The sequence below is a fragment of the Nocardiopsis sp. NPDC055824 genome (genome assembly GCF_053616335.1).
The window spans coordinates 1-41,733 of sequence record NZ_JBSHDN010000036.1 but is presented as its reverse complement, the minus strand read 5'-3'; the positions used below and the strand labels follow the sequence as shown (position 1 = coordinate 41,733).

Below are 41,733 nucleotides of genomic sequence, written 5' to 3'. Positions count from 1 at the left end.
ATCTTCATCGTCGACCCGGGCGCGAGCTGGCCGAGGAAGGACGCCTCGAAGCCGTCCGCGCGGTGGTCGGCCACGGCCAGGATCCCCCCGGTACTGGGCCGCAGCGCCACCACGGAGGCCTCCGCCCGCCCGGCCACCGCCTGTTCGGCTGCGCGCTGGGCGGCGGCGGAGAGCGTGGTGCGCACGGTGCCGCTTCCCGAGGGCGTCGCGCACCCGCCCCTTCGACGAGCCCAGGGCCCGCGCGGCACCGGCCGCGTCCACGTCGGCCAGGAGCGACACGAGCGCCACCCGGGTGTCGCCGCCGGCGGCGTTGAGGGCCTCCGCGCACGCCTTCTCGCCCAGGCCGGTGGCCTGCGTCAGGATGGTCACCACCCGGCCCCGCAGCTTGCCGTTGGTGGCGTCCACGCCCACCATCAGGTTCGAGAACGTCCGGCCCATGCGCACCATCACCGCGGTGGAGAACGCGTTCAGGGCGAGCTTCTGCGCCGTGCCGGCCTTCATGCGCGTGGACCCGGCGATCACCTCCGCGCCCGTGGAGACGCCCACGTGCACGTCCGCGGCCGAGGCGAGCGACGCCCCGGGGTTCGCGCTGATCAGCACCGTCGACGCCCCGCGCTCCCTGGCCGCCTCCAGGGCTCCCCCCACGTACGGGGTGCGGCCGCTCGCGGCCAGCCCCACCACGAGGGAGCCTTCGGACACGCCCGCGGCGTCGATCCGGCCGGACTCCCAGTCGTCCTCGATCCCCTCCACGGCCCGTGCCAGCGCCTCGCCGCCGCCCGCGTGGTGCGCCACCACCCACTCGGCGGGCACGCCGTACGTCGGCGGCAGCTCGGCGGCGTCCTGCGCGGCGATCCGCCCCGAGGTGCCCGCGCCGAAGTAGTGGATGGCCGCCCCGCCCTCCAGGGCGGCCACCCCCAGCTCCACGGCCCGCGCCAGCTCGGGCAGGACCGCGCCCACGGCCGCGGGGACCGTGGTGTCCTCGGCGTTGATCTGCCGCAGGATGTCGAGCGCCGGGAGCAGGTCGATGTCGTACGTGCCGGAGTTGCGCTCTTCTGTGGGGGCGCGCACGATCACGGCCCCACCGCCCTCCGGGTCGCCGGGGGGCCGGGGGACGTCTTCCCCGCCGCCGTGTACCGCGCTCTCCTGTTCGGTCCGCACCCGTGCCGTTCCTTTCCGTAGGGCCGAGCCCGGCCCACCGCCGGGAAACCGGGCGACGGGGCCGGACGCGCGCCGGTCAGTCGTCGTTTCCGTCGGTGCTCCTGCTGCCGGGGGAGTCCCCCCGGCGGCGTCTGCGGTCGTCGTTGATCCGCAGGCCCCGCACAGCCTCGAAGGTGGTCTCCAACGCGGTGCGGCTGTCGGTGTAGCGGCTCTGGGCCAGGCCCACGAACAGGCAGTCCACGACGGTCAGCTGGGCGAGCCTGCTCGCGGTCGCCCCGGACCGGAACGTGGTCTCCCGCGCCGCCGTGGTCAGCACGTGGTCGGCGAACCCGATCGCGGACCGGGGGAAGTTGGTGATGGCGACGGTCCGCGCCCCTCGCCTGCCCGCCTCGGTCAGCGCCTGGACCGTGTCGATGGTCGAGCCGGAGTGGGAGATGCCGATGGCGACGTCCCGCTCGTCGAGGAGGGCGGCGCTGGTGAGCATGACGTGCGCGTCGGACCACGCGAACGAGGTCATCCCGATCCGGTGCAGCTTCTGCTGGAGGTCGGCGCCGACGAACGCGCTCGCCCCCACCCCGTACACGTCGATGCGCCGCGCGCCCGCCATCGTGTCGATGACCGTGCGCAGGACGTCCACGTCCAGGGCCGCCCCGGTCTCCTCGACGGCGCGCGCGTCGGTGTAGGCGATCTTCTGGACCACCGTGACGAGCGTGTCGTCGGGGTTGATGTCGCTGGACAGCTCGGGGGAGCCGGAGCGGGCGCCGCGGGCCTGCCCGGCCTCCGTGGCCAGCGCCAGGCGCAGCTCCCGGTACCCGCTGAAGTCGATGGTGCGGCAGAACCGGATCACCGTCGCCTCGGAGGTGGCGCAGTCCTTGGCGAGCTGGGTGATGGAGGAGGCCGCGGCCCTCTCGGGGTCGTCGATGACGCGCTGGGCGACCCGCCGCTCGGCGGGCGCGAGGGAGGGCAGGAGCGACCGTATGCGGAGCACCGTCGTGGGGACGGGCGAGACGGAGAGCGCCCCGGTCTCCGGTAGGTCGCCCGAAGGCTTCGGAATTTGCGCCATGGAGGAAAGTTTCTTTCGGTCGTGGTGCAGAGTCAACGCAGTGGAGGGAAAAAGCGGGAGAATCAAGGATTTCAAGGGACGGTCGCGGCAGCAAGTATCCACCCTCCGATTGCGGGATCCCAGCTCAGGCGGCACCCTGGGGGCGGGGGCGTCGCGGTTCATCCGTCACGCGCGCAACCCGCCAGGGGGGATGGTGCCGTGTCGCCGAGCGACTCGGAAGGACGGCGGTCCGGATCGGCCGCCGGGACCGGCGCGACGGCCGGCACGCGGCCGGTCGACCGCGGGGCCGGGGGGCTCCACGTCGGGCTGCTGGGGCAGTTCGGCGTCGAGGTCGCAGGGGTGCCGCTGAACCTGCGCGGGGACAAGCGCCGCGCCCTGCTCGCCTCGCTCCTCCTCAACGCGGGGAGCACCGTCCCCACCGCCCACCTCGTCGAGCGGATCTGGGACGCCCCGCCCACCCAGGCCAACCGCAGCGCCCTCCAGGTCCACGTCGCCCGTGCCCGCGCGCTGTTCGAGCACCACTGCGGCACGCCGCTCATCCGCGGCGGGAACGGCGGCTACCGCATCGACCTCGCCGAGGAGCAGTCCGACCTCCTGCGCTTTCGGGCACTGGTCGGGAGCGCGGCCGACGCCGCGGCGCGGGGCGACCGCGGGGCCCGCACCGAACTCCTCATCCGGGCCCTGGGCCTGTGGCGCGGCCCGGTCCTGGCCGACGTGGCCAGCCCCGTCCTGCACTCCCGCGACGTGCCTCCCCTCACCGAGGAGCTGCTGCGCGCCGCGGAGGAGGGCTTCGGCGGGGCCCTGGCGCGCGGCGACCACGAGCGGGTGGCCGACCAGATCCGGCCGATCGCCACCGACCACCCCGAGCGCGAGCCCCTCATCCGCGTCCAGATGATCGCCCTCTACCGCAGCGGCCGTCCCAGCGAGGCCCTGCGTGTGTACGCGCGCACCCGCGACGCCCTGGTCGAGCGCCTCGGCGCCGACCCGGGACGCGAACTCCAGGAGACCTTCCACGGCATCCTGCGCGGGGACCTGGACCCCCCGTCGGAGCACGGGCCCGCGCGGCCCCCGGGGCACGACGCGCACCGCGACCCGCTCGCGCGCATCCCGCGCCAGAGGGCCCTGGTCCGCGGCGCGGGGACGCCCGCGGAGGACACCGGCGCCTGCGCCGGCGCGGACGCGGCCCCGGGGGGACCCGCGGGCCGGTGCGTCCGGGCGGAGGAGCCGGCGCCCGATCCGGTCCGGCCCCCCGCCAGGGTGCCCGGCTCCGTCACGCCCTCCGAGCTGCCCTCCGCCCCCGCCGTCCTGGTGGGGCGCGACGGGGCCCTGGCCGAACTCGACCGGCTCGTCGACCCGCGCGGGGGCACCCCCGGCAGCGTGCTCGTGCGCGGCCCGGCCGGGGCGGGGAGCAGCGCCCTGGCGCTGCGCTGGGCGCACGCGGTGGCGCCGCACTTCCCGGACGGCCAGCTGTACGTCAACCTGCGCGACGGCGACGGCTCCCCGCGCGACACGGCCGAGGTCCTGCGCCGGCTGGTGCGCTCCCTGTCCTCGGGGTGGCACGGCACGGGCATCCTGGACGCCGAGGACGCCGCGGCCCGCGTCCGCACGCTCCTGGCGCGCAGACGCGTCCTGCTGATCCTGGACAACGCGGCCACCAGCCGCCAGGTGCGGCCCCTGCTGCCCGGCGGCGCCGGTTGCGCCGCGGTGGTCACCAGCCGGAACTGGCTGACCGACCTGCTGGTGCGCGACGGGCTCCGCGCGCTCCCGGTGGGGGCGCTGCCGCCGGGGGCCGCCGTCGAACTGCTCCGCTCACAGATCGGTGCGGACCGGTGCCGGGAGACGGTGCTGCGGCGCCTCGCCCACCTGGCGGGATACCTGCCGCTGCCGCTGCGGATGGCCGTGGCCTGGTTCGACACCAACCCGCACGCGTCCGGCTCGGAGCTGGTGCGGAGCCTTGAGGAGGCGGGCCCGGCACGCGGCGTCACTCCCACGGCCCGGATGGCCGCCGTGCTGCGTACCGGGCCCGGGACGGGCCGCCACGGCCGCGGGGAAGTACCGGTCGGAGCGGACCCGCCCGGCACAAGTGTGGGACAGGCGTCTTACGTTCGGCTTTCACCCGGATGAGGACTGCCCGCCCTGCGGTTGGCCGGGAGGTGGGCGGAGCGTGGCGGCCCGTGGACGCGGCGCGAACGGAAAACCAAGCACCGGTGGTGAAATCGGTCGGATTTGTCTACGGGGGTCCGCTGGGGTCGCACGAGTCGCTAGTGTCAACCCCATGACACAGAACAATGATCCCAACCTGGACCCGGCGGGCAACACCCAGCACTTCCGCCGCTTCGTCGACGAGAACCCGGAGCCCGAGGAGCCCGCGCGCCGCCCGATCCTGCCGCTGGTGCTGGCGGGCGTCGGCGTGGTCCTGGCGATCGCGGTGGTCGTCGCGCTGGTCCTGGCCTTCTCCTAGGACCCCTGTCGGGCTCTGGCGGCACGGGGCGGACCCGCCGGTCGGTCCGGAACCGGTTCGCGACCGCCCCGCGGTCCTGCTAGAGTTAACGACGTCGCCAGGGGGTACGGGCCACGGTCCGGCACCCGGGAGCGGCGGGCGTCATTAGCTCAATTGGCAGAGCAGCTGACTCTTAATCAGCGGGTTCGGGGTTCAAGTCCCTGATGACGCACACGATCCGAGACCCCGATCGATTCCGATCGGGGTCTCGTGCTTTCCCGGGACCGAATTCGCCGATCGCCCTTTCCCTGTTTTTCGCGTCCTCCTTTCCCTACTCCCCGAATTCGCGCTGACGCATTCTGTGCCCTTGGCGTCCCGTGCGGAACGGCGTCCCTTTCGGGGGGTCGTTCGCCGCTTCCGGCAGCGGTCGGTGGTGATGTGCGGCACGTCGAACTGTCGTAGCCGGATGGTCTCCTGCGTTCGGTGCCCGAGATCCCCTTGGGTCCACGGCATCGCAGCTCAGTCAATGCGCATCGTGACCGTTCGGTCTCATGAGGTGACCTCCCTAATGAGATTGACATAAATCCCCTGGTGGGGAAATGTTGCGTTTCTGCCGCCTCTCTCGGAGAGGCAAGAACCCCTTGTACCAACCCCGGAGAATCCCCATGTCTGTTTCCCCCGTCCTGCGCGCCACCGGTCTGTCCGCGCTCGCCCTCGGCTCCGTCCTCGCCCTCAGCGGCTGCGGCGCCATCACCTCCCTCATCGGCGGCGGCAACGTCTTCGACATCAGCGTCGGCGACTGCTTCGTCGAGTCCGAGATGGACGCGGCCTTCGCCACGGGCGAGGTCAGCGACGTCCCCCTGGTCGAGTGCACCGAGGAGCACGACGCCGAGGTCTACTACACCGAGGACCTGCCCGAGGGCGACTTCCCGGGCACGGAGTCGGTCAACGCCTCCACGGAGGAGATCTGCTACGGGGACAACTTCACCGACTTCGTCGGCGTCTCCTACGAAGAGTCCGAGATCTACGCCGGCGCGCTCTTCCCGACCGAGGAGAGCTGGAACCAGATGGACGACCGCGAGGTCGCCTGCTACCTGACCACCAGCGGTGAGATGGTCACCGGCACCCTCTCCGGCGCCAACCGCTAGACCTGCTGAACCCGCTGGACCCGCGAGTACCGCGCACCTCCGGTGACGGGCCCTGCTCCAGCCCGCGCCGCCCCGCGCCGCTGTTCACCTGCGGCGATGGAGAGCACGTCGCGACCGGAGAATTCAAAAATTCTGATTCGCCCCGTCTTGGGCTGAAACCTTCTCCGTGTCACGTGCATCTTGATACATGTCGCCGACCCTCCCCCGAGTCGGTAGCAAGCAACCCTCGAACTGGTGGAGTACTACTCATGTCCGCAACGCGCCGCCCGCTGCTCGGCCGCATCACTATCGGGATCCTGGCCGTCGGCGCCTCGCTGTCCCTCTCCGCATGTGGCCAGCTTCCCCTGCTGCCCCCCGCCCTCACCGGCGGGGCCGAGGTCTCCCCCGAACCGGTCGAGACCAGCGAGACCCCCGAGACCCCCGCCCCGGAGCCCGTGGAGTCCGAGGAGCCCGCCGGCGCCTCCGACACGGACGTCTTCAACGTCGGTCTGGGCGACTGCCTGAACGAGATGACGCAGAACACGGACGACCAGATCTCCGAGGTTCCCATCATCGACTGCGCAGAGCCCCACGACTACGAGGTCTACCACGTGGAGGACATCGCGGAGTCGGGCGACTACCCGGGCGACACCGCCGTCCAGGAGGCCGCCAACACCATCTGCCTCGACGCCTTCGACGCCTGGGTGGGCATGGCCTACGCCGAGTCCGGCATCGACTACACGCCGCTGTACCCCGTCGAGGAGGGCTGGAACCTGGGCGACCGCGAGGTCCTCTGCCTGGCCTACGACATGGCCGGCCAGGTCGAGGGCACCCTCGCGGGCGCCGCGTACTAGCGCCGGGACCGGACAGCGCTCCGGTCCTGCGGCACGACCCGGCTCCTGTCCTTGTCGCGGGCAACTGCGACGAACCCCGCGACAAGCACAGGATCCTTCCCGGCGGACCTCGTCCGCGGCCCCGGACATGCCTCCGGCAGGCGCACGACGAGCACGGGACCCGGCCCTTACCGGTCCCGGTCCGCACCGCATGACGAACGGCCCGCACCGCACGGTGCGGGCCGTTCGCGTTCTCCGGGGGAGGGGCTCAGGTCGTCCCCTCCCCCGGACCGGTTCCCGGTCAGACCCCGGAGCCGCCCGTGGCGGGCAGGAGCAGCGGGGCGACGGGCTCGGCCGGTTCCTGCGCGAACGCCTCGGCGGTCTCGGCCGCCGGGGCCGGTTCCGCGGGCGGAAGGCCCTGGCAGGTGACGTCGGCCGGGGCCTCGCCGTCCACCAGGTAGGCGTCCACGGCGTCCCTCACGCACGGCAGGCCGAAGGAGTGGTAGAAGCCGTGCCCGCCGTCCCCGGCCACCGTGACCAGCGGGTTGTCCAGGCGTTCGGCCATGGCCACGCCGTCCTCGTAGGGGGTGTTGGCGTCCAGCTCACCGGCGATGACCAGGCCCCGCGGGTAGCCGTCGCGCTCGGCGTCGACCGCGGGTTCGGGCCGGTCGACGGTGCTGAAGGCGCACGGGTGGGGGGAGGCCCACCCCGCGCCGCTCCCGTAGGGGTGCTCCTCCCGGTACACGCGGCTGTCCTCCCGGTACACGCTGAGCCGGCCGGGCCACTCCGTCTCGCACAGGACCGCGGTCTGGAGGTCCGGCGTGAAGGTGTCGCCCACCACAGGGCTGTAGGCGATGCTCAGGGTTTCGTACCCCTCGGGCAGCGGCTCGTCGTTGACGAGGAACCACTGGAACGAGGCGAACGCGTCCCACGAGGCCTGGAACCGCGCGTGGAAGCCGATGTCCATGTCGAAGAAGTTGTTCTCGTACCCCGGCATGGGGGAGTCCTCGCCGAGCGGCTCCTCCCGGAGCCGCGCGGAGGTGGCGTCGAGCGTCTCCCGCACGTCGTCCGCGGTGGTACCGAAGCCGTACAGGTCGTCGTGCTCGGCGAGCCAGGCCGCGTACCGGTCCATGTTGGCGCTGAAGGCCGGGGCCTGGCCCATGAGAGCGTCGCGCGACACGCCCTCGGGGCGGGTGGCGGAGTCCAGGACGCTGCGGTCCATCCGCTCGGGGAAGAGGGTGCCGTACACCGCGCCCAGGTACGTGCCGTAGGAGCCGCCGAGGTAGTTGAGCTTCTCCTCGCCCAGCGCGGCGCGGATGACGTCCATGTCCCGGGCGGTGTTCGCGGTGCTCATGTGCGGGAGCAGGTCGCCCTGGGTGCGCTCGCAGGTGCGCTGGTAGTCGACCGCGGCCCTGGTCATGGCGGAGAACTCGGCGTCGGTCGGGCGCGTGAAGAAGGGCAGGGGGCCGGCACCGCAGTCCACGCGGGGTGAGGACGCGCCGGTGCCGCGGGGGTCCATGCCGATGATGTCGTACACCTCGGCCGCACGCGTGTCCCCGAGGGCCCAGCCGGCTGCGGGGTTGTCCGCGAGGGAGAGGGGGACGGCGCGCCCGTGGCCTCCGGGGCCACCGGGGTTGGTGAGGAGGATACCGCGCCGCCGTTCGGCGTCGTCGGCGGTCCCGCGGCTGACGGCCACGGTGATGCGCGTGCCGCCGGGATCCGCGTAGTCGAGGGGGACCTCGATGTCGGCGCACTCCAGGCCGGGGAGTTCGGCCTCGGCGCAGGGGGCCCACGCGACGTCCTGGTCGTAGAACTGCGCGAGGGCGGTGTCTGCGGGGGCGGGGTCGGCGGGGTCGGCCGCGGCGGGTGACGCCGCCGCGAGGGAGGTGGTGAGGGCGGCCGTCAGGACGCTCGCGGCCAAGGGGATCGTGCGTGCTCGGCGCACAGGGGTGGCCTCCGCTTTCGGTCTCGTTCCGGGGGGAACGGGGTCGTGTGCTTCGGAGGCACCACGGTACGAACCGGACGTACGTGTGCAACATTGACGAATGTCATGGATCCGGCCCATGGCCGGATGCGGACAGTGACGTCCCGCGCCGACGGTGTCGGCTCGCCGGAGGCTCCGGGGCCGGCGGGCCGGGGTCGGTGGCCCGGGCGGCCCGTACGTGTGGGCCCCCGCCCCGCACCCCGCCCCCGCCCCCGCCCCCGATGATCTTGTACCTATAGACGTTCTCGACGCCCAACTGCGCTATAAGTACAAGATCATCGGGGGTGGAGACCGGGGTGGAGACCGGGGGTGGAGAGGGTCAGGGCCGTGGACCTTTCCGGTCAGCGCGCCCAGATCCGGACGGTCCTGTTGAGGAAGGCGCTCCACTCCCGGCCGGGGAAGGCGAGGGTGGCCAGGTCGCGGTGGCGGGTGTCGCGCAGGAACACCGCACCGGCGACGGCCGTCTCGTTGACCTCGACGCAGTCACCTTGGGCGCCGCTGTAGGGGGACGTGTGCCAACCGACCAAGGTCCCGTTGACCTCGACGCAGTCTCCGCGAGCACCGCTGTAGCTGCTCTTGCGCCAACCGCCGTCGGGGATCACCGCCATGTCAGCCTCCCCAGGCTTCTGACAGCACATGGGGCGAGGCTACCGGCACGTGATGCGTCGTAGACAGGCCGTCGTGCGGTGACGGCCGGACGGGAAGCGGTTGGAAGCGTTGGCCGTGGCGGCGGAGGCGTGGGCGGAGCACCTGGGCGGCAGGTAGGAGGGTGGGGCCTTCGGTCCTAGTGGTGTGTCCTGGCCCGGGGTAGCCTGAACCGGCTGAACACGAGAACCGCACCCCGTCACCAACACTGACGGGGTGCGGTTTTTCGCGTTCGTGGGGGCTACCAGCCGCGCACCGCCGCCAGCAGGGCGGTCCACTCGGGGGCCGGGGCCTCCAGGTGGCCGAGCGGCCGGTTCTGGGTGTCGCGCACCAGGACCGCGGCCTGATCGCGGCGGGCTTCCAGGCAGTTGCCGCCGTTCGCGTTGCTGTAGGTGGACTTGTTCCAGTCCTCGGTCATCATGTGATGCTGCCTCGAATCTCTTCCATGCGGGACCGTGACGCGGGTACCGGCAGAGCGGAGCTTCCCAGGTCCGCGAATATCCGCTCGTAGCTTGCCACAACCTCTTGCTGCTTGAGTGACACCCCGGTCTCCTGGCTTTCGACGTAGACGAACGGGTGGCTGTCCGGTACCTCAATCAGCGTAAAGGACCCGCCCAGGCCCGCATGTCCTTCGGTCGCGATCGGCACCACCTGGATCTTGACCCGAGGAAGGCGGGACATGTCGATAAGGCGGCTGATTTGGTCCTTCATCACCTGGGGGTCACGGAAGCGGCGCAGAAGCACCACTTCGTCCAGGAGCAACATCAACGCAGGTGGGTGGGCCTGTTCCAGAACTTGTTGACGATGCTGCCTGGCCTTGACGATGTGATCGAAGCTGCTCTGAGGGGCTTCCGGCTTCGCGATCTCGTTGATGGCCCTGACATAGCCCTCGGTTTGGAACAGTCCAGGAACCAGGCCGTGGGAGTACTCACGGATCTTGACAGCCGTCTGCTCCGCTTCTGCCACTTCGCGGAAGTACGCGGTCATGCCGAAGCCGGAGAACACCGCATCCCACGCGTCCATGAGAACACCCCGCGCGGTAAGAGCGTGATCCAGGCGAACCACTGGTTCCCGACGCGTCCCCTTTTTCCCGAGTTCCAAATCGCTGACCGTGCTCTGGGAAACGGTGGCGAGAGCGGCAAGTTCCTGCTGAGAGAGCCCTGCCTGACCTCGGAGTTTCCTGAGCATCCTTCCAAAGCGAAGCCGTGCAGCTTCTTCGCTCTCCTCCGTTTTCCTCAAAGCATCACTCGCTTACCCAACGGAACCGCTGGTCATGGAACTTTTACCGTCTTGGGCGGTAATCATAGACCGAGAGGCGGTTCAGTTGGCAAGGTTCATGATGAAGGGCCTTCCCGGCTGAGGTGGACGGTAGACGGGCGATGTTTTATCCGCTGCTGCCTGTAGGGAAATAGGCCCACAAGGACACAAAAGAGCCCCGGAAGCCGATTCGAGGCGGCCTCCGAGGCAAAAGCCCCACCTGTCACGCAATGACACGAGGTGAGACGATTGAAGCCTATCGCCGCTTCGGCACCGCAGCCAGATCCCGGGTCCGAGCCCAAAGTGCCGTACCCGCATCGGATCGGGTTCTCCGAGCCCCACCGGCACGGCATCCTCCTGGGACACGAGCGGGGCTGTACCGCCCTGGCCGCGTGGGTGCCCACGGTGGTTTCCCGCCGGGCGAGGAAACCGGTCTTCCTGGTGGCCGAGGCGCTGGTGTCGAACGCCCGCAAGCACTCCCGTTCGGGGGTCCCCGGCGGGACCGTGCGGGTGGTCATCGACGTCAACCCGTTCCTGGTCGGCGTCGCCGTGACCGACAACGGCCCCCGGGGCGACACCGTCATCCCCTACCCGCGTCTGGGCGATGTCCGGCAGGCTCCGCTTCCCGGTCTGCACCTGGTGGACCACCTGGCCGTGTACTGGGAGTGGGACTGGGCGTGGAAGGGCGCCGGGGCGGGGCCGTTGACGGTGCGCGCGGTGGTCGAGAACCCGTGAGGTGGCATCCCGGGCAGGACCGCGAGTACCGGCAGGTGGCCGCATCGCTCACCTACCACCACCCGGACTGGTGGGTGATGTGGTCGTACTCCCTGCGTATGTGGGTGGCGTTCTTCCTCGGCCCCGCCACGGTGGCGCCGCTGCGCTGCGCCAACCCTGACCGGCTCTCCCGGCAGATGCGGCACGTGACCCGTACGGTCGCCTCCGGCCGCTCCCCCTGAGAACCTCCTCCGGGCGGCACCGTTGCGCCCGGAGGTTCCCCGCCCGGTGCGTTCGCGCCGGGCCGCGGGGCCGCCGCCGAAAAGGGGGGCCGGCGGCCCCGCCCCTCAGACCCGGGGCCGGTCGTACTTCCCCGGACCGGACCCGGCCCCCGCCCCTCGACACGAACGACACCGATGGAGAACCACGTGCCCACCGCGCCCCTGCCCGACCTGGTCGAGACCGCCGACGCCCTGCTCACCCCCGGCGAAGTCGCCCGTCTCTTCCGTGTCGACCCCAAGACCGTCACCCGCTGGGAGAAGGACGGCCGCCTCGCCTCGGTCAAAACCCTGGGCGGGCACCGCCGCTACCCCAAGGCACAGATCACCCACGCTCTGAACGCCGGAACGGGCAGCACCGAGGTCGTCCGCGCACTGGAGGCGGTCCACGCCCTGGCCCTGGAAACCGGGGCGATGGGCGACGCCGGACACGTCGCGACCCTCATCGAAACCCTGCGCACCGGAAAGACCACACCGCAGCCCTGACCCGCCCGCACTGGGGCCTGGACACCACAGAGCCGGGCCTGCAACGGGCCCGCCCCGCAGGAAGAAGGACACTGGTGATCACTCGGTCCAGGCCCCCTTACGCCAGCGACGGGACTCCGCTCGTGCCCCGCTACACCGAGCACGCCGAACGCCTCGCGTCCCGAACCATGCAGGAACGGGAACGAGCCGCCGCGGACGCCGCCGCCGGTCTGGCCCGCCTGGAACAGATCGCCGCCCAGCAGCAGTTCAACGCCGCCCAGGCCCGGCTGGAAGCCGCCCGCAGACGGGTCGAGGCCCAGGACACCGCCTGCCTGGGGGTGGCGATCCGCCACTGGTGCCAGCGCACGACCACGTGAAGTGCACACCACCACCGTTCTCGCTAAGAGCATGGTCGCGGCAGGGGCGAGCTGGATCAGCGGCACCGGCTACCGGGCTAGACGCCACCTGCTTGTCCCGATTCTGATGTAACGACTGCGGAAGCACTCATCCCTGCTTCGTCCCTGACGAAATGCCATACCCAACATTCCACCCTGATCGTGCCCACCCCCGCACCAGGAGGACCTTGTGGACAGGAACGAACACACTCTTGAACTGAACACCTCGCACACTGCCGTCCCCGGATTCCTCGTCTCGCTCGATGGGCCATCCGGAGTCGGCAAGACCACCACCGCCCGACACCTCCACAGCCTGCTCAACGCCGCAGGACACCGGACGATCCTCGAAGCGCAGCCCTCCGACTCCCCCATCGGGGAACTCGCCCGCCACAGCACACACACCATCCACGGCCTCGCGCTCACATGCCTGATGGCTGCCGACCGCTACCACCACTTGGCAACCACCCTCACCCCTCACCTGTTGGCCGGTCGGATCGTCGTGTGCGACCGCTACGTTCCGACTGCGTTCGTACTGGACCAACTCGACGGAGCCGCTCCCGAGTTCATCGCCTCCCTGTACCAGTACGCCCGCCCCGCCGACCTGTTCGTGTTCTTGACCGCGCCCGCACAGGTCTGCGCTGGCAGGGTCCGCGGTCGGGGCAGCAACTACAGCCGCTTCCACCACACGAACACCGCTGAGGCCGAGCGGGAACGCGCCCTGTTCGCTGAGACAGCGCAACGGTACCGGCACGCCGGTCTGCCCGTCCTGGAGCACTCCACCGAATCTTCGCCCCCCGAGGTCGTCGCGGCCCAGCTGGCTTCCCGGGTCAGCGCGGTGATTATCAACCGTCAGACCGAAAGGAACCGGTGACATGAAGGTGGTACTGCTCTACCCCGAGGTGTACGACATGGCCCGCTACAAGGAGGGGCGCCGGGAGTTCCCACCGTTCGGGGTGCTCTACCTGGCTTCTGTCATGGAGCAGGCCGGACACCAGGTGGCCATTGAACGCGTCACCCACACCCGTACCGGTCTGGACTTGACCGACTACGACGCCGTCGGGTTCAGTCTGGCGTCCTCGGCAACCTATGGGCTGATGCTCCAGGCTCGCAGGAATGCGAGTCTCGCCCCCGGCGCATTGGTGATGGTGGGCGGAGTCCACTGCAACTTCTACCCCGAGGAGTCCCTCGCCGACTTCAACGCACACGTGGCCGCGATCGGGGAAGCCGAGGACACCATCCTCGAACTCCTGGACCACGTCGACGACCGCGACTTCACCGGGGTGGCCGGGGTAGTGTTCCCGGGCGAGGGCCAACCCGTCCGCACACCGCCCCGGGTCCTGATGCGCGACATCGACAGGCTCCCCAACCCCGCCCGCCACCTGCTGCCCACCGAGGACTTCGTCCTCTCCGACCGGCTGGCCGGAACCGACGTGCGCATGGCCCACACCATGTTCAGCCGCGGCTGTCCCTTCCCCTGCTCGTTCTGCGCGGTCGCCCAGCGCCGAATGCAGTACCGGGGCGGCGCCTCGGCTCGCGCGGAGCTGGTGCACATGATCGAGGCCTACGGCATCGAGGGCTTCGCCATCGTGGACGACAACTTCATCGTCAACAAGTCCAAGGTCGCTGACATCTGCGAGCACATCACCGACCTTGGGCTGAGCTGGTCGGCGCTCTCCCGGGTGGACACCGTGGACCAGCCGCTGTTGGACAAGATGGCGCAGGCCGGGTGCATCGAGGTCAAGTACGGCGTCGAGTCCGGGAGCGAGCGTCTGCTGAAGGCGATGCGCAAGAACACGACCCAGGACAAGATCCGCCGCGCGGTTCACATGAGCGCGAACGCGGGCATCCAGGCGAAGGCGTTCATTATCCACGGCTACCCAGGGGAAAACACCGAGACCACCCGGGAGACCATCGCTCTGTTGCGCGAGCTGCGTCCCCAACTGGGCCGGGTATCGCTGTTCCGGTTTGTGCCACTGCCTGGGACGGAGGTGTACGACAACGCTCTCCTGCACCGGGTGCACGGCACTCACGTCCAACCGGGTTTCGACGGGGACTGGGAGAGGTTCCACATCCACCACAACGACCGGCACTGGTGGGGGACGCAGACCGACTGGGAGGAGACCCAGCGCTCCTACACCGAACTGAGGAACTTCGTCGAAGCCGAATGGGGTCCGCAAGCATGACGGTTCCGAATGATCGGAAAGGCCACGGCTGTTAACCTCCCGCCCATGACCCCCGAACTCGAACCATTGATCGTGGACACCCACCACCTGCCCGATGGTGAGGCGTCCCGGCTGTGGCAATGGGTGCTGGCCCGGCAAGGGCTGGCACCCCACACCCGCCTCGGGTCGGTGGAGGAAACCGCTGACCTTGCACTGGGCCTGCACGCCGCACGGCTACCCTCCCCGTTCCAGACCGTCGCCGCCCGGGTGAGCGACCCTTCCCAAGTTCTCCGACTGTTGAAGCCCGCCGGGCGGCGAGGCCTGGTAACGGTGCGGTGCATGCGCAAGACCCTGCATACCCTGCCCCTGCACCTGGCCTCGGCCGCTCACGCAGCCACCCGCCACTTCCGTGAGCGCGACGCGCTGCGCGCCGTGGTCAACGCCCACGTTTCCGAAGCCGACGTCGCCGCAGCCACCACCGACCTGGTCGCTCTGCTCGACCAGGACGGCCCGACCGGGCACCGGGACATCGAACGGCGCCTAGCCGTCGACGGCAGGTCCGTGGCGCTTGTGCGCGTGGCCCTCAAACTCGCTTGGGAGAGGGGTGTTCTCACCTACACCAACAGTTCTCCGGTGTGGAACCGCGAGCAGCGCACCTTCGCGCTCGCTATGCGCGCCTACCCGGGGCTGAACACCAGTATGGGACGGGAGGAGGGAACCGAGACGCTGATGTCCGCCTATCTGGATCGGTACGGCCCCGTGAGTATGCGCGACGCCACCTGGTGGTCCGCGCTTTCACGCCGCGACGTGGCACAGGCCTGGGTGCGGGCCGGGGTGAAGCTCGTCCAAGTGGTGGTGCCGGCGTGGTCACCGCACCCGATGGTCATGGGAGCGGACCGGTTCACCGAGTTCACCCAGGCCGGGGGCCAGGAGAGCGGAGTGCACCTGCTGGCGCACGAGGACGTAGCGCTCAAGGCCTACTTCGAGACCCGCACCCGTTACCTCGGTTCCCTGCCAGCGTCCAAGGCGTTCAACCAGATCGGGGAGGTACTTCCGACCGTGGTCCTCAACGGCCGAGTCGTCGGGACATGGGCGTGGGACCCCAAGGACAGCCGGGTCCGCCACAAGACGGTGCCTGGGATGGTCCCTGAGGGAGCACGGTCTCGGGTGCGGTCGACGGCGCGGCGGATGAGCGAGGCTCTTCGGTCGGGAGCGGGTCACGCCGTGGACACGGGCTGACCGGTTCCTCTCCTTCCACACACGCCCCGCTGGTAGCGTCCCTGCTCTCACAGCCGAGAAGGGACCACACATGGAGCCGCTACCCGAGCGCACGCTCACCCTGGAAGAGATCCAGGACTACGTGGCGAAGATGGAGGTGGAGCGCGGGTTCTCCGACAGCACCCTGATCGAACAGGCCCTGAAGCTGGCGGAGGAGACAGGCGAGGTGTGCAAGGCCGTGCGCAAACACTCCTCGCTCGGCGTCGATCCCAACAGCGCCGTGGGCGGCCTGGGGGAGGAGCTCGCCGACGTGCTGATCTACATCGCGGCTCTCGCGAACAGGACAGGCATCGACTTGAGCAGGGCGTTGCGCGAGAAGGAGTCGGTGAACGCCAAACGCACCTGGCAGTAAGGCGTGGGGGCGGACGCGGTGAGCCCGTCTTCGGCCCGGGAAGACGCTGAAGCGTCGGGCGGGACCCAAGCCCCCTCCTGAATCAGCGTGTCCTCTGTCTTCCGCGGGAAGAGGAGATTCGCACCGTTCCGACAAAGCCAACGATTCCGTCATTGCGGATTATTCAGACGGCGCTGGTGTCCTGATCCGACCCTCTCACCCTCTCCCGGCCTCTCCTGACCTGCGGGGAAACGACGATCCGCATATTACCCCGGGGTAGTTCGCGAAAAAGCACGCCGCCACCCCACCCCTGCCCCTACTCTGGCCCCACAACTCCATCCACACAATGACCCCGCGACGGTTAACCGCCGTCCGGGGCCGTGGCCAGCAACCTTCAACCCTTAAACTCAAAGGAATTGCCAGCATGCGCCAGTTTAGCGCTGCCCTTCTCAGCTGCGCGCTGGGGGCGGCCAAGGCCCTCCTCACCCCCTCGCGCGGACGCCACTCCGCCAGGGCACTCCGCCGCCGACGCCGCTCCACGCGGGTCCGCCGCTACGCCCCGCTCCCGGTCGCACTGCCGCCGGTCGGCGCGGCCCCCGACCGCCCGGCCCCTGCGCCGCCCGCACCGGCCCGACCGCTGTCGCCACCGCGCACGGCTGCGCCCGCCAGGGAGACCGCCCTCGTCCGCCCCTACTACGCGGCCCACGAACGCGAACTCGCCCTGGTCCAGGCCCGCGCCGACGCCCGCCTGCGGCAGTGGACCCGCACCGGCCCCGCCGCCCGGACGCCCGTCCCAGCGGGCGCTCCGGGACCCCTCCCGGCCCCCGCCAGGAGCCCCGCACGCTCGACGGGTTCGCCCCCGCCAGCCGGGTTCCGGCCGCCCGCCGAGCCCCCTCCGACTGCCGCGTCCCGGCCGCCCGGCGCGAGTACCGGGGGGTGCCCGCGTGAACTCCCCGACGCCCGCCGACGCACCGCGCCCCCTCGTCTTCTGGGAGCACCGCCTCTACCCCGGCAGCCTCTCCCGGCTGGCCCGGGTCCGCGCCGACCTCGCCGCCGACCTGGCCGGGTTCGCCCCCGACCTGGTCGACACCGTGGTCCTGTGCGCCAGCGAGCTCTTCGCCAACGGCGTCGAGTACACCGACTCCGGCCGGGCGGAGGGCGGCGAGGTCATCCGCTCGCTGTCCCGCACGGACGCACCGACGACGAGTGGAACGAGGCGGAGGGCCGGCGCGGCCTCCTGCTCATCGAGAACCTCACCCGCCGCTGGGGACACCTGCGCCTCGCCCCCTGGGCGGATCTGGGCACCCGCGTCTGGGCGGAGTTCGACGTCGATCCCTCCGGGGTGCCGGGCGGCCTGCGCCCCTACGTGTTCACCCGCTGACCCGCCCGGCGCGGCCGGCCCCTCCGGCTCCTCGGCACCCCGGCCCCGTCGACGCCTCCACACCGACGGGGCCGGGGTTCCCGGGGGCCGGACCGGCGGGATCCCAGGTCTGTGACCTGGTCACTTTTGTGCAGAGCACAACGCGTTGGTGCGTAAGGACTTTCGGTAATGCGCTGTTTTATTCCCGTTTGTTCGCTTTGTGATGCCGATCATGTCGCGCGGAAGACGCCGTTTGGTCACGGGGGTGGTGCACGCCACACCCCTCGGGTTACGGTGGCGATTTATTAGGAAACTTTCCTAATAAAAGGTGGCGCCTCCAGGCCACCAGCCGCACCCCCTGCCCGAAGGAGCCCCGTGGCCACCGAAATCGCGGCCTCCCCGCCACCAGGCGCCGGGGACGCCACATCGGCGCGCACCGACGCCCCCGCCCCGCCACTGCGGCGGATCTGGAACCACTACGCCGTCGTCAAGGTCCGCAAGGCCCTCGTCGTGGTGTTCGTCGTCGCCAACGTCACCTTCTTCCTCGGGCGCGCGATGCCCGGCGACCCCATCGACGTCATGGCCGGACGCCTCACCCAGAACGGCATGACGATGGAGGAGGCCCGCGCCGTCGCCATGAACTCGCTGGCCTACGACGTCGACGCCCCCCTCCACCAGCAGTGGTGGGACTTCCTCGTCGGCCTGGTCACGTTCGACATGGGCAACACCATCAACCGGCCCGGCGTCAGCGTCATGGACGCCATCGGCGCCTACCTGCCCTGGACCCTGTTCAGCATCGGCGTCGGCACCGTCATCGCGGTGGCCCTGGGCCTCGCGCTCGGCATGGTCATGGCCTACCGGCGCAACCAGTTCCTCGACCACGTGCTCAGCGTCGCCGCCTCGGTCCTGGGGGCCGTGCCCAACTACCTCATCGCCATGGTGCTCGTCGTCGGCGGCGGCATGTACCTGGGCTGGTTCAACCCCATCGAACTGCGCGGCACCGTCAGCCCCGGCGTGCAGGCGGGGTTCAACCTCGAATTCATCGGCGACGCGTTCTTCCACGCCTCACTGCCGATCCTCACCTACGTGCTCGCCATCATCGGCACCTGGATGCTCGTCATGAAGGCGTCCACCACCGAGGTCCTCAGCGAGGACTACGTCACCGTCGCCCGCGCCCGGGGCCTGCGCGACCGGCGCATCGCCGTCGCCTACGTCGGCCGCAACGCGGTGCTGCCCCTGGTCGCCCAGATCGCCATCTCCTTCGGCACCCTCGTCGGCGGCGCGATCTTCGTCGAACAGGTCCTGGTCTACAAGGGCGTCGGCGGACTCCTCCTCGACGCGGTCAACTACCGCGACTACCCCCTGCTCCAGGGCCTGCTCATCATCATCACCTCGTGCGTGGTGGCCGCCAACCTCGTCGCGGACATGCTCTACAGCCGCCTCGATCCGCGCATCCGCGACTAGAACCAGGGGGACAGCACCATGGCCGTCACCACCGCCGCCCCCGGAGTCGGGGTCTGGGGCGCCATCTGGCAGGGCATCACCCGCAGCACCAGCGGGTTCGTCGGACTCTGCCTCGTCCTGAGCGTCCTGCTCTTCTCCTTCGTCGGCCCGCTGCTCATCGAGACCGACAACCCCACGGACGTCACCAAGATCTGGGGCCCGATGACGTCCGAGCACTGGCTCGGCACCAACCACGAGGGCAAGGACACGTTCATCCAGCTCGTGCTGGGCGGACGCGAGCCCATCTGGGTCGGCCTCACCGCCGCCCTCATCACCGTCGCCATCGCCGTCGTCCTGGGCAGCCTCGCCGGCTACCTGCGCGGGCGCGTCGACCACTTCCTGCTCCAGCTCACCGACATCACGATGACCATCCCGTTCATCGTGCTCATGCTGGTCATCGCCTCGTTCTACCGCGCCGCGTCCCCGCTGATGGTCTCGCTCATCATCGGCCTCGTCACCTGGCCCTACCTCATGCGGTCCATCCGCGCCCAGGTGCTCACCCTCAAGGAACGCGAGTTCATCGAGGCCGCCCGCCTCCAGGACCTGGGCACCGCCCGCATCGTCTTCGTCGAGGTGCTGCCCAACATGGCGGGCTACATCTTCATCAACTTCATCATCGCCATCACCAACGCCATCTACGCGGTCGTCGGCATGTACCTGCTCGGCCTCCTGCCGAGCACCGCCGCCAACTGGGGGCTGATGATCCAGCAGGCCTGGGACAACAACGCCTTCCTGCTGCCGCAGGCCGCCCCGTTCCTGGTCGCCCCGATGGTGATGATCATGCTCTTCCAGATCGGCCTGGTCACCATGACCCGGTCCCTGGAGCAGGCCCTCAATCCACGACTCCGGGACAGGTGAGCCCAGTGACCGACCACCCCGCCGCCCCGGCCGCCGGGAAGGCCCCGGCCGGAGGCCCCGCCGAAGGGGCGCTGCTCTCCGTCCGCGGCGTCGACGTCGGCTACCGGACCGGGCGCAGAACCCGGGTCACCGCCGTCCGCGACGTCTCCTTCGACCTCTACCCCGGCCAGTCCATGGCGCTGGTCGGCGAGTCCGGCTGCGGCAAGACCACCCTCGGCCTCGGCCTGCTCCGGCTGCTCCCGCGCACGGGCGTCGTCTCCTCGGGGGAGATCCTGTTCCGCCGCAAGGACGGCCGGCTCGTCGACGTCCGCACCCTCGCCAGGGAGGACCTGCGCCGGTTCCGCTGGAACGAGGCCGCCATGGTCTTCCAGGGCGCCATGAACGCGTTCAACCCCGTGCTGCGCATCGAGGACCACTTCCTCGACACCTTCCGCGCCCACGAGGGCGGACGGCGCCGCCCCCGCAAGGAGATCCTGGAGCAGTCCGCCGACCTGCTCACGACGGTCCGGCTCGACCCCGCCCGCGTCCTGGGGAGCTTCCCCCACGAACTGTCCGGCGGCATGCGCCAGCGCGCCCTCATCGCGCTCGCCCTCGCCCTGAAGCCGCAGCTCCTCATCCTCGACGAGCCCACGACCGCGCTGGACATCCTCACCCAGCGCTCCATCGTCGAGCGCCTCGCCGAACTCCGCGACGAACTGCGGTTCGCGATGGTCTTCATCACCCACGACCTGGGCCTGGCCGCCGAACTCGCCGACCGCGTCGGCACCATGTACGCGGGCCGCATGATCGAGACCGGCACCACCCGCGACATCTTCTACCGGGCCCGCCACCCCTACACGTCGGCGCTGATCAACTCCGTGCCGCCCGTCGCGGGCGACCTCACCGTCCCGCAGTCGCTGCCGGGCGGACCGCCCAGCCTCACCGCGCTGCCGCCGGGCTGCTCCTTCGCCCCGCGCTGCGCGCACGCCGTCGACGCCTGCTCGCACACCCGCCCCACCCTGGACGTGCTCCGGACCCGCACCGAGGGGCTGAGCCACGCCGCGGCCTGCCTGCGTACCCACGAACTCCTCGAGGGGGCCACCCGTGATTGACCGCACCGCACCCGCGCCCCGGCCGGACCGCGCGGCCACCGCCGCAGAGGGACCGGACGGAGGCGGCCCGTCCGCCGAGGCCGCACCGGAGGCCGCCGCCCTGCGCGAGGCCGCCCCGCCCGTCCTCAGCCTCAAGGGGGTCCACCAGGTCTTCGGCACCCCGCGCGGCGACGTCCCCGCCGTCGCCGGGGTCGACCTGGAGGTCCGCCCCGGCCAGGTGCTGTGCCTGGTCGGCGAGTCCGGCTGCGGCAAGACCACCAGCGCCCGCATGGCCGCGGGACTCGCCGCCCCCACCGCGGGCTCCGTCCTCTTCCGGGGCAGGGACGTCGCCGCGATGGACAAGCACGAGCGCTCCGTGTTCCGCCGCGCCGTCCAGTACATCCACCAGGACCCCTACGCCTCCCTCAACCCGGTGCGCACCGTCTACTCCACGGTCTCCGCCGGACTGCGCCGCCACAAGATGGTCAAGGACCGCCACGAGGCCCGCCGGGCCGTCACCGAGCTCCTGGAGCGGGTCGACCTCACCCCCGCCGAGGACTACCTCGACAAGTACCCGCACCAGATGTCCGGCGGCCAGCGCCAGCGCGTCGCCGTCGCCCGTGCGCTCGCGATGAACCCCGAGGTGATCATCGCCGACGAGTCCACCTCGATGCTGGACGTGTCGATCCGCGTCAGCCTGCTCAACACCCTGGGGAAGCTGCGGGACGAGCTGGGCGTCAGCTTCCTGTTCATCACCCACGACCTGGCCGTGGCCAAGTACTTCGCGTGGGACGGCGAGATCGCCGTCATGTACCTGGGCAAGGTCGTCGAGCACGGCCCCACGCCGCAGGTGGTCAACGACCCCCGGCACCCCTACACCCGCGCCCTCGTCTCCGCCGTGTGCGAGCCGGACCCCGACCTGGCCCGGACCAAGGAGCGGGTCCGGCTGCGCAGCGCCGACATCCCCGACCTCACCGACCTGCCGCCCGGCTGCGACTTCCACCCGCGCTGCCCCCTCTACGCGCAGGGCGCCTGCGACACCCTCCGACCGCCGCTGGTGCCCAGCCACGACCGCCTGCTCGCCTGCCACGTGGTCACCGGGGAGTGAGGACGTGCTCCTCCTCGTCGGCCGCTTCGCCCTCCTGGCCGGAGCGTTCCTCACCCTGGCCAGCGCCCTCCTCGCCGTACTGAATCCCCCCGGCTCAGCCGAGTTCGTCATCAGCGTCGTCACCGTCGTGATCGGCCTCGTCGTGCTCTCCCTCGGACTGATCGCCGTCCTACTGGAAAGGAAGAGTCAAGAATGACCTTCACCCCCTCGGACAACCCCCTCATGCGGGACCTGAGCCGGCGCCGCCTGCTCCGCGCGGTCGGGTTCGGCGCGGCCGGAGCGGCGGGCGCGGGCCTGCTCACCTCCTGCGCCGGCGGTGACCGGGCGTCGAGCGGCGCCACCCGGTTCACCGGCGTCTTCGACTACGACCTGGACTCCCAGACGCGCAACGTCCACGTCGAGGACGGGGCGCTGCTGCTCAACTCCGTCTACAAGGACCTGTTCCTGTGCACGGGCGGCATCTACAACTGGCGCACGCACGAGTGGGACTACCTGCTCCTGGAGGGCACCGAGTGGGACGGCGACAACCTGATCGTCACCCTGCGCTCGGGCCTGAGGTGGAGCGACGGCACCGACCTGACCTCCGACGACATGATCCAGAGCTACGCCATGCGCGTCCTGGAGGCCCCGGTGTGGGGCGTCGGCTTCCCGCAGGTCCAGGAGCTGGAGCAGCTGGACGCGGTGAGCGTGCGCCTGGGGTTCGACGACCCCTTCCCCAACATCGAGCGCAGCATCATCAAGCACCGCATCGTCAGCAAGACCACCTACGCCGACTTCGGCGAGCGCGCCGTGCAGATGGTCGCCGACGGCGTCCGCCAGGGCGACGACGAGCACACGGAGTTCAACGCCGAGTTCATCGAGTTCAACCCCGACGAGATCATCTGCAGCGGCCCGTACCGCTTCGACCCGGAGCAGATGTCCGACGCGCGGATCACCCTGGTCCGCAACGAGGAGGGCTACCAGGGCACGGAGGTGCTGTTCGACGAGGTCGTCATCCACAAGGGCGACAACCGCCAGTCCGCCCTCCTGGTGCAGCAGGGCGAGGTGGACTACTCCACCCTCGCCCCCTCCGCCGCCGACCAGCAGGCGTTCCAGGGGGTGGAGGGCTTCACCTGGATCGAGCACGCGGGCTACGACGGCTGCGGCCTGATGTTCAACTACGCCGCCAAGCCCGAGCTCCAGGACGTGCGGGTGCGCAAGGCCCTCGCGCACATCCTCGACAGCGACACCGTCGGCCAGGTGGCCCGCGGCGAGGGCTACACCCGGGTCGAGCACTACGCGGGGCTGGTGGACCTCCAGGCGGAGGAGATCTTCACCGCCGACGAACTGGCCGGGTTCGAGCGCTACGACCAGGACCTGGACAGGGCCGCCGAACTCCTGGAGGAGGCGGGCTGGACCAAACGGGACGGCGTCTGGCACACCTCCGAGGGCGAGCCGGCCAGCTACGAGATCATCGGCGTCGCCGGCTGGGGCGACTTCGAGCTGACCTCCACGCAGGTGGAGGAGGCCTGGAACGACTTCGGCATCACCACCACCGCCCGAAACGTTCCGCAGGACAACCCCTGGGGCATCTGGGGCGCCGGTGACTTCGAGGTCGCGGTCCGCCACTGGGGCAACCCGGAGATCCCCGACTACTGGGGCGCCTTCCAGATGAACTTCCTGCTGGAGAACTCGGGCACCGAGGAGTCCCCGGGCCAGTCGTTCGACCTCAACGTGGAGAGCCCCTCCCAGGGCGAGGTCGACCTGGCCGAGCTGGTCGAGGTCGCCAAGCAGGCGGAGACCGAGGAGGAGCAGATGGAGGCCCTGAAGACGATGGCCATCGTCTTCAACGAACTCCTGCCGCGCATCCCCATCTGGACGTACAAGTACCTGGCCCCCGCGGTGGAGGGCGTGCGGGTGCAGTCCTTCGACAAGGAGCACCCGGCCGCCAACAACGAGCAGTACCAGGACAACCACGTCATCCTGTCGCTGATCCAGGGCGACCTGGCGCCGGTCGAGGAGTAGCCGGCGGGCCGGTGCGGCCGGCCGCGGCACGAGCGGGCGGGGACGGGTTCGGGCCCGTCCCCGCCCTTCGTGGAATGCGACCGCTCCTACGCGTGCGCGACGGAAGAAGCGGTCTCCGCCACGGCCGCGGAACGGTCGTGACGAGTTCCTTCCGTGCGCGAAATCGTCTGCCTTCCAGAATCCTCTCCCCGATCGCCGACGGATTGCGTGCACACCGTTTCCCCGAAGCTCCGGTGTGTGCTCGAAACGACGCGGAGTTGTGGAGATTCCCAGCTCAAGGCAGGTGTGGGGCGTTTCGGTCCAGAGTGTCGCAGGGGCCGCGCCCCGAACGAGAGGGCCCGGATCCACTCCTGCGGCCCGGGCGGAGCGGGCGCCGCGCTCCCGTGGGGCGGAGTTCGCGCTGTGGCTGTCCAGGATTCGGTCTTCTTATGCGGCATTTTCCGGTCTGTCTGTTGTTGGCGGGAGGGGTGGTTTCACATTTTTCGGCCTCCCTCGCGCGGTCTCCGACTTCGCCGACTCCCCGGCTGCGGAGGCCGCGTCGGCCGGATCGGCCGCCCCGGTGTGCCGGGCGCGCCCTGTGCGGGTACGCTCCTCGGCAGGCGGTTCCGGGATGCGCGGCATCCCCGGCCCCCCGCCGCGGGCGGGCCCCGCATCCCGCTGCCGACCCGGGCCGTGTGTGACGAAGATCGTCGGGACCGGCGAGAGCGGTGGGCCCACCGGCCCGAGGGGGAGGTCTGCCAGCCCTCCGGGGGCGTGTCCGTGCTGGTCACGGCCTCTGTCGGGCACTCCGGGCCACGTGTGCGGAACCATGCGGACGGGTGCTCGCGAGGAGTGGAAGCGGGCAAAAGCCCCCAAACTTCACAAAAGTGATCTGGCGTACGATGTGCGGCGTTCTCGCACGTCAGGAGCGTCCGTCCTGCCGCCTTTCCGATGCTTCCCCGATTCGTCTGCCAAGCCGCGAGACCTTTGTTAGTCTGACGAACCGAACGACGGTTCTCGGTGGAAGTACAGGAATTGTGCGGGGCATGCATACTTGTGGCCGGATTGGGTGTCGGTACCCGTCTGGTCCCCGCGCGCACGGGGGTGCTCCGCCCTCGTCCAGGCGTTCCTCCGGTGCAGGGGGCACCCGGCTGCCACGGGTGCGCCCTCTCGGCCTCCGACGCGGCCACCTCCCAGGTCAGGGGCGGTGGTGCGGGGCCGCCGCCGATCCGCCCACCTGATTCGAGGAGACGAGATTGTGGCAGAGGCGCCGTCACCGCGAGACAGCTCCGGCCCCCGCTCCGGCGGGGACGGACCGATGATGTCGACGGAGGACGGGCAAGGAGCCAAACGAGAAGGAAGGTTCCGCAGGGCCATCTCCCGGATGGTCAGGGTCCAGGAACCGCCGTCACCGGAGACCGAGCAAGGAAATCCCGTGCATCATCCCGTGCATCCGCACTCGCAGACCCCCGGCCGCACGTCGGACCGGGAAGGCGGCCAGCACACTGCCGGTGCCGCTCCCGCAGCCAAGGAGACGGCGGAGTCCGGCGGCGACACCCTCCCGCCCGTGACAGACACCGCCGCCACCGGGCCCTTCTCGGGATCGGCCGAGAACGGATACCGCCCCGCATCCAGGGCGAGCGCTCCCAACCCCTACACGAGCCGGCGGGTGAGCAACGTCGACGACGTCGACACCGGCGCCACCCCGATCACGCAGTGGCGCGGCGTCGGGCTCGACGAGCCCGAACCGCGCAGCCCGCACATCCCCGCCACGACGGACACCATGACCGACACCTCCTCCTCGCCAGAGCGCGCAGAGCGGCCCGAGGCCCCTGCGACGCACACACCGGCCCCCGAGCCCCAGCGCCAGGAGGCACCCGCCTCCGAGGCCAGGTGGCCCGAGCCCCGCACGGGCACCCCCCAGGCGGCGCAGCTGAGCCAGGCGGCTCAGCAGAGCCAGGAGGCGTGGCAGCGGCCCGCCGACCGGCCCCAGCAGCCCTCCGCCGGTTCGGGCGAGCCCCGGGCGGAGCGCCCAGGCCCCGCAGCCGGAGCGCCCCGAGGCGCAGGCGCCGTCCCCCTACCAGCAGCCGAGCACCTCGCACGAGCCGCCCGTCCAGGAGCGCTACTCCGAGCAGCGGTACGGCGACGCGCCGCGCGCGGGCCAGCAGTACCCGGGCGACCGGAGCCAGGCCCCGCAGCCCCCCGACGGCCGGTACGCGGCGCCCTACCAGGGCGACGGACGCCACCAGGGCCCGGCCCCGCAGGCCGGCCAGTACCAGGGCGAGGCCCCCCGGGGCGGCCAGTACGGCAACCCCTACGAGCCGCCGCGCTACGCCGGGCACGAGCAGTACCAGCCCCACCCGCAGGCCCCCGCCGGCTACCCGGCGCACCGGCAGGACGCCTACGCGCCCCCGCCGCCCCCGCAGTACGGCGCCTACGCGCCGCCGCAGGGCCAGCCCATGCCGCCGCAGCACGCGCCCTACCCGGCGCCGTACCCGCAGCAGCCCGTGGTCGCCTACCCGAGCCCCTACCCGATGCCCTTCCAGCCGCCCGGCTACGTGCTCCACGGCCAGCCGGTCTTCTACCCGGGGCAGTACAACCCCTACGGCCAGCCCGTCCAGCACGTCATCGTGCTCGCCGCCGGACAGCAGCCGCAGGTGATCACCACCGAGTCCGCCGGCGCGCTGCTGGCCGAGCACGCCGGGCGCACCACCGCCGAAGAGGTGCGGGAGGACAGGGCGGCCGAGCGGGCCAGGGCCGTGGAGGAGGCCGCGCCCGCCCCCGCGGTCGCCGCGGAGCCCGAGCCCAAGGCCGTCACCGGGGCCCCGGCCGCCCCGGTCGAGGCCCCCGAGCCCGGCACGGCCGCCGCCCCCGAGGAGGAGCGGGCCCCGGCACAGTCGGAGGTCCCCAGCGACCTCCCCGAGCGGGCCGCGCTCGTCGAGGAGATCGCCGCGCTGCGCGGCAAGCAGGGCACCCTCCTCAACGAGGCGCTCGCCGGCCTGGCGATGCGCGACCTCTCGCTCGTGGACGCGCTGCTGGAGATGGTCGAGGAACTGGAGACCGACGCCCAGGACCCCGACCTGCTCGACAAGCTCTTCCAGATCGACAACTTCGCGACCCGGATGCGGCGCAACGGGGAGAACCTCCTGGTGCTCACCGGACACGACGGCGGAGAGTCCGACGCCCACGACGAGATCGTCCCCCTGCTCGACGTCGCCCGCGCGGCCACGTCCGAGATCAAGGACTACCCCCGGGTCCGCCTGGGCAAGCTCCCGCAGACCTCCATCACCGGTATGGCGGCCGACGACATCAGCCACCTCCTCGCCGAGCTGCTGGACAACGCCACCGCCAACTCGCCCGAGCACTCCCAGGTCGTGATCAGCGGCCAGGAGATGGACGACGGCCGCCTCATGATCGTCGTCGAGGACGAGGGCGTGGGCATCCCCGAGAACCAGCTGGCCGAGCTCAACGCCCGCCTGGGCGGTCAGCCGGTCCTCGACGACGAGGTGCCCCGCCACATGGGCCTCTACGTCGCGAGCCGGATCGCGATCAAGCACGGGCTGGAGACCAGACTCGAATCCCGGTCCTTCCGCGGGGTGAGCGCCTACGCGATCATCCCCAAGGAGCTGCTGCGCGTGGCCACCCCCCGCACGCCCGGACAGGCGCGCACGTCCACGATCCCGACGGTCAAGGCCCCCGCGGCCCCCATCGCCCCGGCGGCCCCCCGGCCCATCCCGGGCACCGGCGCGAACGGGGTCCCCGCGTCCGCTCCCAAGGAAGGCGCGGCCTCCTCGGTCACCGCGGCCGGACTGCCCCGGCGCAGCGCCACCCCGCACGGCTCGCCCCTGCGGAGGATGCCGCGCCCCGGAACGGTCACGGAACCCCCCAAGGGCCGCGCCGACACCCCGCCCAAGCTGACGGGGGAGGCCAGGGCCGCGCAGATCCGCGACGAGCTCGGCGACTTCCTCGAAGGGGAGCGCGCCGCTCTGGAGGGCGAGGAGATCGAGGGCGACGACAAGTGACGCCACCGTTCCCCAGGGGCTCACAGGAGCACCCCCCGGTGTGCACGCACACCCTCCGTACACAGCGAACCCGATACTCGGCCGAGGCAGGTAGGACACAACGATGACTGAATCCGTGAACGACAGCGTGGAGAACTTCTCGTGGCTCATCGACCGGTTCGTCCGGGACGTGCGGGGCGTCGAGCACGCCGTGGTGGTCTCGTCCGACGGCCTGGTCCTGACCCACTCCAGTGACTTCCCCGAGGAGCACGCCGAGCAGCTCGCGGCCATCGCCAGCGGTCTGCACAGCCTCGCGGTCGGTGGAGCCCAACTGTTCCAGCGCGGTGAGTGCGAGCAGCTGCTCGTGCGCTTCAACCACGGCCACCTCTTCATCATGGCCATCAGCGACGGTTCCTGCATGGCGGTCCTCACCGCCCCCGGCACGGAACTCAAGCTCGTCGGCTTCCAGATGGCCAAGCTGGTCGAGAACGTGGCCCACGTTCTCACGCCGCAGCTGCGCTCGCAGCTGCGCGAAGTCATCCAGAACTGACGAGGGTGACCCGTGACGGTTCGGCAGGAATGAGGTTGCTGCGGCTATGAGCTTCCGCAGGCGAAGGAGTAACCGTGTCCGCCCGTTCACCTTCACCGGTGGGCGGACGCGGTCACGGCATCCGCTGATGGTGCAGACCCTGGTCTCGACGTCCGAGCCCGGGCAGGAACCTCCTGGCACCCTCATGCCGGAGTCGATCAACATCTACAAACTGTGCCGGGAGACCCGGTCGCTCGCCGAGGTGTCGGCCGAGCTGAACATCCCCCTGGGCGTCACACAGGTACTGGTCAGCGACCTGGCCGAGCAGGACCTCGTGTACATCCACCCGACCATCACCGGCAGCAGTCCATCGGAAAACCAGGTTCTGGAGAGGGCTCTTCGTGGTCTCGAACGACTTTTCCAGTGACAAGCGGTCGAATCGCAAGAAGATGTCGAGCAAGATCGTCATCGCCGGTGGCTTCGGCGCCGGCAAGACGACCTTGGTGCGCTCGGTGTCGGAGATTCCCCCGGTCACGACAGAGGCGATCATGACCGAGGCGAGCGTCGGACACGACGACACCTCGGTCACCCCCGACAAGACGACCACCACCGTCGCGATGGACTTCGGCCGCATCACCATCGACGACGAGCTGGTCATGTACATGTTCGGAACCCCGGGCCAGGCCCGGTTCTGGTTCATGTGGGACGACCTCGTCCGCGGCGCCGTGGGCGCCGTCGTCGTGGTCGACTGCCGAAGGCTCGCGGACTCCTTCGACGCCGTCGACTACTTCGAGACGAACAAGCGCATCCCCTACATCGTGGCGCTGAACAAGTTCGAGGGCCACCTCGACTACACCTCCGAGCAGGTCCGCGAGGCCCTGGAGGTCAGTCCCGAGGTGCCGATCATCGACTTCGACGCCCGCAACCGCCTGTCCGGGGGCGATGTGCTCAAGGCACTTCTCAGGTACGCCCTGGAGCACAACCGCACCAGCGAGCCCGTCGCCTGACGGGTGGGGAGGCCTCGGCCTCCCCACGGCCCCGTAGATTCCCCAGGAAAGTTAGCGAACATGCGCAAGATCCTTATCGTCGGCGCGGGTCACGCCGGCCTGCACCTGGCTCACGGTCTCCTGAACCACGGCTACGACGTCACGGTGATCACGGGGCAGTCCTCGCTGGAGATCAGGACCGGCAAACCCTCCATCTCCCAGTTCACCTTCCCCACGGCCCTGGAGTGCGAGCGCAAGTTCGACCTCGACTTCTGGAGCGCGCTCTCACCGCAGATCCGCGAACAGAAGCTGGCCGTGTACAGGGAGGGGCAGCCCGTGATGGCCGTGAAGGGGCGCTCCGACCCCGGCAACGGCTACTCGGTGTCGGTCGACCGCCGGGTGAAGATGGCCGACTGGCTGGAGTCCTTCGAGGACCGGGGCGGCAAGGTCGTGATCCACGGCGTCACGGTGACCGACCTGGACTACTTCTCCCGGATGTTCGACCTGATCGTCGTCGCGGTCGGCCACGGGGAGCTGGGCCAGCTCTTCGACTACGACGACAGCCGCTTCAGCGGGACGCGGCCCAGGGCTCTCGCCCAGGCCTACGTCTACGACCTGTGGCCCCCGGACACGGGGGACTCGGCTAACATCGGCTGGTTCGGGGTGACGGAGGAGGCCGGGAACATCCTCCTGCTCCCGATGCTCACCCAGGAGGGGCCCGCCCACAACATCCTCCTGGTGGACAAGAAGGGCGGTCCGATGGACGCCTGGCCGGACCGGCCGGGCCCCGAGGAGCAGCTGCGGCGCATGAAGGACCTCATGCGCAAGTACGCCCCCGAGTTCTTCGAGCGAGCCAAGGACGCCGTCCTGATGGACGGCCGCAGCACCCTCGTCGAAGACCTCACCCCGCAGGTGCGCAACCCGGTGGGGACCCTGCCGTCCGGCGGCAAGGTCATCGGCATGGCCGACGTGGTGGTGACCATGGACCCGTTCGTGGGACAGAGCTGGAACAACTCCACACGGTGTGCCGAGGCCTACCTGGAGAGCATCATCGAACGCGGTGACCAGGTGTTCGACGAAGAGTTCATGATCACAGCCTTCGACCGCTTCTGGGAATTCGGACAGGACAACCAGGAGTGGGCCGAGTTCGCCTCCTCGATGGTCGAGCAGGCGCTGCCAGAGCACATCATGAACGTCATGAACGCGGCATCCGAGTTTCCCGAGATCGCCGATCGGTGGATTCAGGGATGGGACTGCCCGTCGGACTACAAGACGTGGATGTTCGATCCCGTGGTCGCCGAGAGGTACATCAGCGAGGTCCGGGCCCGGCACGCCGGCTGATCCCGGCCCACGTCCGGTGCTTCAGGCCCGGCGCCTCTCGGGCGCCGGGCCTTTTCGCGTATCACACGGGGTGTCCCACGGCTGAGGCGGGGTGACGGGATGAATTGTTGCTTCGCCATTAATCGTTTACTCTCCTGACCGAAATTATCTGTCCGAAAGGGAACCCTCTATTGTCAGTGCTCCTAATCAGGGGTTACGCTCTAGCGAGTTGGATCCCGTTTGACCCCGAATGGTGTTTCCTGGGGTAGTTCTTGTGGTCCTCAGAAGCTCCGGGGCTCGGTACTCCCCAGTGTGTGAATACCGCCCCGGTCCAGTGTTCACGGCGTGCATTTGCACGGGCAGGGCACCGGCCCTCGGCGGTGTCCGGAACATCGAGGACAGTCGAGAGTGAAGGGCAGCGAACGTGAGTGGCGGACCTGCAGGAACCCTGACCAATAGTTCCTGGGAGCCCATCGCCATCGTGGGGATATCCTGCCGCCTGCCGGGCGCCGGCACGCCGGAGGCGTTCTGGAGGATGCTGAGCGAGGGGCGGGAGGCGATCTCGCCGCCCCCCGAGCGCCTGGGCGGGGGCTCCGCGGAGCGCGGACCGCACTGGGGGGGCTACCTCCACGACGCGGAGTGCTTCGACGCCGGGTTCTTCGGCATCTCGCCACGCGAGGCCCTGGCCATGGACCCCCAGCAACGGCTCATGCTCGAACTGGGCTGGGAAGCGGTGGAGCGGTCCCGGACGGCCCCCGGAGCGCTGCGCGACGCCCGCGTGGGCGTGTTCGCCGGCGCGATCAACTCCGACTACGCGCTCCTCCACGACCGCGGCGGCTCCGAAGCCATCACCCACCACACCCTGACCGGCACCAACCGGGGCATGATCGCGAACCGGCTCTCCCACTTCCTGGGACTGCGCGGCCCCAGCCTCACCGTGGACTCCGGACAGTCCTCCGCCCTGGTCAGCGTGCACCTGGCGGTCGAGAGCCTGCGCCGGGGCGAGTCCGACCTCGCCCTGGCCGGCGGCGTCAACCTGATCCTGGTCCCCGAGAGCACCGAGCGCGTCGCCCGCTTCGGGGGGCTGTCGCCCAGCGCCCGCAGCCACACCTTCGACTCCCGGGCCGACGGCTACGTGCGCGGCGAGGGCGGCGCCGTCGTCGTGCTCAAACCACTGGGCCGTGCGCTGGCGGAGGGCGACCGCGTCCACGCCGTCATCCACGGCGGGGCGGTCAACCACTCCGGCGCCACCGAGTACCTCACCAGGCCCACGGTCGAGGGCCAGGCCGACGTGGCCCGTGCGGCCTACGCCAACGCGGGCAAGGAGCCCGGCCAGGTCGCCTACGTCGAACTGCACGGCACCGGCACCCCGGCGGGCGACCCCGTTGAGGCCGCAGCCCTCGGCGAGGTGTTCGCCGAGGGCCGGGAGGAACCGCTGCGGGTGGGCTCGGCCAAGACCAACGTGGGCCACCTGGAGGGCGCCTCGGGCATCGTCGGGCTGATCAAGACCGCCCTCGGCCTGGAGCACCAGCAGATCCCCCCGACCCTGAACTTCAGCGAGCCCCACCCCGCCATCGACCTCGACGCCCTGGGCCTGGCGGTGCAGACCCGCCGCGAGCCCTGGCCGAGCCACGCCCCCCTTGCGGGGGTGTCCTCCTTCGGCATGGGCGGCGCCAACTGCCACCTGGTCCTCGGCCCCGCCCCCGTCGCCGGCCGAGCCACCGCCGAGACGCCCGCGTCGCGCACCCTGGACCCCGTCCCGTGGGTGCTGACGGGACGCTCCGAGGAGGCGCTGCGCGCCCAGGCCTCGGCCCTGCACGCCTACGTGTCCGCCAACCCCGGCGTCCGGGCCCGCGACGTCGGCCTCTCCCTGGCCACCACCAGGGACGTGTTCGAGCACCGCGCCGTGGTCTTCGCCGCGGGAGAGGGCGGGACCAGGGAGCTGGAGTCCGTGCGCCCCGAGGGCCCCGCCGTCGTGGGCGGACCCGGACCGGTCCTCGTCTTCCCCGGTCAGGGCGGGCAGTGGCTCGGCATGGGCCGCGACCTGCTCGACGGGGAGGGGGCGATGGCCGAGGAGTTCACCCGCAGCGTCGCCGAGTGCGAACGCGCGCTGGAGCCCTACGTGGACTGGGCGCTCACCTCCGTCCTGCGCGGTGAGCCGCAGGCCCCGCCCCTGACCGGCGGCCAGGCGGGGGCGGACGTCGTCCAGCCGGTGCTGTGGGCGGTCATGGTCTCCCTCGCCCGGGTGTGGGAGTCCCTCGGTGTGCAGCCCTCGGCGGTGGTCGGGCACTCCCAGGGCGAGCTGGCGGCCGCGTGCGTGGCCGGCGCGCTCACCCTGGACGAGGCGGCCCGGATCGTGGCGCTGCGCAGCCGTGCCCTGACCGCGCTCGCGGGCAGCGGGGCCATGGCCTCGCTGGGCGTCACCCCCCCGGAGGCGGAGAAACTGGCCCGCTCCCTGCCCGACCTGCACGTGGCGGCCGTCAACGGCCCCTCGTCCGTGGTGGTGTCGGGGAACCCGCACTCGGTGCGCGAGGCCGTGGAGCGCTGCGTGGACGCCGGAGCACACGGAGCCCTGGTCGACGTGGACTACGCGTCGCACTCCGCCCACGTGGAGCGCATCCGCGACAGCGTCACCCAGTACCTCGGGAAGGTGCGCTGGCGCCGTCCGCGGATCCCCGTCTACTCCACGCTCACCGGCGGGGAACTGGGCAGGACCCCCATGGACGCGGCGTACTGGTACTCCGGGCTGCGCAACCCCGTCCTGTTCGCCGACGCCGTCGACGCCCTGGTGGCGGACGGCCACCGGATCTTCCTGGAGGTGGGCCCGCACCCGGTGCTGGCGCACGGAGTCCGCGGCTCCCTGGAGCGCGCGGGCGTCTCCGGCCACGTGCTCAAGACCCTGCGGCGCGGCGAGGGGGACGAGGCGCAACTGCTCACGGCCGCGGCCCGCGCCTTCAGCGCCGGCGTGGACATCGACTGGCCCGTGCTGTTCGAGGGCACCGGCGCGCGCCGCACGGACCTTCCCACCTACCAGTTCCAGCGCAGGGCCTTCTGGCCGGAGGGGGCGGACGGGCTCCGCCACGAGGGCTCGGTGAGCTGGGCCCCGCCGCAGCCGGCCGCCGGGGAGGGCGGGGCCGGAGCACCCCGCACGGAGACGGTCGCCGGCCTGGTGTACGCGTGCACGGCACGCGTCCTGGACCGCGACGCGCTCGACCCGGGGGACGAGCACCGGGCGTTCCGGGATCTGGGCTTCGACTCCGTCATGACGCTCGAACTGCGGGACGCGGTCCAGGGGGCCACCGGCGTCCGGCTGGACGACACCCTCCTGTTCGAGGTGCCCACCCCGGCCGGGCTGGCGGACTTCCTCACCGGCGAACTGGGCGGCGACGAGATCACCGCGGAGGGGGAGGCCGAGGCCGGACGGCCGGCCGCGACGGGCCGTCGGCCGGAGTCCGCCGGGGCCCGGCCCGTCCGGGAGCCCGCCGCGGACGACCCCATCGCCATCACGGCCATGGCCTGCCGCCTGCCGGGCGGTGCGTCCTCGCCGGAGGAGCTGTGGCGCCTGGTCGAAGAGGGCGTGGACGCCGTCGGTGACTTCCCCGACAACCGGTTCTGGGACCTGGACGCCCTCTACGACCCCGAACCCGGGACCCCCGGACGCACCTACACCCGCAGGGGCGGGTTCCTGTACGACGCCGACATGTTCGACGCCGACTTCTTCGGGATCTCCCCGCGCGAGGCCGACGCCATGGACCCCCAGCAGCGGCTGCTCCTGGAGACCTCCTGGGAGGCGGTCCAGCGCGCCGGGCTCTCCACCGACGACCTGCGCGGGGAGCAGGTCGGCGTGTTCGTCGGCGCGATGCCCGGCGACTACGGCCCCCGGCTGTCCGACCCCGCGGGGCAGGGCGACGCCGGGTACCGGCTCACCGGTTCGACGATGAGCGTGGCCTCCGGGCGCGTCGCCTACGTGCTCGGGCTGAGGGGCCCGGCGCTCACCATCGACACCGCCTGCTCCTCCTCCCTGGTGGCCCTCCACCAGGCGGCGGAGGCGATCCGCAGGGGCGAGTGCGCGATGGCGCTCGCCGGCGGCGTCACCGTGATGTCCTCGCCCGGCATGTTCCTGGAGTTCTCCGCCCAGCGCGGGCTGTCCGCCGACGGCCGGTGCAAGGCCTTCTCCGACGACGCGGACGGAACCGCGTGGGCGGAGGGCGCCGGGATGCTCCTCCTGGAGCGCGCCTCCCGGGCGAGGCGGGCCGGACGGCCCGTCCTGGCCCTGCTCCGCGGCAGCGCGGTCAACTCCGACGGCGCGAGCAACGGGCTCACCGCCCCCAACGGCAAGGCACAGGAGGACGTCATCGAGCGGGCCCTGGCCGCCTCCGGGCTGGAGGCCGGCGAGGTGGACGCCGTGGAGGCCCACGGCACCGGTACCCGGCTCGGCGACCCGATCGAGGCCAGGGCGCTCATCTCCGTGTACGGCCGTGGCAGGGGCGACGGCGCCGAGCCGCTGCGCCTGGGCTCGCTCAAGTCCAACATCGGGCACGCGCAGGCCGCCGCCGGCGTCGCCGGGGTGATCAAGACCGTGCAGGCCCTTCGCCACGGGCGCCTGCCCCGGACCCTCCACGCCGACGCCCCCACCAGCAGGGTGGGCTGGGACGGCAGCGGGGTGCGCCTGCTCACCGAGAACGAGCCCTGGCCCGACACCGGCCGCCCCCGGCGCGCGGCGGTGTCCTCCTTCGGTATCAGCGGCACCAACGCCCACCTCGTCCTGGAGGGGGTCTCCGACGAGGGCGCCCCCGTCCTGCTGCCGGACCTGCCCTTCCGGCGCCGCAGGCACTGGGCGCCGCCCGTCACCGCCCCGGCCCCGACCGGTACCGCGCTGCTCGCGGACGAGGGGCTGGAACTGGCCGACGGCTCCACCGTGTTCACGGGGGAGGTCGGCGCCGCCGACCACCCCTGGACGGCCGACCACGGGCTGCTGGGGCGGACCATCCTCCCGGGGACGGCCCTGGCCGAGCTCGCCCTGCACGCGGGCGCGCGCACCGGGAGCCCGGTCGTCACCGACCTGACCCTGGAGACGCCCCTGGCCCTGCCCCGGGACGGGGCGGCCGCGGTGCAGGTGACCGTGGGCGGACCGGACCGGCGGGGACGCCGCGAGGTGGGCGTCCACTCGCGCGGGGAAGGCGGCGGGGCGTGGACCCGGCACGCCTCCGGCATGCTCGAACCCGAGGACGACGCGAGTGCCTGGGACGCCGGAGCCGCGGGGAGGGGCTCCGCTGCGGCGGAGCCCGCCTGGTCGACGGCCGACGCCTCCCCCCTGGAGTTCGACGCCGACGCCGAGTACCAGGGCCTGGCCCGGCGCGGCTACGCCTACGGCCCCGCTTTCCGGGGCCTGCGCCGCGCCTGGCGCGACCGGAACGGGACGCTCCTGGCCGAGGTCGCCCTGCCCGGCCGCACGCGCGGCGCCTTCGAGGGGCCCCACCCGGCCCTGCTGGACGCCGCCCTGCACGCGGTGCTCCTGTTCGGCTCCTCCGGGGGCGGGGTGCCACTGGTCCCCTTCGCCTGGACCGGGGTCCGGACGGTCTCTGCCGTCGCACCGCCCGCCGAGCTGCGGGTGCGCTGGGAGACGCTCGGCCGGGACCGCTACCGGCTCACCGCCTTCGACGGTGACGGGGCGCTCGTCCTGACCGTCGACGAGCTCGTCATGCGCCCCGTCGACACCGACGCCCTCCCGCAGTCGCCGGAGGAGCCCGGACTGTACCGGCTGCGGTGGGAGGCCCTGGAAGCGCCAGACCCGGGGCGGGACATCCCGACCGGTCTCGCCTCCCTGGACGCCTTGGACCCCGAGGGTCCCGTGCCCGACGTGGTCTACGCCGAACTCCCGCCGCGCGCGGTCTACGCCGACCACGGATCGGTCCCCGACGCCGTGCGCGAGGGGCTGCGCTCGGCCCTGGGGTCGGTGCGCTCGTGGCTGTCCGACGAGCGCACGGGGCACGCCCGCCTGGTGCTGGTGACCTGGCGCGCGGTGGTGGCCCACCCCGACGACCGGCTCAGCGGCCTCGCGGCGTCCCCGGCGTGGGGCCTGCTGCGCTCGGCCCAGCGCGAGCACCCCGACCGCCTGGTGATCGTCGACTCCGACGGCTCCGAGGACTCCCACAGGGCGCTGGCCACCGTCGCGGACCTGGGCGAGCCCCAGCTGGCGCTTCGGTCGGGCGGGGTCCTGGTACCCCGCCTCGCCCCGGCGGAGGAGGAGGGGGCGCCCTCCCCGGCCGGCGCCCTGTGGCGGCTCGGCAGCCGTGGGGCCGGGTCGCTGGACTCCCTCACACCGGTGCCCGCCCCGGAGGCGGCCGCGCCGCTGGGGGAGGGACAGGTGCGCATCTCCGTCCGCGCCGCCGGCGTGAACTTCCGCGACGTCGTGGTCGCGCTCGGCATGGTCGACGACGACTACGGGATGGGGCTCGAAGGGGCGGGGATCGTCCTGGAGACCGGCCCCGGGGTCACCGACCTGGAGCCGGGGGACCGGGTCACGGGCATGTTCGGCGGGGCCTTCGGTCCGATGGCGGTGGCCGACCGCCGCCACATCACCCGCATCCCCGAGGGCTGGTCCTTCGAGCAGGCGGCCGCCGTGCCGGTCGTCTACCTGACCGCCTACCACGGCCTGGTCGACCTTGCGGCGGTGCGCCCGGGAGAGAGCGTCCTGGTGCACGCGGCCGCGGGCGGCGTGGGCCTGGCGGCGGTCCAGCTCGCCCGCCACATGGGGGCCAGGGTGTTCGCCACCGCCAGCCCCCACAAGTGGCCGGTCCTGGAGGACTTCGGCCTGGAGAAGAAGCACCTGGCCTCCTCACGCACCCTCGACTTCGAGTCCTCCCTGCGCGCCGCCAACGGCGGGCGCGGCATGGACGTGGTCCTGAACTCGCTCACCGGTGAGTTCGTCGACGCCTCGCTGAGGCTCCTGGCCACGCCCGGCGGAACCTCGGGGGCCGGCGGCCGCTTCGTGGAAATGGGTCGGACCGACATCCGCACCGACGAGGCGGTCTCCGCCGCCCACCCGGGGCGCGGCTACCAGTCCTTCCTCCTGCCCGACGTGGATCCGGCACGGATCGGACAGATGCTCGAACGGATCATGGAGCTCTTCTCGTCCGGGGCCCTCACGCCCCTGCCGATGACCGTCCGGGACGTCCGGGACGCCAAGGAGGCGTTCGGCGTCCTGGAACGCGGCGAGAACGTCGGCAAGATCGTCCTGAGCGTGCCGGCGCCCTTCCCCCAGGAGGGCACCGTGCTGGTCACCGGCGGCACCGGGACCCTCGGCCACCAGGTGGCCCGCCACCTGGTCACCCGGTACGGCGTGCGCGACCTGACCCTGGTCAGCCGCAGCGGCGCCGCCGCCGACGGGCAGGACGCGCGGACCGGCGAACTGCGCGGGCTCGGCGCGCGCGTGGGCGTCCACGCCTGCGACACGGCCGACCGCGACTCCCTGGCCCGGCTGCTCGACGGCCTGCCCGGCGACCGCCCGCTGAGCGCCGTCGTGCACACCGCCGGTGTGCTCGACGACGCCACCGTGCTCTCCCTCGGGCCCGACCAGCTGGAGACGGTCCTGCGGCCCAAGGTCGACGCCGCCTGGAACCTGCACGAGCTCACCGCCGACCTGGACTTGGGCGCGTTCGTCCTCTTCTCCTCGGTGACGGGCACCCTGGGCAGCCCCGGCCAGGCCAACTACGCCGCGGCCAACGTCTTCTGCGACGCCCTGGCGCACCACCGGCGCGAACGCGGGCTCCCCGCCACGTCCCTGGCCTGGGGGCTGTGGGGCGAGGCGAGCGGGATGACCGGCCACCTGGACGGCGGCGACCTGGACACCCTCGGCCGGAACGGCCTGCTGCCGATGCCGACCGACCGCGCCCTGGCCGCGATGGACCGGGCCCTGTACCTGGGGCACGAGAACGTCGTCCCCGCCCTGCTCGACCTGGAGAACGGCCCCGTGCTCCAGGTCCTGGGCGGACTCGCCGACCGGCGGGACGCCGTGGGCGGCGCCGAGCGGACCGGGGAGGCCCCCCTGGGGGCCGAGCGGTTCGCGGACCTGAGCGGGCCCGAGCGTGAGCGGGCGCTGCTCGCCGAGGTCCGCACGCACACGGCCGTCGTGCTCGGGCGGGCGGAACAGGAGGGGGCGTCAGGTGTTCCGGCGGACCGCCCCTTCCGGGAGCTCGGACTGGACTCGCTGACCGGGGTCGAACTGCGCAACCGGCTCGGCGCCCTCTCCGGCCTCCGCCTGCCCGCGACCGCCGTGTTCGACCACCCGACCCCCCGCGCACTGGCCCGGCTCATCGCCGGAAGGCTGTTCCCCGACGAGCCGGCGGCGCCGGAACCGGCCCGTACCGGGGAGACCGAGAAGGAGACCGACGGCCCCGGCGCCAGCGACATCGACGACATGGACGTGGAGGACCTGCTGGGGCTCGCCCTGGCAGCCGACGACACCGCGCCCGAGGGTGAACAGGAGACGGTTGATGGCTATCAGTAACGATCAGGACAGCAAGCTCGTCGCGGCCCTGCGCGCCGCGCTCAAGAAGAACGAGCGACTGCGCGAGGAACTCGACCGCGCGCCGGAGCCGATCGCGATCGTCGGTATGGGCTGCCGTCTCCCCGGGGGGATAGACACCCCCGAAGCCCTGTGGGACCTGCTGGAGCGCGGCGGCGAGGCACTGGGCCCCCTGCCCTCCGACCGGGGCTGGGACCTGGACGCCCTCCTGGGCAAGGACGGGGAGGAGGGCGGGTCGGCCATGGCGCAGGGCGCGTTCCTCGACGACCCGGCCGCCTTCGACCCCGCCTTCTTCGGGATCTCCCCGAAGGAGGCCGAGGCGATGGACCCCCAGCAGCGGCTCCTCCTCGAAGTGGCCTGGGAGGCCGTCGAGAACGCGGGGATCCCGCCGCAGACCCTGGCCGGCGGAGACGCCGGCGTGTGGGTCGGGGCCATCGCGCAGGAGTACGGGCCCCGGCTGACCGAGGCGCCCGGCGACGGGTTCGCGATCACCGGCACCACCAACAGCGTCGCCTCCGGCCGGCTGTCCTACGTCCTGGGCCTGACCGGCCCCGCCGTCACGGTGGACACCGCCTGCTCCTCCTCTCTGGTGGCCGTGCATCTGGCCGTGCGGGCGCTGCGTGCCGATGAATGCTCACTCGCACTCGCCGGCGGGGCGACGGTGATGGCCACCCCCGGCGTCCTGACCGAGTTCACCCACCTCAGGGGCCTCGCCTCCGACGGCCGCTGCAAGGCCTTCGGGGCCGGGGCCGACGGCGCGGGCTTCTCGGAGGGGGCCGGAATGGTCGCGCTGGAGCGCCTGTCGGACGCGCGGCGCAACGGGCACCGGGTGCTGGCGGTGATCCGGGGCGGCGCGGTCAACCAGGACGGCGCCTCCAACGGCCTGACCGCGCCCAACGGCCCCTCCCAGGAGCGGGTCATCGCCCGCGCGCTGGAGGACGCCAGGCTCACCCCGGCCGACGTCGACCTCGTCGAGGCCCACGGGACCGGGACCGCGCTCGGCGACCCCATCGAGGCGCAGGCGCTGATCTCCGCCTACGGTCCGGGCCGGGCGGGCGATCACCCCCTGTGGCTGGGCTCGCTCAAGTCCAACCTCGGCCACCCCCAGGCGGCCGCAGGGATCGCCGGGCTCATCAAGCTCGTCCTCGCGCTGCGCCACGGGGTGCTGCCGCGGACGCTCCACGCCGACGAGCCCACCCCGCACGTGGACTGGTCCTCCGGCGCCGTGGAGCTCCTCACCGAGGCGCGGCCGTGGCCGGAGACCGGCCGCCCCCGGCGCGCGGCGGTCTCCTCCTTCGGGATGAGCGGCACCAACGCCCACCTCGTCCTGGAGCAGGCGCCCACGGAGGAGCGGTCCGGCGCTTCCGAGCCCGGCGCCCAGGACGCCCCCGTGCGCGCAGGTGCGGACCAGGCCGCCCGTCCGGCCGCGGAAAGCGGCCCCGGAGGGGCGGAGCGCGTCCGCGGCCCCGTGCTCTGGCCCCTGTCGGCGCGCGGCGGCGCGGCACTGGCCGACCAGGCCGCCCGTCTGCGCGACCGGGTCGGTGCGGATCCCGGTCTGGACCCGGTGGACGTGGGGTGGTCGCTGGCGACCACCCGCACGGCCTTCGACGACAGGGCCGTGGTGCTGGGCGACGGCCGTGCCGACCTCCTCGACGGGCTCCGGGCCCTCGCCGAGGGGCGTCCCACCCCTGCCGTGGTGACGGGGCGAGCTGCCCCCGACCGGATGCCCGTCCTCGTCTTCCCTGGTCAGGGTGGTCAGTGGGAGGGGATGGCGGTGGAGTTGTTGGATTCCTCACCGGTGTTCGCGGAGCGGATCGCGGAGTGTGAGCGGGCGTTGGCGCCGTATGTCGACTGGTCGCTGGTCTCGGTGTTGCGGGGGGAGGAGGGTGCGCCTTCGTTGGAGCGTGTGGACGTGGTGCAGCCGGTGTTGTGGGCGGTGATGGTCGCCCTGGCGCAGCTGTGGCTCTCGCACGGTCTGCGTCCGGCTGCGGTGGTGGGGCATTCGCAGGGGGAGGTGGCGGCGGCGTGTGTGTCGGGTGCGCTGTCGTTGGAGGACGGGGCGAGGGTGGCGGCGCTGCGCAGCCGGGCCCTCCTGGAGCTGTCCGGGACCGGCGCCATGGTCGCCGTCGCCCTTCCCGAGGCCCGGGTCCGCGAGGACCTGGACGCCTGGGACGGACGCCTGCACGTGGCCGTGGTCAACAGCCCCTCCTCGACCGTGATCGCCGGTGAGACGGAGGCGGTGGTCCGCCTGGCCAAGGACTACGAGGAGTCGGGGGTGCGTGTTCGTCGGATCGCGGTGGACTATGCCTCCCACACCCCGCATGTGGAGCGTTTGCGGGGGTCGTTGGCGTCGGCGTT

30 protein-coding genes, 1 tRNA gene and 3 pseudogenes are annotated in these 41,733 nt (G+C 71.7%); 27 read left to right on the top strand and 7 right to left on the bottom strand.

Annotated features, from left to right (window positions below; genetic code table 11):
• Positions 1-192: 192 nt before the first annotated feature.
• Positions 193-1,158 (bottom strand): annotated as a pseudogene (locus tag ACWGL3_RS10725) (N-acetylmuramic acid 6-phosphate etherase); the annotation flags it as partial.
• A 76-nt stretch (positions 1,159-1,234) separates the two neighbouring features.
• Positions 1,235-2,221: a MurR/RpiR family transcriptional regulator gene (locus ACWGL3_RS10720; RefSeq protein ID WP_267946204.1), complete on the bottom strand. Its 987-nt coding sequence runs from the start codon at positions 2,219-2,221 to the stop codon at positions 1,235-1,237.
• A 198-nt stretch (positions 2,222-2,419) separates the two neighbouring features.
• Between ACWGL3_RS10720 and ACWGL3_RS10715 the strand changes: the two genes are divergently transcribed.
• From ACWGL3_RS10715 to ACWGL3_RS10695, 5 genes are all read left to right on the top strand, one after another.
• Positions 2,420-4,345 (top strand): AfsR/SARP family transcriptional regulator, encoded by a 1,926-nt coding sequence (locus tag ACWGL3_RS10715; protein ID WP_431061445.1) that lies wholly within the window; start codon positions 2,420-2,422, stop codon positions 4,343-4,345.
• Between the two features lie 151 nt (positions 4,346-4,496).
• The gene (locus tag ACWGL3_RS10710) at positions 4,497-4,682 is read left to right on the top strand and encodes a hypothetical protein (protein ID WP_267946203.1); all 186 of its coding nucleotides are present in this window, start codon (positions 4,497-4,499) and stop codon (positions 4,680-4,682) included.
• A 138-nt stretch (positions 4,683-4,820) separates the two neighbouring features.
• Positions 4,821-4,893 (top strand) — tRNA-Lys (locus ACWGL3_RS10705).
• Positions 4,894-5,326: 433 nt separating this feature from the next.
• Entirely contained in the window at positions 5,327-5,809 is a 483-nt protein-coding gene (locus tag ACWGL3_RS10700; RefSeq protein WP_267946202.1) for a septum formation family protein, read from the top strand.
• Between the two features lie 248 nt (positions 5,810-6,057).
• A complete protein-coding gene (locus tag ACWGL3_RS10695) occupies positions 6,058-6,642 on the top strand; it encodes a septum formation family protein (protein ID WP_267946201.1) in 585 nt (194 codons plus the stop codon).
• A gap of 280 nt (positions 6,643-6,922) precedes the next feature.
• Here the strand turns inward: ACWGL3_RS10695 and ACWGL3_RS10690 are convergent, their stop codons facing one another.
• The 4 genes from ACWGL3_RS10690 to ACWGL3_RS10675 form a co-directional block, all read right to left on the bottom strand.
• Complete coding sequence (locus ACWGL3_RS10690; RefSeq protein WP_452461186.1) at positions 6,923-8,542, bottom strand: alpha/beta hydrolase; 1,620 nt, start codon at positions 8,540-8,542, stop codon at positions 6,923-6,925.
• A gap of 404 nt (positions 8,543-8,946) precedes the next feature.
• Entirely contained in the window at positions 8,947-9,213 is a 267-nt protein-coding gene (locus ACWGL3_RS10685) for a DUF397 domain-containing protein (protein WP_267946199.1), read from the bottom strand.
• Positions 9,214-9,491: 278 nt separating this feature from the next.
• A complete protein-coding gene (locus ACWGL3_RS10680; RefSeq protein ID WP_267946198.1) occupies positions 9,492-9,671 on the bottom strand; it encodes a DUF397 domain-containing protein in 180 nt (59 codons plus the stop codon).
• Complete coding sequence (locus ACWGL3_RS10675; protein WP_452461185.1) at positions 9,668-10,438, bottom strand: helix-turn-helix domain-containing protein; 771 nt, start codon at positions 10,436-10,438, stop codon at positions 9,668-9,670. The genes ACWGL3_RS10680 and ACWGL3_RS10675 overlap by 4 nt, the downstream gene beginning before the upstream one ends.
• A gap of 372 nt (positions 10,439-10,810) precedes the next feature.
• On the opposite strand from ACWGL3_RS10675, the gene ACWGL3_RS10670 reads away from it, so the two are divergent.
• The 15 genes and pseudogenes from ACWGL3_RS10670 (at position 10,811) to ACWGL3_RS10600 (ending at position 24,033) form a co-directional block, all read left to right on the top strand.
• On the top strand, positions 10,811-11,242 hold the full coding sequence (locus tag ACWGL3_RS10670; RefSeq protein WP_452461184.1) for an ATP-binding protein: 432 nt from the start codon (positions 10,811-10,813) through the stop codon (positions 11,240-11,242).
• Complete coding sequence (locus ACWGL3_RS10665) at positions 11,239-11,463, top strand: hypothetical protein (protein ID WP_452461183.1); 225 nt, start codon at positions 11,239-11,241, stop codon at positions 11,461-11,463. The genes ACWGL3_RS10670 and ACWGL3_RS10665 overlap by 4 nt, the downstream gene beginning before the upstream one ends.
• Before the next feature lie 174 nt (positions 11,464-11,637).
• Positions 11,638-11,847, top strand: a pseudogene (locus tag ACWGL3_RS10660) (BldC family transcriptional regulator); the annotation flags it as partial.
• Positions 11,848-12,059: 212 nt separating this feature from the next.
• Entirely contained in the window at positions 12,060-12,341 is a 282-nt protein-coding gene (locus ACWGL3_RS10655) for a hypothetical protein (protein ID WP_267946194.1), read from the top strand.
• 208 nt (positions 12,342-12,549) lie between these two features.
• A complete protein-coding gene (locus ACWGL3_RS10650; RefSeq protein ID WP_267946193.1) occupies positions 12,550-13,230 on the top strand; it encodes a dTMP kinase in 681 nt (226 codons plus the stop codon).
• Position 13,231: 1 nt separating this feature from the next.
• On the top strand, positions 13,232-14,542 hold the full coding sequence (locus tag ACWGL3_RS10645) for a B12-binding domain-containing radical SAM protein (RefSeq protein WP_267946192.1): 1,311 nt from the start codon (positions 13,232-13,234) through the stop codon (positions 14,540-14,542).
• Positions 14,543-14,587: 45 nt separating this feature from the next.
• Entirely contained in the window at positions 14,588-15,760 is a 1,173-nt protein-coding gene (locus tag ACWGL3_RS10640; protein ID WP_267946191.1) for a DNA glycosylase AlkZ-like family protein, read from the top strand.
• A gap of 70 nt (positions 15,761-15,830) precedes the next feature.
• On the top strand, positions 15,831-16,151 hold the full coding sequence (locus ACWGL3_RS10635) for a MazG nucleotide pyrophosphohydrolase domain-containing protein (protein ID WP_267946190.1): 321 nt from the start codon (positions 15,831-15,833) through the stop codon (positions 16,149-16,151).
• A 923-nt stretch (positions 16,152-17,074) separates the two neighbouring features.
• A pseudogene (locus ACWGL3_RS10630) lies at positions 17,075-17,511 on the top strand (ATP-binding protein).
• A gap of 354 nt (positions 17,512-17,865) precedes the next feature.
• Entirely contained in the window at positions 17,866-18,954 is a 1,089-nt protein-coding gene (locus ACWGL3_RS10625; RefSeq protein WP_267946187.1) for an ABC transporter permease, read from the top strand.
• An 18-nt stretch (positions 18,955-18,972) separates the two neighbouring features.
• A complete protein-coding gene (locus tag ACWGL3_RS10620) occupies positions 18,973-19,851 on the top strand; it encodes an ABC transporter permease (RefSeq protein WP_267946186.1) in 879 nt (292 codons plus the stop codon).
• Between the two features lie 5 nt (positions 19,852-19,856).
• On the top strand, positions 19,857-20,942 hold the full coding sequence (locus ACWGL3_RS10615) for an ABC transporter ATP-binding protein (RefSeq protein WP_267946185.1): 1,086 nt from the start codon (positions 19,857-19,859) through the stop codon (positions 20,940-20,942).
• The gene (locus ACWGL3_RS10610) at positions 20,935-22,029 is read left to right on the top strand and encodes an ABC transporter ATP-binding protein (RefSeq protein ID WP_412759594.1); all 1,095 of its coding nucleotides are present in this window, start codon (positions 20,935-20,937) and stop codon (positions 22,027-22,029) included. The genes ACWGL3_RS10615 and ACWGL3_RS10610 overlap by 8 nt, the downstream gene beginning before the upstream one ends.
• Positions 22,030-22,033: 4 nt before the next feature.
• A complete protein-coding gene (locus ACWGL3_RS10605) occupies positions 22,034-22,225 on the top strand; it encodes a hypothetical protein (RefSeq protein WP_344183895.1) in 192 nt (63 codons plus the stop codon).
• On the top strand, positions 22,222-24,033 hold the full coding sequence (locus tag ACWGL3_RS10600) for an ABC transporter substrate-binding protein (protein WP_452461182.1): 1,812 nt from the start codon (positions 22,222-22,224) through the stop codon (positions 24,031-24,033). The genes ACWGL3_RS10605 and ACWGL3_RS10600 overlap by 4 nt, the downstream gene beginning before the upstream one ends.
• Positions 24,034-25,665: 1,632 nt before the next feature.
• On the opposite strand, the gene ACWGL3_RS10595 is transcribed toward ACWGL3_RS10600, so the two are convergent.
• On the bottom strand, positions 25,666-25,797 hold the full coding sequence (locus ACWGL3_RS10595; protein ID WP_352986564.1) for a hypothetical protein: 132 nt from the start codon (positions 25,795-25,797) through the stop codon (positions 25,666-25,668).
• Positions 25,798-26,471: 674 nt separating this feature from the next.
• Between ACWGL3_RS10595 and ACWGL3_RS10590 the strand changes: the two genes are divergently transcribed.
• The 7 genes from ACWGL3_RS10590 to ACWGL3_RS10560 form a co-directional block, all read left to right on the top strand.
• Entirely contained in the window at positions 26,472-28,034 is a 1,563-nt protein-coding gene (locus ACWGL3_RS10590; RefSeq protein ID WP_452461181.1) for a sensor histidine kinase, read from the top strand.
• Between the two features lie 103 nt (positions 28,035-28,137).
• Positions 28,138-28,563 (top strand): roadblock/LC7 domain-containing protein, encoded by a 426-nt coding sequence (locus ACWGL3_RS10585; RefSeq protein ID WP_267946182.1) that lies wholly within the window; start codon positions 28,138-28,140, stop codon positions 28,561-28,563.
• 46 nt (positions 28,564-28,609) lie between these two features.
• Entirely contained in the window at positions 28,610-28,969 is a 360-nt protein-coding gene (locus ACWGL3_RS10580) for a DUF742 domain-containing protein (RefSeq protein WP_082768466.1), read from the top strand.
• A gap of 22 nt (positions 28,970-28,991) precedes the next feature.
• Positions 28,992-29,549, top strand: coding sequence for a GTP-binding protein (locus tag ACWGL3_RS10575; RefSeq protein WP_344183898.1), 558 nt, complete (start codon positions 28,992-28,994; stop codon positions 29,547-29,549).
• Positions 29,550-29,609: 60 nt separating this feature from the next.
• Positions 29,610-30,869, top strand: coding sequence for a styrene monooxygenase/indole monooxygenase family protein (locus ACWGL3_RS10570; RefSeq protein WP_267946179.1), 1,260 nt, complete (start codon positions 29,610-29,612; stop codon positions 30,867-30,869).
• A gap of 403 nt (positions 30,870-31,272) precedes the next feature.
• The gene (locus ACWGL3_RS10565; protein WP_267946178.1) at positions 31,273-39,357 is read left to right on the top strand and encodes a type I polyketide synthase; all 8,085 of its coding nucleotides are present in this window, start codon (positions 31,273-31,275) and stop codon (positions 39,355-39,357) included.
• On the top strand, positions 39,344-41,733 hold a 2,390-nt coding region (locus ACWGL3_RS10560), incomplete at its 3' end, for a type I polyketide synthase (protein ID WP_452461180.1). The genes ACWGL3_RS10565 and ACWGL3_RS10560, both read left to right, overlap by 14 nt.

Coding starts and splice junctions, on each gene's coding strand:
- ACWGL3_RS10720 (WP_267946204.1), bottom strand. CDS start 2,221: ATGGCGCAAATTCCGAAGCCTTCGGGCGACCTACCGGAGACCGGGGCG.
- ACWGL3_RS10710 (WP_267946203.1), top strand. CDS start 4,497: ATGACACAGAACAATGATCCCAACCTGGACCCGGCGGGCAACACCCAG.
- ACWGL3_RS10700 (WP_267946202.1), top strand. CDS start 5,327: ATGTCTGTTTCCCCCGTCCTGCGCGCCACCGGTCTGTCCGCGCTCGCC.
- ACWGL3_RS10695 (WP_267946201.1), top strand. CDS start 6,058: ATGTCCGCAACGCGCCGCCCGCTGCTCGGCCGCATCACTATCGGGATC.
- ACWGL3_RS10685 (WP_267946199.1), bottom strand. CDS start 9,213: ATGGCGGTGATCCCCGACGGCGGTTGGCGCAAGAGCAGCTACAGCGGT.
- ACWGL3_RS10680 (WP_267946198.1), bottom strand. CDS start 9,671: ATGATGACCGAGGACTGGAACAAGTCCACCTACAGCAACGCGAACGGC.
- ACWGL3_RS10675 (WP_452461185.1), bottom strand. CDS start 10,438: ATGCTCAGGAAACTCCGAGGTCAGGCAGGGCTCTCTCAGCAGGAACTT.
- ACWGL3_RS10645 (WP_267946192.1), top strand. CDS start 13,232: ATGAAGGTGGTACTGCTCTACCCCGAGGTGTACGACATGGCCCGCTAC.
- ACWGL3_RS10640 (WP_267946191.1), top strand. CDS start 14,588: ATGACCCCCGAACTCGAACCATTGATCGTGGACACCCACCACCTGCCC.
- ACWGL3_RS10635 (WP_267946190.1), top strand. CDS start 15,831: ATGGAGCCGCTACCCGAGCGCACGCTCACCCTGGAAGAGATCCAGGAC.
- ACWGL3_RS10620 (WP_267946186.1), top strand. CDS start 18,973: ATGGCCGTCACCACCGCCGCCCCCGGAGTCGGGGTCTGGGGCGCCATC.
- ACWGL3_RS10600 (WP_452461182.1), top strand. CDS start 22,222: ATGACCTTCACCCCCTCGGACAACCCCCTCATGCGGGACCTGAGCCGG.
- ACWGL3_RS10595 (WP_352986564.1), bottom strand. CDS start 25,797: ATGGTGTCCGTCGTGGCGGGGATGTGCGGGCTGCGCGGTTCGGGCTCG.
- ACWGL3_RS10590 (WP_452461181.1), top strand. CDS start 26,472: ATGCCGCCGCAGCACGCGCCCTACCCGGCGCCGTACCCGCAGCAGCCC.
- ACWGL3_RS10585 (WP_267946182.1), top strand. CDS start 28,138: ATGACTGAATCCGTGAACGACAGCGTGGAGAACTTCTCGTGGCTCATC.
- ACWGL3_RS10580 (WP_082768466.1), top strand. CDS start 28,610: ATGAGCTTCCGCAGGCGAAGGAGTAACCGTGTCCGCCCGTTCACCTTC.
- ACWGL3_RS10575 (WP_344183898.1), top strand. CDS start 28,992: ATGTCGAGCAAGATCGTCATCGCCGGTGGCTTCGGCGCCGGCAAGACG.
- ACWGL3_RS10570 (WP_267946179.1), top strand. CDS start 29,610: ATGCGCAAGATCCTTATCGTCGGCGCGGGTCACGCCGGCCTGCACCTG.